Here is a 57,671-nt window from a genome sequence, read left to right on the forward strand (position 1 = left end):
GACGCGGGCAATGATGTCGTCGACTTCCTTTTGCGCCTCGACATAGCGCTGATTGGCTTCTTCCGCCTGGGCCCAGAGCTTGTTGATCTCGTCGGGCTTCGCCCCATCGGCCCACTTGTTTCTTGCCTGCTCGCGAAGCGTCTGTGCGGACTGCAGGGCGTTGGCCCGCTTCTGGTGGGCCGTGCCGAGAAGCTGCTCGTCCAGCTTGATGAGCTTGCGCAGGTTCTCGATCTGCTGTTCCTTGGTCGTGACCTGCTCGGCCGCCTCCTGGGCCTTGGCCTGCTTGGCTTCCAGCTCCTCCGTGGCCTTCTTCAGTTCAGGACTCACCGGCTTGGGCGGCGTCGTGGTTCCCGGTTGGGCAGGTGCTGTTCCGGGAAGCGCGCCCGCAACTGGCGGCGAAACGGGAGGGGTTGCCTGGGCCGGCTGTCCCGAGTTGGCGGACGGTTGGACCTCACCGGACGCCGCAGGATTCGCCGGCTGCGCCGGGGCCTGGACGGCGGCGTTGGCGTTGCCCGCCAGCGCCCCTTGGGCAGGTTGTTTCTCCGCGGGCATTTCGGCGGGCTTGGTTGTTGCCTGCTTGTCGCCGGGCGGACCCTCCAGCGCCGCGACGGCATCTTTGTTGGACTTCAGGAGCTTCTCCAGCGTAGGGATCTGCTCGCTAATTGTCTTACGTTCCTTGAAGACCAGATCGCGCTGCTCGGTCGCCAGGCGCTTCCGTTCGGCCAGATCGTTGACTTCCGATTCGAGCCGGGCGACATCCTCCGTCGCGTTGGCTTGTTTTGCTTTCTCCAGCGCGGCCGACTTCTCCTCCAGCTCAGTGGTCAGCTTCTGCACTTCGGCGTCGAGCCTGTCATAGTCGGCCTGGGCCCTTTCGAGTTTCTGGCGCGCGTCCTCGAGCTGCTTCTGCGTCTCCTCGGCGGCGCGGCGCAGGCGGGCGTAGCGTTCGGCCTCCGTCTCTTTGGGGGCGGAAGCGGACGTGCTTCCCGCGGGTTTGTCGGCGGTTGGTTTCTGGTCGGAAGACTTCTCTCCGCTTTTCGGAGTATCCGGAGGGGGATTGGAAGCGGGTGTTTCCGGGGATTTCGTTTCCGGCGAAGGCGTTGCTTCTGAGGGGTTGCCGTTTGCGTTTGAAGTCGCGTTCTGATTCGCCGCAGGACCCGATTGGGCCAGGCAAGGTACCGGCGCGAAGGCGGCGGACAGAATCAGCGCGATCATACCTGCCGCTGTGAAGAAGAGGCGCCTCATCGAGGCCGATGCCAACCGTGTTACTACTCGTCGCATGTTTCTTCCCTGATTCCCTTCGATCGCATCCGAATGCCAAACTCAAGTTCCAAAGGAGTCTCGCGGTAAGGGGGCAAACACGGCGCGTCCCCGGCCGTCGTCCGACGGATGCCCCGCATTGCTCTGGACGGTGCCGGTCCCTTCCGAAGTGCCGCCAGCCGCTCCGCCCGATGGGCCGTTCCGCGCCCGCCCATTGGCGATTGGCTTGCGGTCGCATTCTCCGGAAAGGTGTTCCTGCAAGATAGCCAGCATGCCTGAAAGTTGCGTAAGCTGCTCTCCGCTCAGGGAAGCGAGCGCCTGGCGCGCGTCTTCGAGGCGCGGCCCCATGACTGCGTCGGTCACTTCGCGCCCGCGTTCGGTGAGCGAGATAAGCACGCCACGACGGTCAGCCGGGTGCCGGGCGCGCCTTACCAGTCCGGATTCCTCCAGACGGTCGATTCGATTGGTCATGGCGGCGGAGGATAGCCAGACGGCCTGGGACAACTCGGTTGGCGAGAGGGCATGGGAAGGGCCCGAGCGGCGAAGAGCGCCCAGTACGTCAAGCTGCCACAGGCTGAGGTCGTATTCGGCCAGGAGGCGATTCGTGCGACGTTCCAACTGATAGGCTACGACGAGAATCCGCCCGATGACCCCCGCGGGCGAATCATCCAGAGCCACTGAAAATTGTGGCTGCCGGCCCTCAACTGAGTCATTTGGATCCTTTTCCACGCCCGATATGGTAAATGCTCGTGTTTCGACGTCAAGTCTCTTGACGTCGAAACACTTGTCGAATACAACCCAGCGGGACAAAGCCCAAATCGCTCGCCGTTTTGGCCCTGCTGCGAGCGGTTCCCTTCGCGAACGAGCGGAGCGGCAAGGAGCAACATGCCGCTTTCCGTCGCTTCTGTGTCGTATCTTTCAGGCGTGTAACCGCCCGTTCATGCGGGCAGGCCAATACCGCCGCCAATGGGCGATGTCGGCTGCAAGCATCAAGGAGCGATAACCATGACCGACACCATCATGAGCCGGCCAATGGAGATCCGCAACGACGGCGTTCGTCGGGTCCGGTACGTCCGTGACCTGGACAAATTGACGCACATCCCAGAGGCGGAACGGAACCATCTCAAGCAGGTAGCGAAGCGCTATGTCTTCCGGGCGAACGATTACTACCTTGGGCTCATCGACTGGAGCGACCCGCACGACCCCATCAAGCAGCTCATCATCCCCCGGGAGGAGGAGCTCAACGAGTGGGGGAATCTCGATGCGAGCAACGAGCAGGCCGTGACCGTTACGCGGGGCGTGCAGCACAAGTATCCGCACACCGTGCTGCTGTTGTGCAATGAAGTGTGCGGTGCCTATTGCCGCTACTGCTTTCGCAAGCGGCTCTTCATGGACGAGAATGACGAGGTCACCAACGACGTCTCCGAGGGCATCGCGTACATTCGTGATAACCCACAGATCACCAACGTGCTGCTGACCGGGGGCGATCCACTGCTGATGAGCACACGGCGCCTCGGCGAGATTCTCGATGCCCTGAGGGACATTGCGCACGTGCGGATTATCCGCATCGGATCGAAGATGCCGGCCTTCGATCCCTGGCGGGTGTTGACCGACCAGCCCCTGCAGGAGCTGCTCCGCAAGCACTCCCATGCGGACCGGCGCATCTACCTGATGGCCCATTTCGATCATCCGCGCGAGCTTACGGACGTGGCCGTCGAGGGTATTGATTGCTTCATTCGCAATGGCGTGATCTGCTGTAATCAGTGTCCGATGATTAAGGGCGTCAACGACGACGTTGAAGTGTTGGCTGAACTGTACCAGCGACTGTCGTGGATCGGTTGTCCGCCATACTACCTGTTCCAGGGCCGGCCGACCGCGGGCAACGAGCCCTACGAGGTGCCCATCGTCCGCGGGTGGGAGATTTTCCGTGAGGCACTGCGTCGGGGATCGGGACTGGCCCGGCGGGCGAAGTTCGTCATGTCGCACGAGACGGGGAAGATCGAAGTTCTGGCGGTGGACGATGAGCACATCTACATGCGTTATCACCGCGCCAAGGACCCGGCCAACCGCGGAAAGTTCATGGTATTCCAGCGCAATGATGACGCCTACTGGCTCGATCATCTCACGCCCGTGGAGGGGAGCGGGGTTCCGCGATTCGCGCCGTACCAATGGCTTGACGTGACCGACGGCCCGGAATAGCCGGAAGTCGCGCCGCACCCCGCGTTACCGGACCCACGGTGATTCCCGCACAAAAAGCGAAAGATTTTTTCAGATTTCTCTCCTGTTAAGATGGGTGGGCCGCGTGTATTGGGGGCAGGCCCGTGCACATCTTTGCGCCCGACAGGCGTAACACCTTAACTATATTTACGGGCGAAAACGGACCATGGCGTGAACACCGCATAGGGGTCGAAATCTGCCGTTCCATGCGGATCGTACGTTTGCATTGCCATCTGTTTCGATCGGCGCAGGTGCCTCGCCAAGGAGCGAATTCGGGCCCGGCGCCGTCGCGGCACGCTGAGCGTCGCCGCATATGCGTAAGGGGGGATAGAAGCCATGTCGTATCGAAGACATCGTGCAGACAAGAAACGGCGACGCGGTGTCGTCGCCGTGCAGGTGCTGGTTCTGCTGGTCGTGCTGTTGGGTTGTGCGGCGTTGTCCGTGGACGTGGGCTTGATGTACAACGCCAAGGCGGATTTGCAGCGGGCGGCGGATGCCGCGGCGCTGGCGGCTGCCGAAGCGTTGGCCGACTACGGTGATCTTGATCCGATTGAACTGGCGCGTTCTCGCGCCCAGGAAATCGTCGAGGAGAATCCCGTACTGTCCAAATCGATCACGCTCGAGTCCTCGGATGTGGTCGTGGGACGGGCGGTCTACGACGCGAACAGCAACACCTACACGTTCCAGCCCGGGAATTTCCTCCCTGACGCCGTGCGGATTACGGTGCGCATGGAAAGCGGATCGGTGAACGGCGCGCTCCCGCTGTATTTCGCGAGCGTATTCGGGAAGCACTCGACGGGGCTGACGGCCAGTGCCACGGCCATGATGGTCCCGCGGGATATTGCCGTGGTGGCGGACCTTTCCGGGTCGCACACGGACGACAGCGAGCTGCCCAATCCCGACAACAACCTGTTCGAGGTATGGGACGCATTGTCCGTGCTGGCGGGTCGACACGGGGTGGACGGCGTGAGTCCTCCGCCGGTCCGCGATCCTTTCTCGGCGCCGGTCATGCCGGGCACCGGACCCGTGGGTCCGGGCGGTGGCGGAGCCGACCCGGGCGTTGACGATGTCGGGGGGCAGGTCGGGCCGACGTGGGGTTGGCTGTATTACTGGGGCAACGAGATCAATGACAGCTACGACCCGGCGACCGATCCGGGCCTGGCGTACCTGCCGAAAGGATCGAGCTGGAACGGCAATGCGAACCTGAAGAACTGGCTCGCGGCACAGGGCTACAGTTCGAGCGAGATCAATGCCCTGGTGAGTTCGAGCTACGACAGCTCCAAGGACTCGTGGGGTCAATACGGCTGGACGGTGCGAACGGCCGTGGCGTTGGGCCTGGCGCGGTGGGATAGCGGGAAGTCCGGCGGGCTGTGGAACTCGATTCCCGCCGACCAGCGCAAGTACGGTGACGGCAACAACCAGCCGGAATCGTCGGAGCTGACCTGGCTCGTGGACTATCCCTTCGAGTCCGGAAGTTGGAACGACTGGATCTACAACTATGTGCGGAGCAACAGCACGGCGATGTACCAGGCCGACTCCGCCTATCGATATCGCTTCGGGCTGAAGACATTCATGAACTACCTGCTGGAGCGCCAGCCGGCGCACGACCAGACGTCCGATCTGGCGGATACGCCGACCCAGCCCATGCAGGCGGTGAAGGATTCGGTCCAGCACATGACCGAGCTGCTCACCACGCTGGGGACGAACGATCAGGTGTCGCTGGAGATCTACGGCACGACGGCCCGGCACGAGGTCGATCTGACCACGGACGTCGAGCAGGTGAGCAATCGCCTGAACGAGATGCAGGCCGGTCACTATGACAGCTATACGAACATGGGCGGCGGCATCGAACGGGCCATCGAGGAGCTCAACAGCGCTCGGGCCCGATCGAATGCCCGCAAGGTCATCCTGCTGCTGACTGATGGCAATGCCAACATCAACCAGTGGGGCAATTACTCGACGTCGGGCGGTGAGGCCTATGCCAAGTACGCGGCGCAGCAGGCGGTGGCTCAGGGGATCCGCATCTACGCCGTGAGCGTCGGTCTGGGAGCCGATGTGGACACGATGGCCGAGATCGCCGGCTACAGCGGCACGGAGCCGTTCCATGCCAGCGGTTCGATCAGCGAGTACAGCGCGCAGCTCGACCAGATCTTCCAGGAACTGGGCGGGGCGAGGCCGGTAGCACTGATCGAGTAGGTTCAACTGATTCCGAGGGCGATCCCAGGCCGAGTTTCGGCTTGCGCCAGCGCGAACGGTTCGCAAGGAGCCAACGTCGGGCGGGGTGTCAGATGGCGCCTCGCCCGACGTGCATTGGGTTTCCCGAGGGTGAACCGGCTGAGTGACGATCCTTCGGGTGGACCAGGTTCAGCAATTCCTCACTTTTCATGCAATGACCCTACCGCGACAAGACATTCACAAGAAAGCGGGAGGGTAAAATCATGCGCAGGCCAATGATCGCCGCCGTTGCGGTTTGTTTTTCGGGTCTGGGGTCGAGCGGCGCGATCGCAGCCGATCCCATCCAGATTGAACTTGAAACGGTCGCCACCGGACTGACGTCGCCGGTGTTGCTGACCCACGCGGGAGACGATTCCGGTCGGCTTTTTGTCGTCGATCAAGCGGGGCAGATTCGCGTGATCGAGAACGGCGTCCTGCTGCCGACCCCGTTTCTCGACCTGAGCGCCAAGCTCCCGACGCTTGGCAGCTTCTTTGACGAACGGGGCTTTCTGGGGCTGGCGTTTCACCCCGACTATCGCAACAACGGGCGCTTTTTTGTTCGCTACAGCACGCCGCGCGTGGGTGACCCCGGCGAACCCTGCAGCGATCCGGGCAATTTCATTGTCGGGTGCCACAGCGAGGTGCTGGCGGAATACCAGGCCACACCGCCCAGTGCCAACGTGGCCGACCCGCTTTCCGAAATCATCCTGTTCACAGTCGATGAGCCGGAATTCAATCATAACGCCGGGGCGGTCGCCTTCGGGCCGGACGGCTATCTCTATTTCTCACTGGGCGATGGTGGCGGAGCCAACGACGGCTTGGACCAGGTGTCGCTTCCGCACGGCCCGATCGGCAACGGACAGAATATCGATACACCCCTCGGGTCAATGTTGCGAATCGATGTGGACGCGCCTCCCCCGCCGGGTTTGAACTATGCGATCCCACCCACGAATCCCTTCGTCGGCGGGCCCGGATTGGATGAAATCTACGCATACGGGTTCCGCAATCCGTTCCGCTTCTCCTTTGATGATGGTCCCGGCGGAGACGGCAAGCTCATCGTCGGCGACGTGGGACAGGACCTTTTCGAGGAAGTCGACATCGTCGTGGCCGGTGGCAATTACGGCTGGGCGATTCGCGAAGGCTTGCACTGCTTCGACCCGTTCCAGCCCGCCAACCCGCCGGCGAGTTGCCCGGCTGTCGGCACGGTGCTCGGCGATCCGCTGCTTGATCCGGTGAGTGAGTACACACACGCGGACGGCGGCCTGTCCGTCATAGGAGGATTCGTATATCGCGGCGCCCAATTCCCTGAACTTGTCGGGAAGTACGTCTACGGGGACTTCAGCGGCGATTTCGGACCGACCGGGCGGCTTTACTACGCCGAGTTGTCCGGCCCTGATGCTTTCATCCGCAAGGAGTTCTTCATCGCCCCGAACGGCGATCCGTTCGGGCAGTTTCTCAAGGGCTTTGGCGAAGATCAAAGCGGTGAAATCTACGTGATGGCATCGGATGAGCTCGCGCCGAGCGGCAATTCGGGCGTCGTATTGCGGATCGCCGCGGCCCCGACCGGTGCCTGCTGTCGTGGATTGACCTGCGAGGTACTTACGGAAGCGGACTGCGGATCGGCAGGGGGGTCCTATCAGGGGAACGACGTGACCTGCCTCGGTGATCCCGACGGCGACGGCGCGGACGGGCGATGCGGTGACGCCTGCCCGAACGACCCGAACAAGACGGCACCCGGCGTTTGCGGATGCAACGTACCCGACGTCGATTCGGACGGCGACGGCGTTGAGGATTGCAACGATCTCTGTCCGGGATTCGACGATGCGATCCCGGGCTGCGAGTCGGCTATCCCCGCCGCATCGGAATGGAGCATGCTGATCCTCGCCTTGAGCCTGCTGGCGCTCGGCAAGCTCAGATTCGGGAGGCGCGCTTTCTCCTGATGGGACGGCAAGCCCGTAATCCGGGGGCAATGGTTCGCCGGTTCCCTCTCTACAGGCTCTCGACATAGAGCGACGAGCGCCGCATGGTCCGCATGTTGGAGCGGATGAGCTCCGCGACGCGGTCGGGATCGGGAATACCGACGATGATCAACTGCCGATCGGTGGCGTCGGTCGAGTTGACCACCACCGAGCCCAGGCCGAACACGCGGTCCATGAGCGACTTTCGGATGCGGACGTCGTCGACGCGGACGAGCTCGGTCTGATCGATGGTCTGGCTGAGGATGCCGCGCTCGATGAACAGGCGCTGGGAGGTGAGGCGGTACCGGCAGGACCAGATTTTCCAGGCCACCCCGCCGAGTACCCAGAGCCCGCTCAGGCCGGCCACGCCGAGATCGATCCAGAACGCCCCCCGCCAGTTCAGCGACTCCGACGAACTAGCGATCCAGCCGACGAGCACTGCCACGGCGATGATCGCCACCAGCCAGAGGAAGATGCGCCCGGCGAAGTGCTTCCAGTGGGTGCGCCCGGTCCAGAGCGGCTTTTCCGCCTCGGGTTCCGCTTTTGAAGTGGAATCCGGGGGTCGCAAGCCGGGACGCTCTTCCGGGGCGGTCTCCGGCACCGGCCGGGGGGAATCGGCGGGCGGCGACGGATGGTCGCGGTTGGGGGATGTGGAATCACTCACCGTGGTCGGCTCCTGTCAGGCAAGGACGGCCTTCCCAAGTCATCTTATCTATGTTTGCGGCATTGGCTAATCCGCGATCCGGCAAAAAAAGGGCGGACGGTCTCGCGCGACGAAACCGCTCCCCGGAGAAGGGGGCGGAAACCGCCGTTTGACGGGCCTGCAAAACACTGATTACTTTCGTGTCATCCCGCCGATTTTTGGCTTGACGAGACGAACGCGCGTACTAGACTTGCCGCGCTTTCGGGGAGCGAGGGGGCGCTCGCTCCGGTTGGACATGGCGTACTGCGTGCGGTGCTTCCCGAGTGCGCGCAACGCAGGTGGGGAACATCCGGGATTGCTTCACGGCGAGTGCACTCCATGGTGATGAATATCGAGAAATGGGACGACACGGACATGATGCTGACGTTGGATGCAGAGTTTTCCCAATCCGCCACGGACGGGCATGTCCCGGGCGAGGCGGCCTTTGATGGGCCGATGGCCGCGGACATCGCGAGCACGGAGATGGATGGCTGGCGAACCGGGGATGTTTGGGACGGGCGGTCCTGGCCGGTCTGCGCCGGCGATGACGATGATGACTGGGAGGAGGACGACGACGAGGACGACGATTACTTCGAAGACGATGAGGATGAGGACGACGAGTTCTTCCCCGACGATGACGACTTCGAGGATGACGATTACGAGGAGGAGGACGACGAAGCCTGATCCTCGGTCCGTAAGCGCGCCGCCTCTCGCGGCGCGGCGTCGCCGTCCAAACGCCTGATAATCCAGCGAATCCCGCCGCGCGAACTCGCTGATGGTGCATTCTGGCCGTACGCCGCCCCATCGTAAATCAAGCACTGTAGAGGCCTGTCCGATGCTTCGGATATGGCTGAAGAATACACGGGACCGGATCGCAGACAGAAGCAGCCCGAGCGGCGGTCGAACTGCGTGGATCGTCGATCGGGGATGGATCGCCGCCGGGGTCCCGGTCGTCGCCGGGGAGAGGTGCGCCGCGCCGCCGAAGAGGGCGAGATCAGCGGAGAGCTCCTCGAGTTCATCATGGCCATCGACGAGTACAAGCGCATCAACGAGCGGCCTTTCCCGTCGTGGTCGGAAGTTTTCGAGATCATCCACTATCTCGGGTATCGCAAGGTCGCCGAGCAGGCGGAGCACATCAACCGCGCCAGCGGGGCCGAGGTCCTCGACGAGAAGTCGTCCGAACAGCACGTCGGGGCCTGATCGGCCCTTTCTCGGGGAGAGATGACCGAGCGGCGTGCCCGCCCTTGCATCCCAACGACGAAATCCCTAGGCTGCTCGGCAACTCCTCAGATCATCGTGCGCTGGGGCTTCCGCTGCAGATAAGCAGGATCGTTTTTCACTGAAAGGCAGTTGTATGTCAGGGGTCGAACTCGTTCAGCCTCACGGGGGCAAGCTGATCCACAGAACAGGCGCCCAGCCCGATGCCAAGGCGCCGGCCGTCACCATCACGCTCACCGAGCGGCAGCAGTGCGACCTGGAGATGATCGCCATCGGCGCGATGAGCCCGCTCGACGGCTTCATGGGCGAGGCCGACTACCACAGCGTGTGCGACAACATGAAGCTCGGCAGCGGCACGCTCTGGCCCATGCCCATCACGTGCGCCGTGTCGGACGATGTCGAGAAAAAAGTGAGCGTGGGCGATCGCATTGCTTTGGCCGATGACGCCGGACGTTTGCTCGGCTATCTCACGGTGAAAGAGAAGTACCGGCAAGATAAACGCAAGCAGGCGCTCAAGGCGTTCGGCACCGAGGACATCGCTCACCCCGGCGTGAAGGTGGTGATGGATGAAGGCGACACGTGCCTGGCCGGGCCGATTGATGTCATCACGCCCCGGCATGAGCCCATGTTTCCGGAGCATCGCCTGACCCCCGAGCGGACGCGGGCGGAGTTCCAGCGCCGCGGTTGGCACACGGTGGTGGCGTTCCAGACGCGCAACCCCATTCACCGCGCCCACGAGTACATCACCAAGTGCGCCCAGGAAATCGTGGACGGCCTGCTCATCCACCCACTCATGGGCGCCACCAAGGAGGGTGACATCCCGGCCGAGGTGCGCATGAAGTGCTACATCGTCCTGATCGAAAACTACTATCACCCGGATCACACCATGCTTTCGATCATGCCCGCGGCGATGCGCTACGCAGGCCCGCGTGAGGCGATTCTGCATGCGATCCTGCGGCAGAACTACGGGTGCAGCCACTTCATCGTGGGTCGGGATCATGCCGGCGTGGGCAATTACTACGGCACCTACGATGCGCAGAAAATCTTCGACGAGATTCCCGAAGGGTCGCTGGGCATCGCGCCGCTGAAGTTCGAGCACTCGGCGTGGTCGAAGAAGGCGGGCGCGATGGTCTCGGGCAAGACATTCCCCAAGATCGAGGGCGACCAGGTTTTCCTGTCGGGAACCAAGGTTCGCGAGATGCTCCAGCGCGGCGAGCGCCCGCCGGTGGAGTTCACCCGGCCTGAGGTCGCGGATATTCTGATCGACTCGATGAAGAGCTGAATGAGCGAGTTGGCGTAATCGAGTGTTGTGCGGTCGCGCAGGCTTCGGGCCCGCGGCTCAGACGAGTATCCGCAGATCGGATGGTAACGCAACTTCGCATAGGTTTCGGACCTGTGGCTCAAGAAAGGGCACTGCTCAAGAGCAGTGGCACACCGACGCCAGGAAAGGCCTCGCAGGCTGAAGCCTGCGGCTCGCGGAAGGAATTCATGTGAATCGAGCGATCGAAGTTCCCGCCGAAGTTATCGCCGCCGTCGGCGCGCTTCGTGCGCCCGTGGTCATTTCGCACGTTGTTCCCGATGCCGACGCGCTGGGCTCGATGTTCGCCGTGGCGGCGGCCTATGTTGATGCTTCCCATGCGCCCTGCGCGTCGCTGCCGGAGGGCTCGCTCTCCCAGCGCCTGTCATTCTTGATGGACCTCACGCAGGCGAAGCCCGCCACCGACGAGGACTTCGCCGCCGCGGACGGGTTTATCGTCCTCGACACGGCAAAGAAGGAACGCTGCAACGTCGGCGCGGATCGCAAGCAGACGGACTGGATCGGCGGACGACCCATCGTCAATATCGATCACCACATTACCAACACGCAATACGGGGCCATCAACTGGGTGATCGAGGCGGGCAGCACCTGCGAGATGGTCTATCACCTGCTCTCCGCCGCAGGGCGACCCATCAGTGCCAATATCGCGTCACTTCTCTACGCGGGCATCCAGACCGACTCGATCGGCTTCTCCCTGCCGAATACGGCGCCCTCCTCGCTCCGCGCCGCGGCCGACCTCGTCGAGCTCGGCGCCGACGTGGGGTTGCTCGGGGAACGACTGTGGCGCAGCCAGCGGCAGGGCGAGTTCGATCTGCTCCGCGTGATTTATGCCAACACGCGTACGGCCGCGGGTGGGCGCATCGCCTACAGCTCGGCGAGCTACGAGGAAATCCACGACGCGGGATGCACGGCGGCGGACATCGACGACCAGATCAACGTTCCGCGCTCGCTCGATGGCGTGCAGTTGGCCATGCTCTTCACGGAGGGTCGTCGTGGGCGCACGCGCATCAACTTTCGCGGCAGCGGCGATGTGACCGTGGTGGAGCTGGCCGCGCAGTTCGGCGGCGGCGGTCATGCGCAGGCCGCAGGGGCGATCGTCGATGCGTCGCTTGATGAAACAATCGCCCGCGTACTCCCGGTCGCGGAGCAACATCTCACAGGCTTCGCGGTGGCGTGACAGGATCGATTCCTGTGAATTCTCGTGGGCCGCGCGCACAATCACATTGATTGCAAGCGTTTCCGACCGCATTACCATCCTTCCCTCGATTGAAGAACGAACGCGCGTCGACGTGCGCGCTATTTCCGTTTTATTGCGATCTTTACTTGACCTTCATCGCGATCTAACCGGCGCCGGAGATGATCCACTTCGGAGGGTACGGATCGGGGAATAGAAGCACTTGCAGCGTCGGCGGGGGGAGGTCGCGATTCGGAGGGGAATCGAGGCGAAGCCGACCGCAAGCCCGAGGGAAAGAAGCGGGGGGATCGGTGCCCGTGCCTGCCCCGTTTCGTCAACGGCGAGGCGGGGCAGGAAGAGGCACCAACTTTGCCGAACAGTCGCTGCGGCCTGGTGGGCCAAAGCGCTTCACGCCTGACGGGTGGGTTGGCTCCAGAACCCACCCGTTTTTTCTACAAGCAACGCGCCGTGCATCGGTCTCTCCGACGCCGTGCGCGTTTCGTGGTCGACGGTCGGTCAGGCTTCCTTGACCGGAATGCGCTTGGGCCGCTCGCTCTCGAGCTTGGGCAGCACGATGGTTACGACCCCGTTCCTGTGCTTGGCACTGACCTTGCCGGCGTCCACGGCCGCCGGGAGGGTAATGCTCCGACGGAAGGAGCCAAACCGCCGCTCGGTGTAGCTGTAGTTCTCGCCCTTCTTTTCCGACGACTCCTTTTTCTCGCCGGAAAACGTCAGCACGTTCCCGGTCACGGAGACGTCCAGGTCGTCCGGATCAAGTCCGGGGACCTCGGCACGGACCGTGATTTCCTTGTCGGTTTCGGAGACGTCTACGCTCGGCAGCCAGTCGCCCATGCCGCCCATTCGTCCCGGGGACCAGTTGCCGCCCAGGAAGCGGTCGAACATGCGGTCCATTTCCGAGCGGAACACGTCGAGCGCCCCGAATGGCTCGACCTCCGCATCCTGTCGTTTGCCTCGCCACGGAATCATGGACATGGTCACACCTCCTTTGCCTTGACGCGCCGGCCGGCGCCACCGTGCTCACCGGCGCGAATGACTATTGCGTCTTGATCTCGATCTTCCGCGCCCGGGCCGCCTCGACCTTGGGAAGATGAAGCGTCAGCACGCCCTGGGCATACTCCGCGCTGATCTTGCTCGCATCGATGGCCTCGCTCACCCGGAACGTGCGGTAGAAGTCGCCCACACCGTATTCCCGATGGAGCAGGTTCGCGCCCGGCGTCTGCCGCGGAAGTACCTTTCCCACGATGGTGAGCACGCCATTCTCGAAGTTGATGTCCACAGAGTCGCGGGTCACGCCGGGCATGTCCGCACGGACCAGTAACTCCTCCTTATTCTCCACGATGTCCACGTTGGGCAGGTAGGTCGGCCCGCTGCGCGTGCGCTCCGTCTGCGCGACCTCCACCTGCTGGGGCTTTTCAATCGTATCCGTTGCCATGGTGTCATCTCCTTGTCATGTCTGCGACGGCCCGGCCGTCGAATGGGCTTCATCGATCCTTGATCTCATGCGTTCTCGACTTAACCTTTCACCTCGATCTTGCGCGGCAGGACGGAGTCGGCCTTGGGCAGCGTAATCGCCAGCACGCCGTCACGAAGCGACGCCTCGACCTTTTCCGCATTCACGGCCACGGGCAGGCGCAATACGCGGCTGAATTCACCCACGCCGCGCTCCCGGCGATGCCAGGTCGTGCCCTCGGGCGATGCGTCGTCGCGCCGCCCCTTGATGGTCAACTCGTCGCCCTGCACGAACACTTCGAGGTCGTTCATGGTCAGTCCGGGCAGCTCGGCCTCCGCGTGGAGGTTGCGCTCATCCTCCCAGACATTGATCGCCGGGAAACCCGTTGCCGCCCAGCGCCCGGCGAAGCGGTTCGGAGCCGTGCCCCGGCTGAATTCATCGAACAGACGATCCATCTCGTTACGCAATCCCACCAGCGGCTCGAATCGAACTCTCGAAAACATGCTGATATCCTCCTTTGCGACCCATGGCCGCATTTGCCAATCTTCGCCTGCGTGTCTTGCTCTTGCCTTACATTCGCCTTGCAACCCGCGATTTGCACCGCGCTCGAACCCGCCCGAAGGAGGGCGTCGCGGTCGCCGGGAGGAAGAAGAGCAACGCCTGTGCCAGGGGATGACACTCAGGCGTCGCGGTCGTAAGTTCAGCAAAAATAACCACTTACAGATTGTATCCGCCGGTTGATTTTCGGTCCCTTGCCACCTTGGCAGCGCCGAGGTGGCAGCGTGGCAGGGCAGGGCATGGCGCCCGCATCATTGGAGGCGTTGGCGCGGCGGGCAGGTAGAATCCCCGCCCGACGTGCCCGGCGAGTGGTTTCTCAATGGTGCTTCATGCGGAGGATGTCAGATGGATCGGCTGTTGCCCGTGGTAATGCTCATCGGGTCGAACCTCTTCATGACCTATGCGTGGTACGGGCACTTGAAGGACATGCGAGCAAAGCCGCTGCTTGTGGCCATACTCGTGAGCTGGAGCGTGGCCCTGCTGGAGTACTGCCTGCAAGTTCCGGCCAACCGCATCGGCTTCCGCGTGTACTCGCTGGGGCAGCTCAAGGTGATGCAGGAGATCATCACCATGGCCGTGTTCGCGGGGTTCGCCGCGCTCTACATGCGCGAGAAGATCACGATCAATTATCTGTGGGCGGGCCTGTGCCTGACGGCCGCGGCGTTCTTCATGTTCCGAGACGTGAAGGTGGGAGGGTAATGGGAGCGTCGAGCCGTCGGCCATGCCCACGAGTTGGCAAAGGGCGGCCGGCCCGCTTGGCCGCCCTTTACCAAGCGGTAGTCTCTCGCACTTACGGCTGTCTCAGGTCATATCTGAACACCGGTGCCGGCAAGCAACATGTTGAAACCATTGAGGATGAGGCTGTTCACGATGTCTCCGGCGGTGTCCGCGAAGATATTGTCCGGCAGGCATCCGCCGGAGGCGAATAGCAGAGCGTGACCAGAAACCAGCAAGAACGCTTTCCGAAGTTTCCCGAAATTCACTGCCAATCTCCTTTTTCTGTTGTACCTCGAACGAATCCCGTAATCATGGTCTTGATCGTGGCCACCCGGTAATCCCGGGCCCTGAACACCGCTCGTCACCCCTTACGACCGCAGAATGCTCCATCCGAGTTTCATAATTGCGGCGACGAGCATTTCGCACGGCCATTTCATGGGTTGGAGGGCAGGCGCGACATATATTTGTGCGCGGCCATCAAGTAGCTGCGCAGTGCATCCTTCTCGGCTGCGTCGAGCTTTGACTCTGGTGCCATGCGTTCGACGATTTTCTCCCATTGCGCGACCGTATATCGATTAACCCGCTCAACGCTGTGGCAACGGGCGCAGTCGGTTATGTAGATGTTGCGTCCCTCCTCCAGCGCCGCGAGTGATTCGTTGCTCGTGTTTGCGGTCACGAGCACGGACTCGACGCGAGGCGCCATTTGTTCGACGGTAAGGCATCCCAGGAGGGCAACCAGGAATGGCGAGCCTACAGCAAGGCGGGCGCGTCGCCGCAGAAGACGAATTCTTGGATCATGGGAATACATCGGGCAGCTCCCGTCGCAGTGAAATGCTGCGCTAACATCCGATTCCATGATGGAGAACGGATCGACAACATCGGTTCTGTCGGCGATCACCCGCCCAGCGGAATGCCGAATAAGAGCCTGGCCTGGAAATCGGGCTCGTCCTCGATGTCGCTGACCTGGAAGAGGGGGGTCATCGTCACCCACCACTTCTTTGCGCGATAGGAGAAGTTGGGCCCCAGGTAAAGGACCGCTTTCCCCCTAACGCCGCGCCAGTCGGGGATACCCAGTTCATGAAGTAATTCAGCACCGGCCAGAAATTGCGGTGACACCTGGTAGCTGAGGCCGAAAGTCTGCGCCAGCTCGCCGTTGTCTTCGTCATAGTCGTGTCCCTCCCACTCAGCCTCGAGTATCGCGTTGTAGGCCAACGTGAGCTTTCCGATGTTCTTTTGGGCGATGAACTTGCTCTCAACCTCCAGCAGCTCATCGCCGACCTTGACTTCGCCGTAGAGCGCCAGTCCGAGGAAATTGGCATTGGGATCCGAAAGATTCCAGATGCCTTCAAGGGCAACGTTATTCCACTCCCCGCGATGTCTGTTCTCCCGACGATTCTCTTCGTAGCGCCAGTCAGAAACGTAGAAGCCCAACTGGAGCCGATCGGTGACGCCGTATTCAATCTCGGTGCGAAAATCGAAACGATCAAAGTCACGATTGCTCTCCTTCGCGGTCTTCCAGGTGACCCACTGCTCGAACTCCCATTCGCCCTTCTTCTCGGTGGTCGATTCATAAACGTAAGTAAAGCGACGTTCGCCGGCGCTAACACGCCCGGCAATGAGCATCAGGACCAAGCTGACCGCCGTAGAGGATCCAAACCAATTCCTCATCACGTGCTCCTTGCGTCTAATTGCGCCGCCTCGACCGACACACATCCGTACTTGGCCCCGCGGATCCGCGAGGCCGGGCTTCGGACCGTTTCCCGCTTCCAAGCTTGCCGACCCAATCGCACGCTCTCTATTAATTGAATCCATGTCGCAAAATCGTTGGACATTGCACTTCCAGGTCGCCGCCGGAATCCGCGCAAAAATGGCCCATTTTCCATTGCTGGACGCTATTTTTCTCAGCTATTCTTGAAATCGTCCAATGGTCACCACCGACTTAACTGAGATCCGGTATCAATGAACGCGCAGATTACGCCGCTACGTTTGATCTGTCAACGGGAGGGCGGCGTCTCTCGGAACGCGGGAATTGTGGCCGGCAATCGGGCATTGAGATCCGCCCAACGGGTAGCGACGAACAAGCCGGTGTCCGCATACCCCTCGGCATGGCTTCGGGCGGAGGAAAGCGGCACGGCAGGACGTGTGGGCATGGGACGCGGCAGATTTATAATTGACTCCCGGTGGTACCGGGCAGACCTCGGGGCCGAGCGTCCTAACATGACCACTCTCGTTACCGGCGGCGGAGGGTTTCTCGGATCGGCCATTGTGCGGCGGCTGGTGGAGCGGGGTTGCGCCGTTGCCGTGCTCGGGCGGGGGGAATATCCGCATCTTCGATCGCTGGGGGTCAAGTGCATCCGCGGGGACATTCGCGGCGCGGCGACGGTACACGAGGCCTGCCGGGGTGTGGACACCGTCTTTCACGTGGCAGCGCTGGCCGGGGTCTGGGGCCGGCGGCGGGAGTTCGAGCAGATCAACATCACGGGAACGCGAAACGTCCTCGCCGCATGTCGAGCGAGCGGGGTCGGCAAGCTCGTCCTCACCAGCTCGCCGAGCGTGGTGTTCGGAGCCGCGCCCCTTTGCGGGGTGGATGAATCGCAGCCGTACCCCGACCGCTACTTGGCCGACTACCCCCGCACCAAGGCGGTGGCGGAACGCGAAGTCCTCGCGGCCAACGGGGGCGATCTTGCTACGGTTGCCATCCGACCGCACCTGATCTGGGGTCCGGGCGATCCGCACATCATCCCGCGGATCATCGACCGCGCCCGGACCGGCCGACTGGTGCAGGTCGGCGACGGCACCAACTTTGTTGATATTACCTATATTGACAACGCCGCGGACGCGCACATTCTCGCTGCGGATGCCCTTAAACCGGGCGCGGCGTGCTCAGGAGGGGCGTACTTCATCAGCCAGGGCGAACCGGTTTCGCTGTGGCCCTGGATTCGCGGCCTTTTGGACAAGCTGGGGATCCCGGGGTCGCGAAGGTCGCTTTCGCTTGCCACGGCGTATCGAATAGGAGCGCTGATGGAATTCGCACACCGAGGGCTGCCGTTTCTCGGCGAGCCGCGACTGACGCGCTTCGTAGCGATGCAGCTTGGGCAATCGCATTACTTCGATATTTCGGCGGCGCGGCGCGACCTCGGCTATATTCCCAGGGTCGGGACTGACGAAGGGGTTGAGACGCTGGTGCGAAGCCTGCGCGGCGCGAGGGGCGCATAGGCACGCCGCCCAGGACTGTCCGACAGCATTCCGCCACTTTGTGCGGCTTGGGCGCGTTTCCTTTTGGGCGACAATTGCTACCATGCCTCATCTTCCCCGTGCGGGTCCGGCGAGCATCCCGGCGGGCAGTTCGGCCCGGGCGCAGGCAGGCCAGTGCTGATGAACGACGCGGAACGTATCGTCATTACCGGAATAGGGTTAGCGGCGCCCAACGGCGACTCGCCGGAGGCGTACCGGCGGAATCTCCTGGGCGGTGTCTCCGGTGTGACCACGATCGAGACGCGCTTCATGGGCAAGGTGCACGCGGGGGTCTGTGATTTTGACGAGCGAAAGCACCAGGATCGAAAGGAGCGGCGTCGGGGTACGCGGGCGGGGGCCATCTCCATCTTTTGTGCCCACGAGGCTTTGCGCCACGCAGAGATCAATCTCGATACGCTTGACCGGGCTCAAGTGGGGACGTTCATCGGCATCACCGAGCACGGCACGGTGGAGACGGAAAACGAGATTGACGTGATCCGCCAGTACGACTATGACGTACGGTACTGGTCGCACCATCACAACCCTCGCACCGTGGCCAACAACCCGGCGGGGGAGGTGACGCTGAACCTCAGGCTGCAAGGTCCGCATTACACCATCGGCGCCGCGTGCGCCGCGGGAAACGCGGGTCTGATTCAGGGCGTGCAGATGCTGCGGCTTGGGGAGGTCGATCTGGCGCTGGCCGGCGGCGTGTCGGAGGCCATTCACTCCTTCGGTATCTTCGCCAGCTTCGCGAGCGAGAACGCCCTGGCGCGGCACGAAGACGCCACGAAAGCCAGCCGCCCGTTTGATCGGGCGCGGAACGGGATTGTGGTGTCGGAGGGCGGATGCCTATACGTTCTGGAGCGGCTGAGCGATGCCCGGCGGCGGGGGGCCCGGATCGTCGCGGAAATCGTCGGGTATGCGATGAACTCCGACGCGGTCGATCCGGTAGTGCCCGATACCGAGCGCCTGGCGGAATGCATGAATTTGGCGCTGGCCCGGGCGGGAATCGCGCCGGCGGCGGTGAATATCGTCAGCACCCATGCCACGGCGACGGAACTGGGCGACATCCGCGAGGCGCAGGCCGTGCGGCAGGTTTTCGGCGACTGCGGCAATACGTGGATCAATAATACGAAGAGTTTCATCGGGCACGCGATGGGCGCGGCCGGAGCACTGGAACTGGCGGGGAATCTGGGTTCGTTCGAGGACGGGCTGGTTCACCCCACGATCAACGTGGATGATCTGGACCCGGCATGTGCGGTTCGAAATCTGGTGGTGGGTAAGCCACAGTCAGTCGGCAAGGTGGAGTACATTCTGAACAACTCGTTCGGTATGCTGGGGACGAACTCGGCCGTCGTGGTTCGACGATACAACGTTTAGGTGGAATCCGGCGAAGCGTGGGGCTTTCCGGTCGAACTGATTGAGGGAAGGACGATGGAGCAGCAGGTTCGAGGAATGATCCTCGATATTATCGCGACAATCGCGCCGGACGCGGATCTGAGCAACATCCAGGGGGACGTGCGGCTGCGTGATCAGCTCGACTTGGACTCGATGGATTTTCTGGACATCGTGATGGAGCTGCGCAAGCGCTACAAAGTGGAGGTCCCCAAGGAGGACTACCCCGCGCTGGCGACGCTGGACAGTTGCGTCGAATACCTGGCCCCCAAGCTCTCCGCGCAAGTGAACGCCTGACCGTACGGGCACGCGAATTGAACTTCCATCGGGCGGCGCTGGCCGGGCTCCGTGGTGGTCGTTGGCGCAACGCGGCGTTCGCCGAACATCCATGCATTTCGACGTCGTCATCATCGGGGCGGGGATGTCCGGCTTGGCCGCGGGCATACGCCTCGCCTATTTCGGCCACCGGGTTCGCATCTTCGAAAGACACTACGCATTCGGCGGCTTGAATTCGTACTACACGCTGGAAGGGCGTGCGTTCGACGTCGGCCTGCACGCCGTCACGAACATCGCGCCGCCCGAGAGGCGCGGCGCCCCGCTGAACAAGCTCTTGCGGCAACTTCGCCTGAGTCGTGACGAACTGGGTCTTCTTCCGCAGCGCCATTCGGAAGTGCTGTTTCCCGGGCGGCGGCTGCGGTTCACCAACGATGCGGCGGTGCTGATCGAGGAAGTGTCGCGGGAATTCCCGCAAGAGGCGGACAATTTTCGCCGGCTCGTAGCATTCATCGGCGAGTATGACGACGCGCGGCTCGATCTGCCCTGGCGGTCGACGCGGGCCGTGCTCGGTGATTACGTCCGCGACCCTGTGCTTGTCGACATGCTCCTTTGTCCGATTTTCTACTATGGCAGTCCGGAAGAGCACGATCTGGACTTCACGTCGTTCGTCACGCTGTTCAAGGCCATCTTCCTGGAAGGGTTCGCCCGTCCGCGAGAGGGCGTGCGGCGCATCATCCGGGCGCTGGTCCGCACGTTCCACAAGAACGGCGGCACGATCAAAATGCGCAGCGGCGTCAGGCGACTGATTGTCGAGGACGACCGGGTGCAGGGGATCGAACTGGAGAATGGGGAGACGATTTCGGCCGATGTCGTGCTGTCGTCAATCGGACTGCACGAAACGATGGCGCTGTGCGGAACGGAATCAGGGCAGGAGTGGGCGAGCGAATTCCCCCCGGGGCAGATTTCTTTCGTGGAGAGCATCGCCGTTCTCGATACGCTTCCGCAGAAGTTCGGCTGGGAGGCGGCGATCGCGTTCTACAACGATGCGGAACGGTTCACATATGCCGTGCCGGACGGGCCGATTGATCCGCGCAGCGGCGTCATCTGCGCGCCGAGCAATTACGAGGGTCACGAGGACATGGCCGAGGGCGTGCTGCGGATGACCTGGATGGCCCATCCGCGGCGCTGGATCGGGGTCGCGGAGGATGTTTACGCGGCACAGAAGGCCGAGGTCGAGGCGTCGTTCCGCCAGAGGGCGGAGCGGATTGCGCCGGGGATCGCACGGCACATTGTCTTCATGGACACGTTCACGCCGCGTACGATCCGCCACTACACGGGGCACGAGAACGGCGCCGTGTACGGGACAACCCGAAAGGCCCGGGATGGGCGGACCCCCTGGGCGAACCTCTTTCTGTGCGGGACGGATCAGGGCTATCTGGGTATCATCGGGGCCATGCTCAGCGGAATTACCGTCGCGAACATGCATGTGTTGGGGAAATAAGAAGGTAACAGGCAACGGGCAATAGGCAACAGGGGAAGAAAAAGACTGGGCGGAATCGCGGCGGCAAGAAAGCAGCGCACCTGTTTGCCTCCCGATACACGATTCGGGCTGAACATTCAGAAATGGCCAAAGATCGATTGCGCAACCTTCGTCCGAAGTATGACGTCATCGTCATCGGTTCGGGTCTGGCGGGAATGACCGCGGCCAACTACCTCGCCAAGAGCGGGCGGAGCGTGCTGCTGCTCGAGCAGCACTACAACTTCGGGGGCATGGCCACGTGGTTTCGGCGGCGCGGCGGGCACATCTTCGATATCTCGCTGCACGGCTTTCCCATCGGCATGATCAAGAGCTGCCGCAAATACTGGACGAAGGAGATCGCCGATTCCATCGTGCAGCTTCGCGGCATCCGCTTCGACAATCCACAGTTCTCACTGGAAACGACCTTCGACCGCGAGGATTTCACGCGGATTCTCATCGAGCGCTTCGGCGTCGAGGCGGAAACGGTGCAGCGGTTTTTCGACACCGCCCGGGCGATGGACTTCTACGACGACCAGAGCATGACCACGCGGGAGCTGTTCGAGCAGTTCTTCCCGGGGCGGACGGACGTCTGGCGGCTGCTTATGGAACCCATCGCCTACGCCAACGGCTCGACGCTGGACGATCCGGCGATCACATATGGCATCGTGTTCTCCAACTTCATGAGCAAGGGCGTTTACATCTTCCGCGGCGGGACCGACCTGCTCATTCAACTGATGAAGCGGGAGATGATCGCCAACGGCGTGGACCTGCGACAGAGTGTGATGGTGGAGCGCATTGTCGTGCGCGACGGGCATGTGGTGGGTGTCGAAGCGGACGGGCGGATGATCCCGGCCGAGGTCGTGCTGTCGAACGCCAACCTGAAAACGACGCTGGGCAAGCTTGTGGGTTACGATCAGCTACCCAAGAATTACGCCGAGCAGGCGAAGACGGTGCGGCTCAACAACAGCAGTTGCCAGGTGTATATGGGTCTGCGCAAGGGCGCGCGGATCGATTACATCGGCGATCTGCTGTTTACTTCGGTCGATCCTGAGTTTGACTCTGTGCGGCTTTGTGCGAAGAACATCACCAGTCGCACATTCTCGATGTACTATCCGGACATCCGGCCAGGGTCGGATCGCTATGCCATTGTCTCCTCGACCAACGCCAATTGGTCGGACTGGGTCAACCTGACCGAAGAGGAATACGCCCGCGATAAGCAGCACATGATCGAGTCGACGATCGACGCGCTGGAGAAGTACTTGCCGGGGATTCGCGGAAAGATCGAACACGTGGAAGCATCTACGCCGAAGACGTTTCACTTTTACACGCAGCACGCGGCCGGGGCGACGTTCGGCACCAAGTTCGAGGGCTTGCAGGTGAGCATGGATTTGCCCAAGCAGGTCGAGGGGCTTTATCACGCGGGCTCGGTGGGGATCATCATGTCGGGCTGGCTGGGGGCGATCAACTACGGTGTCATCGTGGCCAACGAGGTCGAAAGCCACTTACACGCGAAGAGGCCGATGTCGGTGGCGGGTTAGGGCTGGAGGGGCGGTTATGAGTCGGGAAGAGATTCTTCGTGCGATTCCTCACCGCCCGCCATTTCTGTTCCTGGATGAAATTGTAGAGATTGACTCCGACCGTATTCTGGCGCGTAAGCAGGTCAGCCCCGAGTCGGATTTCTTTCGCGGGCATTATCCGCACTTTCCGGTCATGCCGGGCGTGCTGCTGTGCGAGTGCTGCTTCCAGGCGGGGGCGGTGCTGATTGCGCGGCGCGTGGGTGACAAAGCGATGGCATCGGGCGTACCGGTGGTGACGCGGATCAATGATGCGAAGTTCCGGCGGATGGTCCGGCCGGGGGATGTGCTGAGCATCGAGGCGCGGATCGACGACGTGCTCGACGAGGCGTACTACCTGACCGGGCGAATCAACGTGGAGGAAGCGCCGGTTCTGCGCGTGGGCTTTGCCTGCATGCTGGCCAAGGAAGAGAGCGCCGGGGCGTGAGTTTTCTGAACGTCGAGGACAAGACGTTTGTCGTGTTCGGCGTGGCCAACCGCCGCAGCGTGGCCTATCACGTCGGGAAGGTTCTGGAAGAAGCCGGCGCGAAGGTCGTTTACAGTGTTCGTTCCGAGGCGCGGCGCGAAGGAGTGGCGAAGCTGCTGCCGGAGCGGGACATTTTCACCTGCGATGTGGAGCAGGACGGGCAGATCGCGGCGCTGGCGGAAGCGGTCGGCAAGCGGCACCCGGTCATTCACGGGATCGTCCACTCCATCGCCTTCGCCAATTACGAGAACTTCTCGGGGAAATTCCACGAGGTGAGTCGGGAAGACTTCCTCCAGTGCGTGTCGGTGAGTTGTTATTCACTAATCGCGATTGCCAATGCGTTTCAGAAACTGCTCGACCCGAACGCGAGCGTGGTGACCATTTCCATCTCGACGACGCGCATGGCGGTGGAGAGTTACGGTTACATGGCGCCGGCCAAGGCGGCGCTGGATTCTTCGATCGCCTTTCTGGCCAAGTCGTTCAGCCAGTTTTCGCGGGTGCGATTCAACGCCGTGTGCGCGGGATTGCTCAAAACCAGCGCCTCGGCCGGCATTCCCGGATACATCGACCATTATCTCTACGCCGAGCAGGCCGCGTTGCGAAAGGAAGCGCTGACGACGGAGGAGGTCGCCAACGTGGCCACGTTCCTGCTCAGCGAGCGCTCCAGCGGGATCAATGCCCAGGGCATCGTGGTTGATGCGGGCATGGAGACGAACTACTTCGACGAGTCGATCGTCAAGCATACCCTTCGCGGCGTCTGGCCGGCGGAGTAGGCGGAATCGCTGCTGCCCTGCTACGATTCGCACATGCTGATCTACGTTGCATTGGGTCTGGCCGCATTCATCGGGGCGTTCATCTCCGGCGTCATCGGGATGGCCGGGGGGATGCTCATGCTGGCGGTCGTGCTGACTTTCCTGTCGCACGGTGAGGCCATTCCCCTGCATGCTTTCGTGCAGCTCTTCAGCAACGGAACGCGGGTGCTTGTCTTTCTCCGCAATGTGGACTGGCCGACGCTCGGACGATTTTCGCTCGGCGCGGCGCCGGGCATGGTCGCGGGGATGTTTCTGCTCCGGGCGATGGGTGAGGCCGATGAGGCCGAGCCGTGGCTGAAAATGCTCATCGGGGCGTACATCCTGGCGGCGACGTACCTTCCGAAACCGAAGAAGCGAGGGGGCGGGGCGGGACACTGGTGGGATTTCGTCGGGCTGGGATTGGTGGCGGGCGTAGCGTCACTCACGATCGGTGCCGTCGGACCGCTGATCGGTCCGATGTTCATTCGCCGGGACTTCGTCAAAGAGCGGCTGATCGCCACCAAGGCCGTATGCCAGCTCGTGACGCACGTGGCCAAGATTCCAGTGTTTCTTGCCCTGCGCGATCTGGACGTGTCGCGGTTGGGTTCCATCGCGCTGGTGATGATCCTGCTGGCCGTGCCGGGGACGGTCCTCGGTAAGCGCGTCGTCGGCCTGGTGCGCGAGCATCATTTCGTGATTGCCTATCGCATCGGGCTGACCATCGCGGGGCTGAAGGTGTTGCTGGTGGACGGGGCGTGGGGGCTGTTGAATTCTCAATAATGGCGTTGGGGGGGGCGATCGACCCGTCCCACGGCTCTTAGGTAGCGCGTCTTGCTTGGACGAGGTTCTTGCCCGCCGTAACATTCCTTGCGTGGAATCGTCTTTCGAAATCTTCGACCACACGGCCGACATGGGCTTTCGCGTTCGCGCAGCGACCATGCCCGGGCTGGTCGAGCCGGCGGGAAAGGCGCTGTACGCGATCATCGGGGAGTTGGTCGCCGGGGAGCCGAGCGATCCGCTGCGCTTCGAGGCATCCGGCGAAGACCCGTCCGTGCTGCTAAGGGATTATCTGGATGAACTGCTGGTACTCTTTGAACGCGGCCAGGTAATTGTCGTCCGGCCGGTGGTGGAAGCATTCGACGCGTCGCGGCTTGTGATCGTGGGCGAAACCGCCCGTATCGATCCCGAGCGTTCGGCATTCCACCGCGAGGTGAAGGCCATCACCTATCACGAGCTGGATATTCGCAAGATCGCGGGCGGGTTCGAGGCGACGGTGATTGTGGATATTTGAGAGGCAACAGGCAACGGGCAGTAGGCAACAGGAAAGAGGAAGAAGCCACGGAGCGACTGAGCCACGAAGCCACGAAGGGGAAGAGAAAAGACGAGCGGGAGTCGAGTGAGTCACTGAGGGGTCCGCCGTTCGGACCATCTTCTGAGCCACAGGCATCAGTCTGCGCGAACTTACATATGTGATAGATTTGCCAATTGTGAGAATGTCATGCCCAATGAACATTACACCGGGCCGCTGGAACGCGTGGATCATTGCCGCTGGCGAATCCCAAAATCCTACAAGGAGGGCATGCGCGTCGACGGACTCATTTACGCCGACGCCAAGCTCGTCGAAGCCATCAAGCAGGACAAATCGCCGGAACAGGTGGCCAACGTCGCCTGCCTGCCGGGGATCGTGCGTTACTCCCTGGCCATGCCCGACATTCACTGGGGCTACGGGTTCTGCATCGGCGGGGTCGCGGCCACCGACCCGACGCAAGGCGGCGTGATCTCGCCCGGCGGCGTGGGCTACGACATCAACTGCGGCGTGCGGCTGATCCGCACCAACATCACCATCGACGACGCCCGCCCGCGCATGGAGAAGCTCGTCAACCAGCTCTTCCGCGACGTGCCCTGCGGCGTGGGGCAGGGCGGCGTGATCAAGTTCGACCGTCGCGAGCTGCGCGACCTGATGGAGATCGGCTCGAAGTACGTCGTCGATCGCGGACTGGGCTGGAGCAGCGATGTCGAATCGACCGAAGCCGGCGGGCGGATCCCCCATGCCGAGCCCGACCTCGTCTCCGATCGCGCGCTTCAACGCGGCGGCGACCAGTGCGGCACGCTGGGCAGCGGAAATCACTTTCTCGAAGTGCAGTATGTCGAGCACATTGACGACGCCCCGGCAGCGAAGGCTATGGGACTGGAAAAAGGGTATGTGACCGTGCTCATCCACTCCGGCTCGCGGGGGCTGGGATACCAGGTGTGCGACGACGCCCTCAAAGACCTGCGGGACACGCCGCGCAAGTACGGCATCGACCTGCCCGACAAGCAGCTTGTCTGCGCCCCGGTCGATTCGCCCGAGGGGAAGAAGTACCTCGGGGCGATGCGGGCGGCGGCCAACTTCGCCTGGTGTAACCGGCAGATCATGACCCACCTCGCCCGCGAAGCCTTCGCCCGCGTGTTCGAGACGTCGGCCGAGCGACTCGGCATGCACCTGGTCTACGACGTGGCCCACAACATCGCCAAGATGGAACCCTATGACGTGGACGACCGAACCGCGGAGCTATGCGTGCATCGCAAGGGAGCAACCCGAGCCTTTCCGCCGGGACACCCGGAACTGCCCGAGCGGTATCGCGGCATCGGCCAGCCGGTGCTCGTCCCCGGCGATATGGGGCGCAGCAGTTATGTGCTCGTGGGTCAGCCGGGCTCTATGGAACATACCTTTGGGAGTTGCTGCCACGGGGCGGGTAGGAGAATGTCGCGCGGGGCGGCCATCCGTGCGAGCAAGGGGCGGTCGATCAAGCAGGAGCTGGCCGATCGCGGGGTCATCGCCCGGGCGCGCGGCCGGACGGGATTGGAAGAGGAACAGCCCGACGCCTACAAGGATGTGATCCAGGTGGTGGATGTGCTGCATTCAGCGTCGATTAGCCGGAAGGTGGCAAAGCTGAGGCCGGTGGGGGTGATAAAGGGGTAGCAACGCCACCTTCGGCTTTTCGCAGACCACATGCGTCGTGTAGGAAGTACGTTCTTCAACCCAGCTCTGGCGCCTTGGCTAACGCGGCGAGCAGATTCGGAATCCATCTCACAGGGATGCCCGTTGGATCATTGAGTCGAAGCACTTCGCCCTCAATCGTGGGCGCGGTGAGATACGCGTCGTCGGTCAACCGGCCTTCATGAATGAATGAATTCCGAAACGCCTTGTAGAATAATTCCTCGATGTTCGTGAGTATCCTCGACTTGCCGAATGGAATGCGAATGTTCTCGCGGGGTGCAAACCGTCCAGGTTGCGGATTCGGCACAATTACATCGCTGATTAGATCGAGGATCATACACTTAAAAGCCTGTCCGTCTTTCATCTTGCGCGATTCGTCCACCTTCGCTCGCCTGTCTTTCGTATTTGCGTGCTGATCTGGGTGGTAATCCAAGAGCTTGTCGAAATACACTCGCTGTGGCGTCGTTCCCGGGTATCGAATTCGTGAGAGCCCTGCCACAGCGACCAACGCAAGGACAAAAGCGCCGTCGCAGCGACTTGCCTTCAACAGGACGCGAGCATCCTCAATCCGATCGCGAATCCCCTGTACCCTCGACATGCCCACCAACCTAACTCGCTTCCGCCTATCGTCAAGACTTGTGGGGCATGCGGTTCGCGGGGCGAAGGACTGGCGGTTCGCATGCCTTCACCATAACGCCCCCGAAGCGTGACTACTGAAACCCTTTGCGTCGGTCGCGGAGATGCAGCGGCCTTCTCTCTCAGGTTGGGCGCGACACAGCGGTGGCGATGGGGTGCCTTGCGCGTTTAGTAGTTGAGGCATGCGAACCGCCTGCCCTACCCCGATATCGACGACCGGGCCCATAGCCACGGTATTAGAGGCGCGGACATACGCACCGACCACCCCGGCGCACGCCGGAGTCTGGGGAGACATACGGCTCACCGGCTCTACGAACACTGGAGGACCATCCAAGACTTGCCGAAACGTCTTTCCAACAGGTCAGACTCGTGGATGCAATAATAAAGATAACCCAAGTCGCCCCACATCATCCCCGCCTCCTCGCAACTGGGGACTTGCAGGAGCAGGCGCCAGTTCTGGCTCTCTCGCCGATACTCTTGAATCTGCGGATCTCTGAATTCATCGCCATCGCAACATATCCCGGCTGAAACAAGCGCGCACTCCAGCATTATGTCGCCCTGAATCACATCAGGGTATCCGCCCAGCAACATCCCCGCGTAACTCGTATCTTCGGCTCCTACCGCCTGGAGAAAATCGAAGTATCGATCGTCCTGCTCAGAAGACAGCTGCAAATTGTCAATGGGGAATGATTCTTGTGGGGGAATGGTGGCGGTGGTCTTGGCCGCCAAGCCACACGCCGGGAAACGGGCGTCCTCAGGGATGTCCTCCGGCCAATCCTCGAAGGCAGCTACGGCATCGTGGCCATTGGGTGTGTAAAGCACTAAGAAACTACCCGCATCTTTCGGATCGAATCCCCAAGTACTCTGTTCGGCGTTATAGAAGAAGGACAGTAACCCGCGCGCCGGAAAGCCCTGGTCCATCATGGGTGGTAGCTCGTCCAAGGCCACTTGGGCTATGAAAGCAAGGCTGCGCCCCTTGTAGCTTGGCCAAGCCTGACCGGGCGGCAACAGGGGCAGTCCCCCAAGGCGAGATATCGAGAGCGGAACGTCCGATGGGTCGATCGCGGGGCGGAAACTGACCGCAGGACGAGCGAGCTCCTCGATCGCGTCAATACGCGAGAAGCCCTTCTGCTTTGCCAACTCGATGATCTTCTCTTTCGTCATCGCAGGCCTTCACCGAGCGAAGCAATCCGGCCAGCACCATCGCGCAAGGCCGCTCGGTTGTAACGCCAGTCCCCTACTCACCGCCAGCAATCCCACCGCCACCGGTCCCGACAAAACTCAGACTTTAAGGGCATCCGCTTACGTGCCGCCGGCAAGCGGTTTGCATGTCATCTCCGTAACGCCTCTGGAATGGCGCTTGCGGAATCAGCCTGCGAGGGTAAGGAAGGGGTGTTCTTGATTGGAGCAATCGCCGCAAATCAGTCGCGCCGCCGAAAACGCACTCCGACACGCGAATTCGGAGAACCGCGCACGGCTTCCACCGGTCGCCTTCCGCGCGGTGTTCGCAGTCTTCGGCACCCTGGCCGTTCGGCACTGTCGAAGCCGTCCTTGCCGCACTTCCGGCGATTGGTGACCGCTATGGCGATAGCCGCTGAATACGCTGTCGAGCGTTTCAACGCCACAGTGCACCTGCGTGCCCACTGTCGCGAGACTCCCGGCGAAGTGAAATCGGGCAACTTGAATCCGTTCGCAATGGTGCTGTTTGTCGCCTTGGCAATTGTCGCCGGATCGGCGCCGGCTCTCGGACAGGTTCCCGCCACAGCAGCACCCCAAGCGAGCGAATTGACGTCGTTGGGCGGCAAGCCCGATACGACCAAGTGCCTGGCCTGTCATCACGCCGAGTACGTGCCCGACTTGCCCAAGCAGGTCGTGCCGTTCAGTGCTTCGGTTCATGGGGACTTAGATTGCACGGACTGTCACGCGGGGATCGAGCAGCTGGCTGTGCCCGAGTCTCTGCCGCCGAAGAAACCTCCTCACCCGATCCACCTTCCACCGGTCGACTGCGGTGACTGCCACGACGATGAGGCCGCACTCTACACGATGCACGGACCGGGAGTCGTCGGCAAGAACCCGGACATTCCGACGTGCGCACGCTGTCACGGGGCGCACGATATCCTGTCGCCTTCAGACCCACGATCGCACGTCAACCCGGACCGACTCCCCGATACTTGCCGGCGTTGCCACGGAAAGGTCGACCTGGCAAAGAAGTACTACCAGCTCTCCGCGGCATTCGTGAGTACGTACCACATCAGCGTGCATGGCACATCCGCGATACCGGGCTCATCCGTTGCGGCCACGTGCGAAGACTGCCACGCGGCGGCCGGCTCCAACGGCAAACGAAGCGCCCACCTGATCCTGGGGCCTGCCAGCCCGAAGTCTTCGATTTACTATTTCAACATCCCCAATACCTGCGGGCGTTGTCACAAGGCCATCGTCAAAGATTACTGGGCGGGCATCCACGGACAACTCGTTGCGCGCGGCGAAGTCGGGGCACCCGTTTGTACGCGTTGTCACGGCGAGCACGGTATCTTCCGGATCACCGACCCGCGCTCGCCGGTGAGTCCCACACAAGTCGCCGTGCAGACCTGTTCGCCGTGTCATGACTCGGTCGTTCTCAGCCAGCGATACGGACTGCCCGGCGGACGCCTCAACACGTACGTGGGAAGCTATCACGGACTGAAGGCCCGGGCGGGTGACACGCTCGTCGCCAACTGCGCGTCCTGCCACGGGGCCCATCGCGTGCTTCCCTCGAGCGACCCGGATTCTTCGATCAACCAAGGCAATCTCCAGCATACTTGCGGCCATTGCCACCCAGGAATCTCGCAGCGTGTCGCGAGCACGCCAATACATCAGACCGAGACGACCATGAGATCCGGCTGGGCTCACTTCTTCACCGAATTCTATATCGCTCTCATCGCGGTAACGATCGGATTCATGGTCGTTCACAACGTTGGCGACTGGTGGAGCACGGTGCGCGACCAAGCCAGCAAGCCCCTCGTCGTTCGTCTGAGCACGAATGAGGTAGCCCAGCACTGGGTGTTAATGCTGTCGTTCGTCGTGCTGGTAGTAACGGGATTCGGTCTGAGATTCGATCAGTCGTGGTGGGCTCGTTTGATGTTCGGATGGGATAACGGCTTTACCGTTCGCGGGATTATCCACCGTGTGGCCGGAACTGTCCTGATACTCGCGTCCTTCTGGCACCTTGTGTATCTCTTCGGTGCGCGGGGGCGCCGATGGCTACGCGACATGATCGCCTCCCGGAAGGATCTTGCTGATTTGAAACAGAACGCTCTGCATTTCCTCGGTTTGAAGAAGCACCGTGCACGCTTCGGCCGCTTCAGCTATCTGGAAAAGGCGGAGTACTGGGCGTTGGTCTGGGGCACAATCATCATGTCGATCACCGGGCTTCTCCTTTGGTTCGACAATGACGTCGCTCCATATTTCCCCAAGGGATTCCTGCAAGTAGCCTTGGTGATCCACTATTACGAAGCCTGGCTGGCAACGCTTGCGATTCTGATCTGGCACATCTACGGCACCGTTTTCCGGCCCGCCATTACCCCGATGAACCCCGCCTGGTGGTCCGGCAAAATGCCCAAGGGAATGTATGACGAGGAGCATCCGGAGAGTCCGGAGTTCCCAGCCGGCATCCGCAGTGGCCTTTCCGGGCGATCGGCTGGCGATGAACATCTTGATTAGGAGGTCGCTTCGCTTGGCTTAAGCCGACCTCAGCGCCACCGCCCAACTCACCACCAGCAATCCAATCGCCGCGAAGCCGAGAATACATTGGAAAATCCGCGACCGGCGAATGCGGTCACTCAGTCGGCTTTCGATCGCGCCGAGGGCGGCGCCGCTGGTGAAGCCGGTAACGTGCGCCAAGACGTCGGTGCGTTCGCCGCCGGTGCCGAGGAAACTCAACAGCACGGCCGCGCCGATCAGCGGCGCCAGACGCAGCATCCACGAACGCCGACCGGGCATGCGCCGACTCCACGAAAGCGCCGCCACCATGCCCAGCGTGGCGAAAACGGCCGTCGAGGCACCAATGGAAGTGTGCTGCGGTTCGCGAATCCAGGCGTTGAGCAGGTTGCCCGCGCCGCCGGCGAGGAGAATGCTCAGCCAGGCGACACCTGATCCGAGGATCTGCCCGGCGAAGAGACCAAAGAGCCCGCCGAAGAGCAAGTTCGAGACGAGGTGCAATCCGTCGGCGTGAAGCGTGAGGGCCGTAATCGTCCGCCAGACTTCGCCGTGGCGGATGGCCTCGGCGTGCGTCATGCCGGCGCGCAGCCAATGGTGTGAGATCAACCCATAGTGCTCGAGCCCGGCGACGCCGATCAGCGCGGCCGCATAGCCCGCCACGCCGAGCCATCCCCGGCCGGGTGGTTCGGGCGGGACGTGCCTGATGGGCTCCTCGATGGTTGGCTCAGGGTTTTCCTCCTCGTAGGCCTCGATCTCCTCGAGCGCGGCCGGGGTATCTTCCGCCGACACGAGGATGACGAACTCGCGGCCGTCGAAGGCGACGATATGGTCGATGCCCGCAGCCTTGAGGGCCAGCGCGCGGGCATGACCGGCGCGTCCATCGGACGAGCGGTAGACGACCTCTGTCAAGGATGCGCGGCCGGGCATGGTGGGATATTGTACCCACGCTTGACGACGCGCGCAGTCTCCCCGGTCGATTCCTCGCGCCAGGAACCGCCGCGAGGGCTTCAGAACCGTGCGGTCTCGGCAAAGCGGTGCTAGGCCGCCGGCTTCCCTGTGCGGAAAATGCGCCTGCCAACGAAAAGTGCCGTGGCGGCGCTCAGGACGAGAAGCGCCATCGCAGCCAGCCCCCATTCCGAAGTCGTGGGGACAGATTCAGCAAACACGACGGCCGCCGACGGCAAGAGGTCGTAGTCAGGACCATTGGGCGCTAAGGCTGGGCGCAAGAGGATTTCCCTCCCCGATGGGAACAGATTATTCGTGCCAATGGCCGGGACCGGATCGTCAAACTGGATTATTCCCGTTGTGGAATCGAAATTCCCCTGGACGCTCGACGTCGACGGACCCGCAGTTACCGAATTCGGCCCCGTCGGGTTCCCCAAGAACGTTATGGAGGCCGCGGTCAGATTCAGCTGCACGATCTCGACCGGGATCTGATCGGGCGGACCGGATCCGAAGGATAGTTGAAATGTTCCTGCAAACTCCGTGGGACCCGTAAGTGTCTGCGATGCGGAGAACGTTCCGTCGGGAAGGATGTTGGCGTGGTCAACAATCTCGAGCACGTTGCCGCCGGCCGGCTGCAATTCGAATGACGCCGTGGAATTGGGCGCGACCACTCCCGCAGTGACGACGACCCGCCAGCTTCCGCTTCCCTCACATTTATCACCGCTGCTGGTAACGCCCGGTGCAAGGCAATAGCAGTCTCTCCAAATGTTTCCGGCGACATCCTTGCACGTGCAATTCCCTCCGCAATTTGCCCCTGCCGGAGCGCAATTGTAGTGAAGGTTGGTTACCCACATTCGGGCACATTTGCCTTTATTGGCGTGGACTTTGTCGCTCGACGATGCCATTACGATTGCCGCGATGAACATCAGCAAATGCGGCTGCTTGAAGCATGAGGTGATTGTCATGGTCGTCTCTCCTCTTGACGTGCGATTGCCAGGTTGGAATCCGGGTCGTGGCCAGTCACGTTGACCGCCAGCCCGCTGCCGAGTGCATCATGCCGCGCCGCCCAAGTTGATGCGGAATCCCAGTGAAATGACCTCCTCTCCCAGATGCGCGGCCAGCTCAATCCAGAAATGGATGTGATGAACGTGACCCAGCCCGAACGGGTCCTTCACTGGGGCCCAACAATAGTCACTGAGATCGTGATTAGGCAAGAGAAAAATATTGCCTGGTGCCGCTGCGTTTGCGTCGAAAAATGGAGAGAGGGAGTATGTTAACGTAGGTCGGGATGCAGCACCAATTTAACCCACCGCAGAGCGTCTCGTGTTTGCAGGGAGACCCATCTTCCTATCGCACTCTCCCTTATTTCCGATTGCGGCGAGAATTCGAGAGTAGTTCGACTGCTGAGCCATAGGCCCGACTGACAACACCAGTCGTGATCCAGTACGTCTTTATCCACCGGCCACTTGTTCCTTCTTTAAGGCCGATTGCTTGTCCTTGAGGTGGCCGAGGATTTCCTGCACGCTGTCTACGAGAACGCCGAGCACCTTGGGATTCTGTGTGCATACTCGGCGACGCGCGCAGCGTCTCCTTTGGTTGCCCTCCCCGGATACGGTGCAAACCGTCGGAATGACGCCGAGGGTATCGGCAAGGCGGTATTACGCCCGCGCTCTTCTGGCGCCGTAGGCGCGTCCACCCACCAACAGTGCCGTGGCTGCGCTCGCCACGAGAAGCGCCATGGCGACCAACCCCCACTCTGATGCTGCGGGCACCGGCCCGCCGAAGATTGCGGAAGCTGACGGGAACAAGTCGTACCCGGGACCGTTGGGGGCAAGGGCGGGCCGCAAGGAAATCGCCTTGCCGCCGGGAAACAGGCTGTTGGAGCCGATCGCTGGTACCGGATCATCGAATTGAATGATTCCCGTGGTGGAGTCGTAGTTGCCCTGCACGCCAGCGGCCAAGGGCCCGAGAATGATCGTATTCGGGCCCGTAGGCTGCCCGAGGAACATGAACGACGACGCAGTCAAGTTCAATTGCACGATCTCAACCGGAATCTGGTCCGGCGGCCCGGCGCCGAAAGACAGTTGAAACGTGCCGGTGAACTCGGTTGGGCCGTCGAGGAATTGCGCCACGGTAACATCAAAATCCAGACCGTTCGGCGTAAGGTCGAAGTGGTCAAATATCGTAATCTCACTGTTAGGATTCCATTGCAACGTAAACGAAGCCGTGGACCCGGGCGCTACCGCGCCGCCCGTCAAGACAACGCCCCAGCTTCCACTCGCCTCCATGATTTCACCCGCGCTGGCGGCCGCTGTCGCCTTGCACTTGCAGTCCTTCCATGACACAAACCCGCTAACGCCGCTGACATTTCTGCATTTGCAGCCCGAACCACAATCGGCGCCAGCCGGCTCGCATTCGTAGTGGAGATTGGAGAACCACTTGCGTTCGCACTTTTCCGTGCAAGCGGCCATCACATCAACGTCCATCATCGCCAACAGCAACGCCACCGTGAAAACACCCATTGGCATCCGAATTCCCAATGATCCGAACATGAGCATCTCTCCTCTACAATTCAACGCCGGACAGTTCTCCGACGTCGCGGCCCGGGGCCCGGCAGCATTGCCAGCCCCACATTCCTCGATGACGACACGTATTGGTTGCCCATTCGCGCCGTTACGCTTACCTTTGAATTCACGTACTCCCGGATTCAGGCCTAGCGCATCGTGAGTCCCTTTCACTGCAACCCGCAACAGCCTTGCTTCCGTTGCGGCCGTTGGGATGCACTGCAGAAAGATCGTGACTCCTTGGTGTATTGATCACCCGACCGGAAAAAGCCTTGCTCAAGTTTGCGTCGGTCCCGGCACCTAATGCGATAGAAACGAAGGCGGCGAGCCACGCCATTGAGTACGCAGGATTCGAGCTCGACATGGCCTTCGCGATCGCGCCTCCATGCGATGTGCCAATTCAAGACCCAGGCACACGTTCTCGCGCAAGACACCGATCAGTTGGGGCCTAATGTGACGTGAAACCCTGCTTCGATTCGGGACTTCCTGCGGACTCTCCGCGAAATGGCCATTTTCCCGAATCGCACAGCCAGCCAATCCAGCATCGGTGCTTGATGTCCGCAACCCGGCCCTAACGGATTCATTGCGAAGATGTAACAATAGTCTTCGCGGATGCGGCGACGCAAGAAAAAAATCCCGTATCCCACATTGTGCGTCTGCAGCAGTAACTGGATAGTACTGTTGGCCAAGGGCCCGTATTCAGCACGAATTCAACATGATGGAATAGTCGGTGTTTTCCAGACAATCCTCCTGTATGCACCAATGGCGTTGCCCTCGGTACAACAGGCGGAGGTCTCACCGATGTCTCTGTCGCCGATGTACGCGATCTCGACGCGACCGCATTTCGGATGCAGTACCTCTTTACCTTCCCGCCAGTTGCCCTGCTCCAAGTGCCGATTGCTTGTCCTTGAGGTGGCCGAGGATTTCCTGCACGCTGTCTACGAGAGAGCCGAGCACCTTGGGATCGTTCACCATGGCCCGTGTCGAACGGGACTGGATCTCGCTGATGCAGTTGCTCAGCCATGGCGTCAGCCGGGCGATCTCGTCATCGGTGAAGTTGCCCTCGCGAAGGGGAATCGCGGTTACGTCGCGGTGCAGACGCTCGAAGCCGTCGCGGACGCGGTCCACGGAACCGCTGGCCCGCTGGTCGGTCAACATGTTGAGGATTCCCGCGCCCGGTCCTCGTCCCAGCCGTCCGGTTCGAGCCCGGCCGATGGATCGGCTCATGCTCCACAGTCGTTCCTTAAGATGCGTGGCGGATTGGATCGCCCGCTCGACGGCACCGCGCACGTCACCCGCTACGGCGATGTCATCGGGCGCGTCATCGCCGGCCTGAGCCCGCGCCTCTCGCCACTCGCGAAGAGCCTCTTCGTATTGATGATCGACATCTCCGGATTCCGACAGTTCCTGTTCCGCCGAGCGAATCTGCTGCTCGACGTCGACGAGTTGGCGCTGGGCGTCGCTTTGTTGCTTTTCGAGCTGATCCAGTTTGTCCTGGGTGCCGGCCGGACTGGCTTCCCCTCCGCCACCGAAAAGGGAGGAAAACAGCCCGCCGAAGCTGAGTGACCGCGATTCGTTGGCCGAGGCCTGCAATCGTTCGCGATACACATCGAGTGCGTCGATCCGGTTCCGCAGCCCGTTGAGTTCGTCACCCAGGGCGGTAAGGTTGGCACGGAGCTGGTTGCGTCGGGTCACGGCCGCTTCGGCCTCTTCGACCTTCTGGCGGAAACTATCGAGCACCGCAATACTCCTTTCAGGCATTCTGTTGAGAATGGTGTCCAGCGGCCGCTCGGCCGGCTCACGGGGCGGCGTTACTGAATGGGACATCGGCGTCTTCGGCGGGTTCGGCCCAGAAACGTGCGACGCTTCCCATTCGCGGCGAGAGTCGCGATCATTCTGGGACGCTGGCGTCACCGGCGACGAAAAGGAAACGTCCTTGAGCGAATTCCATCTGTTCAGCATCCTCATCCTGGCCGTCCTCGGGGTGGTCGCCCAGTGGCTCGCGTGGCGCGTGGGCGTGCCGTCCATTCTGCTGCTGCTGGTGTTCGGCATTGCCGCGGGTCCGGGGTTGGGGTGGATCCGTCCCGACGAGCTTCTCGGACCACTCCTTCAGCCGCTGGTGAGTCTGTCCGTTGCGCTCATCCTATACGAAGGCGGGTTGACGCTGAGCCTGCGCGAACTGCCCAAGATCCGCGGCGTCTTGCGCAATCTGGTTTCGATCGGCGCTGCCGTGAGCTGGCTTGTCTCGGGACTCGCGGCCCACTGGATCTTCGGGCTGGAGCCGAGCCTGGCGATCCTCCTCGGTGCCATCCTTGTCGTGACCGGCCCGACGGTCATCGGTCCGCTGCTGCGGCAGATGCGCCCCACGGGTCCGGGAGGGACCATTCTCAAGTGGGAAGGCATCGTCATAGATCCCATCGGTGCCATTCTGGCGGTGCTGGTCTTCGAGGGCGTTTCCATCACCCACGTGGACGACGCCACGTTCCACCTTCTGGGGGCGATCACCAAGGCGGTTGTGTTCGGCGGCGGACTGGGCCTCGCCGCTGCGGCCGCGCTTACCGTCCTGCTGCACCAGCGACTCATTCCTGATTTCCTCGAGAACGCCGTATCGCTCATGTTCGTGGTTACGTCCTTCGTTGCGTCCAACGCCCTCCAGCACGAAGCCGGGCTGCTCGCCACGACCGTGATGGGCATCGCCCTGGCCAACCAGAAATACGCCAACGTGCGGCACATCGTGGAGTTCAAGGAGAATCTCCGCGTTCTGCTGATCTCGGCGCTGTTTCTGCTCCTCGCGGCCCGGCTGGAGACACGCGAACTCCGCGCCATCGCGCTGCCGGCGCTCGGATTCGTCGCCGTGCTCGTGTTCGTCGGCCGGCCGCTTTCGGTCTGGGTATCGACGCTGGGCTCGTCGCTCGCCGCCAAGGAGCGGTGGTTCCTGGCGGCCATGGCCCCGCGCGGCATCGTCGCCGCCGCAGTGTCTTCGGTCTTTGCCCTCCGTCTGGAGGATGCCGGATTCGCCGGCGGGGCGGCGCTCGTGCCGATTACTTTCGCCGCGATCATCGGTACCGTCACGGTGTACGGCCTGTTCACGCCGGCCCTTGCCCGCCGGCTTGGCGTGGCCGACGCCAATCCCCAGGGCGTCTTGTTTGTTGGTGCCCAGGCCTGGGTGCGCGCGCTCGCCAAGGTCTTGAAAGCCAAAGGCGTTCGAGTTCTGCTTGTCGATACGAACCGGGAGAATACGGCCGCGGCGCGCATGGAGGGTCTGCCCACCTACAGCGGCAGCATCTTGTCTGATTACCTGTTGGACGAGATCGATCTCGGCGGCATTGGGCGACTCGTCGCCGCAACGCCCAACGACAGCGTCAACCTGCTGTCTGCCCAGCGCTTCATGCGCATATTCGGTAAGTCCTCGTGCTACATGATTCCCGTGACGCGGTCGACCAAGAACAAGGGTGTCGCCGCCGGGCACGGCGAGGTGCGCCGGCTTTTTTCCGAGGAGATCGATCAGGACGTGCTGGCTGCCCGGGTCGCCAACGGGGCGGTCGTCAAGGCTACGCCGCTCTCGGAGTCCTTCAATTTCGAGAAGTTCAAGGAGATGTACGGCGCCTCGGCCGTGGTTCTGGGCACGATGCAGGATGGCCGGCTTCAATTCGCCACCGCAGAGAAGCCCGCATCCACCAAGCCGGGTCAGATTCTGTTGGCCCTGGTAAAGGAGGGTCAGACGAATCCGCCCAAGGAACCTTCGCAATCATCATGAATGGCCGTGAAGGAAGCATGGGAATCCGAGCGACGGAGCATCGACCTCAAGAGCGGAAGTGTCCATGAATCAGCGCGGCCGGACAGAAGCACGCCCCAAACTCGACCTTCCCACAACACGTATGGATTATGTTCTGCGCGCGGTTTCCGTCGGCGGCGTGATGGCCTCCTTTGCGCTCGTACTCGTGGCCCAACTCCAACTGCCCGAACGCATCCCCGTCCACTTCAACTGGCGCGGTGAGGCCGATGGCTGGGGGAGTCGACAATGGCTCTGGTTGCTGCCCTCGATTTCCCTGATTTGCGTCGTCGCGATGGCGAAACTCTCCCGGCATCCTCGCCTGTTCAATTATCCCGTGCGGATTACGGAGAAGAATGCCGCCGTACAGTATCGCCTGGGTCGGTCTGCGCTCTCGTGGATCCAGGCCGAAATCTCCATGCTGTTTCTTCTGCTGGCGGTGCTCGTCGTTCGCGCCGCCCAAGTCGAGCCGCCTCAATTCGTGGCCTGGCCGTTGATTGCAATGCTGGCTCTTGTGCTCGCGACTGCGTTCGTTCACTTTGCGATAATGATTCGTCATCGAGGGGCGTAAATGGGATACGTACTTGCATCGCGGCCGAAAGGGGTCGCACACCGTTCTCGGAGGGGGAACATGAAGATGCGACTCCACATCGGCATTCTCTGGGTTTTCGTGCTGATCTGCCCGGTCCTTGCCGAGCCGCCCTCTCCACCTGACGCCGGCGTTCTCCGCTTCGCCGACATGGCCCTCGAGTGCGTTCATCGCGAGTATCCCAGCAAGATCGCCCACGTGATGAACAGCGACGCCGACGCCCGCCCGCCGCGCGAACTGACGCCCATCTTCTACGGCTGTTTCGACTGGCACTCGGCCGTGCACGGCCACTGGCTTCTGGTTCGTGTTGCGCGCAGGTGGCCGGAGAGCGACGCCGCCATCAAGGCTCGGAGAGCCCTCGACGAAAGCTCCGCGCCGGAGCATGTCGCCGCCGAGGTTGCATACTTGAATGGCGAAGGCCGCAAATCCTTTGAGCGCCCCTACGGCTTGGCCTGGCTCCTTCAACTCGCCGCTGAGCTGCACGAATGGGACGAGCCTCAAGCCCGTCGCTGGAGCGAGACGCTCGCCCCACTGGAGAGGCAGGCCGCGCAGCGTTTCCGCGATTGGCTGCCCAAGCTCTCCCACCCCGTCCGCACCGGCGAGCACAGCCAGACGGCCTTCGCCCTCGGACTGGTGTTCGATTGGGCGCGGATCACCGGCGATGTCGAGATGCAGCAGCTCATCGCCGCGCGGGCACGCGATTACTATCTCTCCGACCCGGCCGCCAACTTCGCCTTCGAGCCCGGCGGGGAGGATTTCCTCTCCCCCGCCCTGGCCGAGGCCGACCTCATGCGCCGCGTGCTCGACCCGCCGGCATTCGCCGCGTGGCTGGGCGTGTTCCTGCCGCAGATCAGCCTCGACGGCTCCTCGTCATTCTTGAAACCGGCCGTGGTTACCGATCGCTCCGACGGCAAGCTGGTTCATCTGGACGGGCTGAATCTCTCGCGGGCGTGGATGCTGCAGGGCATCGCGTCAGGGCTGCCTTCGGGCGATCCGCGTATTTCGGGCTTGCTCAAAGCGGCGAAGGAGCACGCCGACGCCGGTCTGTTGGCTATAGAGAATCAGCAATACGAAGGCGGCCACTGGCTGGGCAGCTTCGCGGTGTATCTGGTGACGGAGCGAGGGTTGGCGGTCAAACAGGAGTAATCATCCCCTCTTGCTCTTCCTATTGCCTGTTGCCTTACAAGTGACTCGGCGCCCTTCCCCAGTGCAGCTTGCTGATGAGCTTGTGCCAGCCGGCGTAGAGCGGGTTGCGCACCAGGATGAAGTCCTTCTCGAAGCGGCGGACGCTGACCCGCTCAGAGAGGCCGAGCGGGGCCGAGACCTGCCCGTCGATGATCAGCGTCGTCCCTTCGTTGACCTTGGCGGGACGGATGTCGATCACCGCGTCACGCTCGATGACCAGCGGTTTGTGCGTGAGCGAGTGGGGGCAGAGCGGTGTCAGGACCATGGCATCGACGCCGGGCTGCATGATCGGCCCGCCCGCGGAAAGGTTGTGGGCCGTGGAGCCCGTGGGCGTGCAGACGATCAGCCCGTCGCCTTCGACGTGCGAGAGGTGGTCCCCGTTGATCTCCACCCCCAGGCTGATGAGTCGAAACGGCGGACCGGCCTGGATTACGCAATCGTTGATCGCCAGGTGCGACTCGCGGACGTTGCCGTCGTGGTGGATGGTCACGTGCAGGATCGCGCCGCGGCGGAGGATACCGTCGTCGGAGACGGCCCGGTCGAAGGTGGAGACAATTTCGTCCGGCGAGAACTCCGCAAGGAATCCGAGCTTCCCTACGTTGACGCCGATGAGGGGAATCTGATCCTGCCCCAGTGAGCGGGCCACGCCGATGAGCGTGCCGTCGCCGCCGAGGACGATGAGCCGCTCCGCCCCGGCCGCCACGGCGGGCCGCCCGTCCAGCCCCATGCTCGCCCCGACCAGCTTGCACCGCGACGCGGCGAAGGACTCCAGCTTCTTCAGAAGGGGCTCTGCCTCGGCCTTTTGCGGATTGCCAAGCAGATATACGCGACGATCTTTCGCCTTGGTGGACACGGCGGGGCTCCTCAGACGAGCGAAAGCTGCGGCTTACAGGCAAATCGATTCAGGTTCAGGCTCGCAATCGGTCGATTGTATCGCGCGATTTTGCATAATCCGAGCGCAACTCAACCCCTTGTCGACTGCACCCGCCGCGATCGACTTTTCGAGCGTGGTTCGATGTCCGCCACGGCCGATTCCAGAACGGCATCCTGCGAAGACGATTCCACCAGGCGCTGAACCGTCGCGGCGATGCCAGTCGCATCATAACCGCACTCGGCCAATTGACCGGAACGCGAACCGAAGGAGATGAACCGATCCGCGGGCATGCCCAGGCGGACGAGGCGGGAGGCGTCGAGACCCAGTTCCTGCGCCGTCTCCAGCACGGCCGATCCAAACCCGCCGGCGACGGAGTGATCCTCGACCGTGACGACGGGCCTGCCGTCGGCCAGGGCCCCCGAGACCATGTCGCGGTCGACCGGCTTGGCGAACCGCGCCGCCACGACACCGGCGTCGATGCCCATCTCTGAGAGCATTTCCGCCGCGGACAGCGCGCACGTTGCGGTTGCGCCGTAGGAAAGGATCGTGACGGCCGATCCGTCGCGCAGCCGGCGTGATCTGCCCAGCTCGAACTTCGGGCAATCGGGCATCGGCGCGGGAACGTCGTCCCGCGGATAGCGGATCGCGCATGGTCGATCGAGCGTCAGCGCGAAATGGAGCGATTCGAGCAGCTCGACCTCATCGAGTGGGGCCATGAGCACCATGCCCGGAAGACCTCGCAGGTAGGTGATGTCGAGGAATCCGTGGTGCACGGCGCCGTCGCCGCCGACGAGTCCCGCGCGGTCCAGACAGAAAATGACCGGAAGACCCTGGAGGGCGACCTCCTGAAACACCTGGTCGAAAGCCCGCTGAAGGAAGGTGGAATAGACTGCGACGACCGGGCGCATACCGCCCTTGCACATTCCTGCGGCCACGTCCACCGTGCAGCTTTCCGCGATGCCCATATCCCGCCACCGACCCGGAAACTCCTCGCCGAAGGCCAGGAGCCCTGTGCCGTCGGGCATGCCCGCGGTCATGGCGAAAACGCGGTCGTCCCTGCGGGCGACCTCCGAGAGGCACTCAACGAAGGCCCGAGTCCAGCTTTTTCCCTTGCCGCTCTTGTGGCGGACCTTTCCCGCCTCGACCGCGAAAGGCTTGGGGCTGTGGTAGCGCCCCGGTTCCGCGGTAGCCCAATCGCATCCCTTGCCCTTCACCGTATGGGCATGGAGCAAGACGGGGTGCCGCACGTCCTTGAGGAGCTCGAGCAGCTCGACGAGGTGGCCGATGTCGTGCCCGTCTACCGGCCCAACGTATTGAAATCCCAGGGCCTCGAAAATCTGCCCAGGCGATACCGTGGCCTTGATGCCCTCCTTGAGGTGGGCGATCAGATCGAACATGGGCTGGCCGAGGATCGGCAGCCGGGGGAGGATCTGTTTGGTGCGATCCTTGACGTCCTCATAAAACGTGCTGGCTCGGAACTTCGCCAGATACTCGGCGAATCCACCCTGCGTCGGCGAGATACCCCACTCGTTGTCGTTAAGCACGACCAGGAACTGCCGCTTGAGCAGCCCGGCCTGGTTCAGTCCCTCGAACGCCAACCCATTAACAATACTGGCGTCGCCGACCAGAGCGACAACGCGGGTATCCCGCCCCATGACCTCATCCGCCCGCGCCAGGCCCACGGCCGTCGCTACTGCCGTCCCGGCATGGCCCACATTGAAGAGGTCGTAGGGGCTCTCGGTAATCTCGGGAAATCCACTTACGCCGCCGGACTGCCGGAGTTGGTCGAATTGCCCGTTCCGACCTGTGATGAGCTTGTGCGGATAGCACTGGTGGCCGACGTCGAGCAGGAATCGGTCCGCGGTGAAATCAAAAACACGGTGCAGGGCGAGGGTGAGCTCGGTCACGCCGAGATTGCTGGTAAGGTGCCCGCCGCGCTTGCCAACCACTTCCAGGACGCGCAGCCGGATATCCTCCGCCAGCCGGACCAACTGCTCGATAGAGAGCGCCCGCAGGTCATCGGGCGAGGCAATCCGGTCCAGCAGGCTCATTCGCAGAAGCACTCCAGATCAGCGGGCGAGGCCACGAGAGACGGGCGCAACCCGGCGAACGACTCGCCATCGCGCAAGAAGGAGAAGGATTATACGCCTCGGGCCGGTCGCGTCATTTCAATGTTTTCAATAATTTCGGTCAACGACATAACTCGCCAGCGCCGCAAGATCGGCCGCCGCGGCGCCAAAGCGTCCCAAAACCTGGACGCATTCCCTGGCGGCATCGCGGGCAGCCTGGCAGCTCGCCTCGACTCCGCAGCAACGCGTGTACGTCTGCTTGCCGACGCGTGCGTCCTTGCCGGTGGCTTTGCCCATGGCCTGCGACGTGGATGTGGCGTCGAGCAGGTCGTCAGCAATCTGAAAAGCCAGTCCGAGATGCAGGCCGAACCGGCCAAGCGCCTCGACCGAATCCTCGTCCACACAGGCGGCGATGGCGCCCATGCGGCAGGCGGAGGCCATCAGGCATCCCGTCTTACGCTCGTGAATGAAGCGGGTTCGGTCCAAAGAGGTGGATTCGTGCTCCCCAAGAACATCGGCCAGTTCGCCGCCGATCATACCCATCCAGCCGGTCCCCGCGGCAAGCTCGGCAATCAGGCGGACTTTTCGATCGGAATCCAGTCCACAGGTGGCGATAACCTCGAAGGCCCGAGCGAGGAGGGCATCGCCGGCGAGAATGGCGGTGGCCTCGTCGAAGCGGCAATGACAGGTCGCCCGGCCCCGCCGAAGGTCGTCGTTGTCGATGGCGGGAAGATCATCGTGGATCAGGCTGAAAGCATGTACGCATTCGATGGCGACGGCGGCAGGCCAGGCATCGTCCCTCGTGCCGCCGCCCAGCTCACAGCAACGCACAACCAGAAAGGGGCGGATGCGCTTGCCGGGAGCAAGGGCCGAGTAACGCATGGCCTCGGCGAGCCTCGGGGGAACACCGGCGGGGGGACGGAGGAAGACTTCGAGCCGCGCGTCAAACTCGACAGCGAACGCGCCTAGTTGCGCTGCGATATCGATGGCGTGGGGATTTTCCGGTTGAGGCCGTTCGGTCACGAGAGGTTCATCCGATTGGGAGCGGAACGGGCACGCTACGGCGGCTCGTCGGCATGTCCTCACGGGGACTATATCTGACTGCGTAGTTCGGGTTCAATCCGAGCTCGCGGCGGAACGGGTATGGGGCCCCTCGTCAAGGAATCCGCGGATCAACGGAAGGAGGCGTTCACCGGCGTCCTCGACGACGTAATGGCCCGCGTCGGCGAAGCAATGCACCTCGGCCTCGGGAAAGCGGCGGCGCCATTCGTCCAGAAAGCCGTCGTGAAAGCAGAAGTCCCTGCCCCCCCAGCAGATGAGCATGGGCTTGTCGGCAAGTTGTGGGAGTCCTGCTTCAATTTCTGCGACGCGCCGGCCCGTGGGCGTGTCGCGACGCAAGGGAATGTCACGCACGAATTCCAGGACAGCCACGCGATTCGCGTACGAATCGTAGGGCAGGAGGTACCCACGGCGCACAGCCGAGGTCATGCGTACGCGGTTCTTGCAGGCCATCCATGTCGCGGGGAGGGCAAAGCCGTTGAGTCCCCGAACGACGATCGCGCCCATCAGCGGCATCCTGCAGATGCGAATTCGCCACGGGCATGGGCCGAAGAACGCCGCGGTATTGAAGACGATCATCCGCTTGACGCGAGACACATTGCGAACGGCCCAGCCGAAGCCGATGGCTCCGCCCCAGTCGTGCACGCCGAGGTTGATTTCCCTCAAGCCAAGATGGTCGATCAGCTTCGACACGTTCTCGATGTGCGTGGACAACGTGTAGGGGTACCGTTGAGGCTTGTCGGAGAGCCCACAGCCCAGGTGGTCTGGGGCGATCACCCGCCAGCGATCGCGCAGCCCGCCGATCAGCTCCCGCCAATAGAACGACCACGTCGGATTGCCGTGCAGCAGAACGAGCGGCTCGCCGTCGCCTTCATCGACGTAGTGCAGGCGATGTTCGCCGATCGAAAGGAATCGCGAAGGAAACGGATACAATGCGCGAACGTCGTCGGGAAGTTCGTGCATGTTCTCATTCACCAACGCACGCCGAGCATGACACAGCAGAGTCCGCTGCCGATTCCGAGAAGTGCCACGTTCGTTCCGGTGGCGGGCGGGTCGCGCTCGACGCCCATCGCCAGGGTCAGAGGAAGCGAAACCGATCCCACGTTGCCGAGGAACTCGAAGGTGGAGAAATCGCGTGCGCCGTCCAGTCCCAGTGCGGCGTAGAGCCGGTCACGGTGCACGCTGCCGACCTGGTGGCAGTACGTTCGGCCGATGTCGAACTCATCCCATTCCAAATGCGCCTTGAATTCCTTCCACGTTTCTGCGGCCAGTTCGCAGCCGCCTTCCAGGAGCAATTCCGCATCCGTTCTCATGGTCATGGCGGCGTCGGCGGAGAAACCGCTGTCGCCGCTGCCGCGGCAGAGTTCGTTGTGCTCGCTGGCGGCGCGGCTGACGCCGCCGAGCAATCGGTGCCTCGACTTTGACACGGACTCGTGGCAGACGACGGCGCCGGCGGCGCCCGAGCCGATGGTCAGCGAGGCGAAGGCCTGCTTGAGTTCCGCGCGAGTGAGATTCGGCGATTCGAGCAGGTGGCGGATGGTGGTGCGAACCAGGGGACGGCTGCTTTCGCCCGCCACGACCAGCCCGCGGCGAATCTGCCCCAGTTCGATCATGTTGGCGACTGTCACGATCCCGTTGAGAAAACCGAGGCAAGCATTGGAAATGTCGAAGAACGCCGCCCGGCGGGGTAGGCCCAACTGGTGGTGGACGACCGATGCCGTCGCCGGCTCGAGGCAATCCCGCGAGACGGCGGTGAAGACGAGTGCATCAATGTCGCCGGGCGACAGGTTGGCGTTCTCCAAAGCGGCGCGTCCCGCTCTCGTCGCGGCATCGCTGGGCATGGTTCCGGGCGCCCAGAAGCGCCGCTTGCGGATGCCGGTCATGAGCTCCAGCCGTCCAACGTGAAGTCCGAAGCGCTCGTATACCGGGGCCAGCTCGCCTTCGAGCTGCTCCGAGGTCACGACTTCTTCGGGCAGGGCGTAGCCCAGGGCCTCGATGCATACCTGTCGATAGCCGAACATTCGTCGTCCTCTCGCCGCGCCGCGCGGCCGCGGGGCGGATTATAGCGTGTTGCGACGAATGCGGAATTGCGCGAGCGAAGCGCCAGGAATCCGGGCGGCCACTGCTGGTTTTTACGCTGTCTCCGATAAGATCGCAGAACAGGACCTGCCGTTGATGCATGTCTATCGGTCGTTGGTGTGGGCGGTGCGGCCATGTTGACTTCGGCTTTTCCCGCGCCAAGAACCTAACGAGCACCCGCGGAGGGGTGGTGCTTCCGGCCTTTCTTTCGGCTCGCTGACCGCGGGTCCGAACTCGACGCAACCACCCCGCATCCCGCCATCAGCTCACGGCATCCCCCAGAGTTTGCATTCAACGTCGCAGGGCGACGGGAGGGAACGAAGCTGTCCACGCAGCCACGGACATTCTGCGCGCCGATCAGATGTGCCAAGATGACGGCACTCTGTTTGGGACTGCTCTCCGCCGGATGCGGATCGTTGCCGGGTCTGGCCGGCGTCCACCGGCCGCTCTTCGTCGCCGAGTGCGGCGATTCGCTCTCCGCTGCGACGGCCGTCAATGCCGCCGTCGTGCTCGACTGGACGGGCGGCTCGAGCATCATGTATCCGGGAACGAAATTCGACGGCATGGATCTGTCCGACTTTCCGCTCGTGGACGGCGGGACGCTGGCCGATGACGCCGATCGCTTTCGCGAGAGCGTCCGAGCCCGGATCGTGGAAATCTACTGCGAGTGGGACGAGGCCTCAGTGGCCGTGATGAACGGCGAGGACGACATCGAAGGACTAGACGCGGACACGGTCGTGTACATGACCCAGAACGTCCGCCCGGACGGCAAGGGCGACATCGGCGAAGCCGAATACGACCCCTGCGATCGTCAGGACGACAACTCGGCCATTATCTACGGTGAACGCATCCGCCAACTCGGCGCGGCGTATACGTTTGAAGAGTGGGTCAACGTGTTCGCCAACGTCTGCGCCCACGAGATCGGTCACACGCTGGGCTACGGGCACATCGCCCGCGAGGATCGCCCCGAGCCCGAAAACAGCCTTTTTGTCGAGCTCATGCTCGATCGTCACACCATGGAGGAGATGCGCCGCCCGCACCGGTTCATCGGCGATCAATCCTTCTGCCCGGGTGTGGCGACGGCCACGGCCGCGGGGGTCGCGAACGCCAACGTCGTCTGCTCACACGGACGTTAGCTCTTCTTGAACCGTCCTACTTTCCCGTCGTTTTCATCTGCCAGCCGACGTTGACGGGCTGGCCGCGAGAATCCTCGCAGGCGCACTCGATCTGGTCCGTGGTGAAGTTGGCGTCGCCGCGGATGATCACGGTCTTGCCGCTTTCGGATTCCATCCTGGCGATGGCCGCGCGCTTGGTGTTGAGGATACGCATGGCCACGTCGGGATCTACGGAGATGGTTACGCGGTGCACATCGGGCTGGAACACCGAGAGCTGGATCATGCGCATGACATCGAGCACGACCGACTCGGGCATCTTGACCACGCCGGCGCCGCGGCAGTGCGGGCAATCGTAGTACATGTTGCGGCGGATCGACGCCCGCTGCCGCTGGCGGGTCATCTCCACGATGCCGAAGGCACTCATCCGCAGCATGCGCACGCGTTCCTTGTGCTTCTTCAAATCGTCGCGGAGCTTTTTCTCCACGGCGCGAATGTGCCGGTCGTAGCGCATGTCGATAAAATCGCAGAGGATGAGCCCGCCGAGGTCGCGCAGGCGGAGTTGGCGGGCGATCTCACCGGCCGCTTCCATGTTGATGCGATAGGCCGTCTCTTCCGCGTCGTCCAGGCTGCGGAAGCGCCCACTATTCACATCGATGGTGACCATCGCCTCGGTCGACTCAATGACCAGCGACCCACCGGATGACAGGGGAACGTGGCGCATGTTGATGCGCTCGATTTCCTGCTCGATTCCGTAGCGGTGGAATACAGGCTCTCGGTCGGTGTACACGTCGACCTGCGTCTTGGAGCGGGGCATGGCCAGTTGCAGGAACTCGCGCGCCTTTTCGGCCGTCTCCTCGTCGTCGACGACCATGCGATTGAATTCCGTCGAGTAAATATCACGGATGGTGCGCGTGACGAGGTCGGATTCGCGATAGAGCTCGGCCGGTGCGGGCTGGTTGCGGATACGATCGGCCACCGTCTTCCACAGGCGCTGGAGGTAGTTCAGGTCACGCTGGAGCTCGCGCTTATTGCGGTCCAGCCCGGCCGTGCGAAGAATGAAGCCCATGCCCGAAGGAAGCTCCAGCTCGTTGAGGATGTCGCGCATGCGGCGGCGGGCCTGGTCATCCTCGATCTTGCGCGAAACGCCGTGGCGACTCATGCCGGGCATCATGACCAGGAACCGGCCGGGAATGGACAGGTAGGTCGTCAAGGTCGGCCCCTTTGTGCCGACGCCCTCCCGCGTGACCTGCACGATGACTTCCTGCCCGCGCCGGAAACACTTCTGAATCGGCGGACGATTCAACCGCGGGATCTTGCGCCCGACTTCTTCCGACGCTCCGCCGCTGTGCGAGGGGAAGTACTGCGGTTGAACATCGGACACGTGAAGGAAACCCTGCTTGGGAAGTCCGAAGTCGATGAATGCGGCCTGTATGCCGGGCTCGATGTTGGTGACGCGCCCCTTGTAGATGTTGCCGACGTGGGACTGCGACGAGGCGCGCTCCAGGAACAGCTCCTCAAGTTGGCCCTCGTGAATGACGGCGATGCGGCATTCTTCCGTGCCCGAGACGTTGATGATCATCTGCCGGCCGGACAGATCCGTAGCGGATCGCTTGGATGTCGCCGGCGCTGAAGCGGGGAGCGGCGCCGGCTTGGCTGCCGGGGTTCGCTTCTCCGTGGACGTCGCCGGTCGCCCCGCTTGGGCTTCCGCCCGCTTTTCATCGGGGGCGTGCCGCTGATCGGAGGCCGGTGCGCGATCCTCGCAGCGTCCCTCGTCTCGACCGCGACCTCGGCCGCGCCGACCGCGACGCCGCCCACGGCGCCCCTCGACCCGCTCGCCGGAGCGCTGCGCGGCGTCTTCAACCCCGGCCGCGCCTTCTTGACCTACACTCGATTGATCGTGCGATTCGTCTGTGCCATCGTCGGGCGCCTCGGCAAGTCGAAGGGCGGGGGCGCCGCGCGGTTCCTCATAAGCTGACTCCCCGTCAACTTCGCCAAGCGCGTCATCCCAATCCACGACTTTGGATTCCAGTTGCGCCACGGCCTCGAGCGGCGCCGCAGAATCGTCTTGCCGATCTGCTTGCGAATCGCGAGTGCGCGGGCCAACGGATGACGTGTCGGATTCAACTTCGGGAGAATCTGCCGGTACTCCAGTGGATTTCTGCGGCTCCTTGGTTCGCGACCGCCCGCGCCCGCCACGACGACGCTTGTCGGAGCGCTGATTACTCGCAGGCGTCTCGCTCCGCTTGGATTCTCCGGCAGGGGACCCTTCGTGCGATTCGTCCGCGCCGGCCTCGGCGGTGGCATCCGTCGCGTCGCCGTCTTTCGACTTTGCGGGCGTTCGTTTCTTCGCGACGCGCTTGCGACGCGGCGTTTTCTTTTCCTTCTCCGCGGGCGCCGACGAGTCCGGTCTGGCGACGTCGGCGATATCCATTTGTGCAACGGCGACGGGCGCCTCGGCAGCTTCCATGCCTTCGTTCTCCTCTGGGGCACCGCTGTCGGCAGCCTTGGCTGGAGGACGACGCTTCGGTCGCTTGGTCGTCTTCGCCTTGGCGCTCTTGGTGCCGGTTGATTTCTTGGCCATGCTTGTTCTCGTCCCTTACGAGGCCCACGTCACGTGAAGCCTCCGAATTCGATGGTTGATTGTTGTGGCGTCGAAGCCGAGGAGCCCGGCGATCTCTGCCGGTTTTGCCGTGCGTCCTCCTTCGATGAGCAGTTCGAAACGTACGGCGTCGGATTCCAGCTCGACGCTTTGAAGATACGGGCGAATGTCCACGGTTCGCGCGGACGGTTCGCCGGGTGTTTGCCTCGTTACAGGCAGGGTCGGCGATGCCATGATCTCTGTGACGCGGGAGGCAAATGCCTCCGGCGCGGCGCCGTCCAGCGACAGGCGATAAGCGGCACTCCGCGGCTGGAGACGCTCTCCCTCCTGCAGCCGCCGCCCTTGATGAACGGGCATCTCCCTCGGGAGCTGCTGCCCCAGCCGTGCGGGCACGTCGTCGGAATTCTCCATGAGCTCGAAGACTACGGCCTCCACGTCGGAGGCAATTCCCACCGGACGGGGCAGGGGGATCATGATCTTGGGATGCGGATTGAAACCCTGGGAATAGCGAATGGGCAGCGCCGCTCGAGCGCACGCCCGGCGGAACAGCCGCAGCGTATCGTGATGGGAAATGAACCGCAGGTCGCCATTCACGGCGTGAAAGATGACCCAGCGGATGCGCTGTTCAACGACGGCGGAGATAGCCGCCGTCCCGCCCGTTGCCGGCATGATGCACTCTAATCCCGCCCCGCAGGCCGCCGAGCCTTATCCCGGCGTCGGTTTTGCACGCTGTCCAATTTCAGATCGGGTCCTGCGGAAGTAATTTCCGTGTCTCGTCACGCAAGTAGTTTGTTACCTGCCTCTCGGATTCCAGACTCAGCGCCTTTCTCGCGACACGTTGCGCCTTGGAAAAGGAGATCAGGCGAATCAGCTTCTTGATTTCGGGAATATTGGCCGGCGCCATCGAAAAATTGCTCAAGCCCACCCCCACCAGAAAGATGGCATACAACGGCTGCCCCGCCATTTCCCCACATAGACTACATTCGACCTCCGCCTGATTACAAGCCCTGGCGACGTCGCGAACCGTTCTCAGCACGGCCGGGTGCGAGGGATTATAGAAGCGGGCGACCCGTTCGTTACCCCGATCGACGGCCAGCAGATATTGCACGAGATCGTTCGTGCCAATGCTGATAAACCCCACTTCCCGGCAGAATTCCTTGATCTGGATGGCTGCGGCAGGTGTCTCGAGCATCATCCCTACCGGAATGTCCCGGCGAAACGGAATGTCGTCCTCCTCCAGATCCTCCATGGCGTCACGAACCGTCATTTTGGCCTGGCGGAACTCCATGAGGCTGTTGATCAGCGGGAACATCAGCCGGACATCGCCTTCGACCGACGCCCGCAGGACCGCCCGGAGCTGCTCCTTGAACATGTCCAGGTTTTCGAGGCTGTAGCGGATCGAACGCAGTCCGAGCATGGGATTTCGCTCCTGCTCGTAGCGTCGCTGTTGCGTGTACTTGTCGGCCCCGAGGTCAAACGTCCGAATTGTAACCGGCTTGCCGCATGCCCCGCGGATGGCCGCCACGTACGCCTCGTACTGGTCCTGCTCGGATGGAGCACCCTCCGGGCGAAGGAAAAGGAACTCCGTGCGGTACAGGCCAACGCCGTCGGCGCCCTTCTCCAGTCCGGCGGCGGATTCGTGCGGAAACTCGATGTTGCTCAGCAGCGTGATGCGCCGCCCGTCCTGGGTCACCGCGGGAACGGTCTTGAGTTCGCCCAACTCGTCGGTAAGGCGAATGTAAGCCTGACGCTGTACCTGGTATTCCTCCAGCGTGGCCTCATTGGGATTGACAATGACGAGCTGGTTCGAGCCGTCCACGATGACCGTGTCGCCGCCGCTGATCCGCGTGGAGACATCGTTCAGGCCGATCACACCCGGCCGACCCCACGATCTCAGGAGAATAGCCGTGTGCGACGTGGCTGCCCCGGCGTCGAGCGCCACGCCCATGATCTTCGTGTTGGCAAGCTGAGCGGTCTGGGTGGGCGTCAGGTCATGCGCCACGAGAATGACCGGTTTACGCAAATGGCCGAGGTCCTCACGTCCTTCTCCCAGGATGTGGCGCAGGAGGCGGCGCTCGATGTCCTGCACATCCCGCATGCGCTCGACGAGCAGCGGGTCGTTCATCTGCATGAACCGCCGCTGGTAGTTCCGCATCACCGTGCTGGTGGCATAGGCGGCGGTGGCGTACTTGGATTGGATCAGCTGTTCGATGTTCTGGCGCAGGTGTTCGTCGCGGAGCACGCCGACATGCCAGGTAAAGACGTTGGCGGCATCCCGCCCCAAGTTGATGTTGAGCCAATCGGCCTGCTTTTGCAGCTCTTCGATCGACTTTTCCACGGCCGTGGCAAGACGCTGCATCTCCATGGGGACGTGGTCCGAGGAGATCGTGCGGAAGGGGATGCGGAAATCCTCGGCCTCCAGGATGACGGCCTGCCCGATGGCGACGCCGGGAGCGACGGAGATGCCTCGCAGGATTTCCATGGGCCATTCGGTCTCCGCGCGGGGAACGGGCTGTCGAGAAAGCGATGCGCCGGTCTGCCGCGGTGGCGGTACAAGCTGATCCAACGACGCTTGCGCCCGATCTTGCTTCACGAAGTTTCTTGGTCAAACCCGCGTTGAACCAGTTCGGCGAGCGCGCCCACGGCTTGCTCGGCATCTTCCCCCTCGGCCGAAATCCGCAATACGCAGCCTCGGGTGGCTTCCAGCAGCATCATGTGCATGGCACTCTTGCCATCCACTTCCTCGCCCCTTCGCGTCACGTTTCGAACCCGAACGGCGCTCTTGAATGTGGAGGCGAGATCAACGAACCGCATCACGGGACGGGCATGAACGCCCTCCTGAAGATCGACCGTTACCTCGCGTGAAGCTTCGTGATTGGAACCGGACAAACGCGATCCGCCTCTCCCGGACGCCGGGGCGTCCCCGCGCTGCGCATCCGACCCGGGCGGGTCATTCCTCCTGCATGCCGTCAGCTTCCTTGATCAGGTCGATGATGGCCTCGCGACTCTCCGCCTGCCGGAGGAAACGGCGGAAATTCTCGCGCTGCAAGTACCGAAAAATCTTTTCCATCGCGGCGAGGTGCTCTTCCGGAGCACTGGCCGGGCTGAGCAGCAACACCACGGTAAACACCGGCGCGCGGTCCAGAGCGGCAAAGTCCACACCCCTGCTGGAACGACCGATCGCGGCGGTCATCTTCTTGACCCGCTCGTGCTTGACGTGGGGAACCGCCACGCCCTTTCCGAAACCCGTGCTTCCCTGCTTCTCGCGGGCGATGGCCGCCTTGGCGACTTCATCGACATCATCGGCCTCGAGCGCGCCGTGGTCGGCCAGGGATTGCACCAGCTCCCGAATCACCGCATTTCGATCTGTCCCCTCCAGGTCGGCGATAATGGACGGTCCGTGGATGATGTCCAACAGCTTCATGCGCAGATCCATGACCAGTCATTAAGGTCTTCGGCCTCGGGTCCGCCCGCATCCGGGCGGGCCTGCCCCGACCGCGGGGCAAACCGATGACGTGCGTCCTACGACGGACTGGGACCGTCGTGCTTGTGATTTCGCAGCATTTCCTTGTGCTTCCGCAGCTGGCGTTCCAGCTTGTCCACGACCGCGTCCACGAGCGCATACGTATCTGGGCCCGTTTCACTGGCCACGAACGTGTGCTTGTGGTCGGCGCGGACGATGATCTCCGCGGTGAACAACTCCGACTCGTGTCCGAGAATTACCTCGACTTCGTGAATCCGATCGTAGAAGCGAGGCAGCTTCTGGATCTTCTCCTCAATGTAGGATCGCAGTTCCGCCGGCACCTCCACATGGCGACCGGATATTTGAATCTGCACAAGTATCCTCCCAGGTCCAAGCCGGTATCCAACATCCGGCTATCTGCATGTCCAACCCATGACCAGGCAAGCCCTGTCATGGTGGGGCGCCCGCTACGGCGACACGCCCTCCGGCTTCGCCACCGGTTCCGATGGAATCATGGCACCGGGCTTGATCACCCCGCCACTGATAATGAACCGCAAGGCTTCGTCCACGGAAATGTTCAGATCAATTACATCCCGCCGTGCAACATGAACGACGTACCCCGTCATCGGCGTCGGTGAACTCGGGATGAAGACCGTCACTAATTCCTCCGGGACGCTGCCCTGAATGGCCTTGATGGCCTGACCGGTGCTCAAGCCCAGCGACCAGACCCCGAGCCGGGGATACTGTACCGCCACCATCCCGGAGAACGCCAGCGGCTTTTCCGTCAGCAGGAAGTCCGTGACCTGCTTGACGTTGGTGTACACGGCCCGGATGACGGGAATGCGTTTCAAGACGCCTTCCCCCATCCGCCACATGGTTCGTCCCATGAAGCTCGCCAGAAACATTCCGGTGAAGTATACGAGGATGATGGCGATCACAAAACCGAGAACGTGCAAATGGAATTTCCGGAACGCGATCTCCCAGAGCGCCCGGCTGCGGGCATCGAACGCCGCGCCGCGAATCCGATCGTTCGGGCTGACTAAAGCGTTGCTGTGAATCGTCATGTACTCGATGGTCAGCCGCTGCCCGGTGCGTTCGTCCCATCGGTCGATGGGCGTTCCGTAGCGAAGAGCATCAAACTCGCGATCCACAAGCACGCGGGCAGGTTCATCTCGGATGGCCCGGCAGACCTCGAGCAGGCCATTCGTGATATACCGGCCGACATAGCCATCAACGAATTGGTAAACCCACACCAGGATGGCGAAGGTCAGCAGGGTAGGGACCAGGGCGGCGAGCCCGCGAAGGAAGAATCGACGGAAGTCGTCCATCCGCCCGAGTTTCGGTTCCTTTTCAGCGATCGCCACCCGCCACCGCTTGGCCGGCGGCGACTCCGTCTGAAGTAAGTTGAAGTTTCAGTAGCTCTAATTCGGCTCGCCGCAATCTAGGGCGGACGCCGGTGGGCGTCAACGGTTGTGACGATGCGCCCGGCTCCTTAGCATGCAGCCACGGATGAGCGTCGAACTCTATTCAACCACCAAGGCTGCGATTCCGTGGCGGACGTTTGCCGGGGCGATACTGCTACTCGCTGCGACGACCCTTCTGGCACTGCAACTATCGCTCTCTCGCAGGGCTGATCCCCTCAGCTTCGCCATATCGCCTCCCGGATGGAATGCGTCTTTTCGGGTGCCCCGAGGTTTTGAACACACCGCCCCGTTTCGCACGACATCGGCGGAGATCATTCGCTTCACGCGGCCGTTCGAAGGCAGCGGGGAGGCCAATCTTCTCGTATGGAAGATTCTCGAAGATCCGCCCCTGTCACCCCGGGATACCGCACGGCAAATTATCCTGTTTAACTCCGTCATGCAGGGCGGATTAACGGGCTCGAAGGAGATGATCGAAGCCGAACGCCCGATTGGTTCCGCGGGGGGCATCGAACTGCTCGGCGGCGCCGGAAGAACAGTCGTGCGGGTGGCGAATCTTCGGAATGGCGGTGGTTTCGCCGTTTCCCTTGCGGTGGACCAGGGCCCGATTCCCGACGAACTCTACGACCTCTTCGACGAACTCTGTCGGTCCTTCGAGTTTTCACAGGGAACCAATCGGCAGGGGAGAATCCTCAATTCGCAAAACCGGTAGTTTCCTGTTTCCCACCCGGATTCGTCCTGCTATTCTTGCTCCACAAGGGAGGTTGGCCGATGCGCGGCGCCGGCCTCCTGATCGAGTCCCATCTGTTCCCTCGGCCGAGGAGCACACGACATGTCCTGCCGTTCCTGCTCGCGCCCGCGTGGCAGAGCTTTCACGCTCATCGAACTGCTCGTTGTGATCGGGATAGTCTTCCTCCTGCTCGCGGTATTGCTGCCCTCTTTGAACTTCGCCCGGGCCCGGCTGCGCGAGTTAATGTGCGCCAACAACCTTCGGCAGTGGGGAACTGCGACGACGTATTACCGGGAGGAGTTCGATGACTATCTGCCGGGCGAGGGAACTTACCTCCGACTGGACGACAAGACTTCCTGGTTCAACGTATTGCCACCGTATCTGGGTGCTCCTCGCTATGCGGATGTCGAGCGCAATGGGGAACTCATTGAAGAGTATCCCGATCTGCATGTATGGATCTGCCCCGCCAAGAATGCCAATAGCCCTTATTACAAATCATGGTCAGGGAAGAACCAATTTCACTATGGCATGAATATGGTGCTTGACGGCATGGAGAGCACGCTGACGCCGGACTTTCCCGATCGCGGCCCGGAGCATCCGATCTGGGCCCGAGATTACGCACGAGAACCCAATACCGTGTTCATGTTTGACATCTACGACAATCAGATGGCCGGCAAACAGGAAAACGTCGGGCACGACTACCACGGAACACTTGCCAATGTTCTCTTTCTGGACACCGGCGTGTCCAGCTTCCATGGCCCGGATTTCGTGGAGAAGGGCGACTTCGACAATCCCAGACCCATCTGGAACCACCCCCAGCTCTATTGGGGATACAGGCCCGGGGCGCGGTAGATCCGCTTGGTGCGGATTACATCGGCTCGCCGAAACTCGCCCCCGTCGCGCGGCAAGCACGGAGTACGGGGTCGTCGAGCGGGACGAGCCGCTGGCGATTGGCCACGTCGGCGATGGGGACGCTGGTGAGCTTGCCGCCCTGCATAGCCACCATGTGCTGGAAACTCCCCTCCATAGCCAACTCCATCGCCCGGAATCCATATTGCGTCGCCAGCACCCGATCGAAGGCCGTGGGCGTTCCGCCGCGCTGCACGTGACCCAGGATCGTCGCGCGACATTCCAGCCCGGTTCGCTCGGCGATCTGTGCGGCCAACACCATGCTCACGCCGCCGAGGCGGATGGGATCGGGCGATTCGCGAACGATGCGATCGACGACGACCTTCCCGCCGACGGGTTTGGCGCCTTCCGACACGACCACGAGCGTATAGGCCTTTCCGTGGCGGCTTCGCTCGATACATCGCTGGGTGACGGCCTCGAGTGAGAACTCGATTTCGGGGATGAGGATGACGTCGGCGCCGCCGGCCGCGGCGCTGTGCAGTGCCAGCCATCCGGCATTGCGGCCCATCGTCTCCACGAGCATGACCCGGCTGTGGCTCGCAGCCGTGGTGCGGATGCGATCGATGGCTTCGGTCGCGGTGGCGACGGCCGTGTCGAATCCGAAAGTAACGTCCGTATGCATCAGGTCGTTATCAATGGTCTTGGGCACGCCGACGACGCGAACGCCGCGATCCGCGAGCTTGGCCACCGATGACATGGTGCCGTCGCCGCCGATGCAGACGATGCAATCCAGCCCGGCGTTCTGGATGTTACGCACGGTCTGCTCTCGACGGTCCTCGCGAATGGGGTTGCCTTCGGCGTCTTTGCCCACGACGTGGCGTGAGGGATCGGCCGTGTTGCTCGCGCCGAGGATCGTGCCGCCGCGGTCGAGGATGTTGGACACGGATTCGAAGGTCAAAGGATGCATGCGGTTTTCGATGAGCCCGAGCAGTCCGTCCTCAACACCG

Annotated in this window: 53 protein-coding genes (2 of these 53 cut by a window edge); 25 read left to right on the forward strand and 28 right to left on the reverse strand. The window is 62.4% G+C overall.

Annotated elements, in window-relative coordinates; translation table 11 throughout:
* Positions 1–1,278: the 5' portion of a mechanosensitive ion channel gene (locus J5J06_12500; GenBank protein MCO6437904.1), read on the reverse strand. It extends 1,026 nt beyond the left edge of the window; only the first 1,278 of its 2,304 coding nucleotides appear in the window; it begins with the start codon at positions 1,276–1,278; its stop codon lies beyond the left edge, outside the window.
* 42 nt (positions 1,279–1,320) lie between these two features.
* Positions 1,321–1,935: a MarR family transcriptional regulator gene (locus J5J06_12505; protein ID MCO6437905.1), complete on the reverse strand. Its 615-nt coding sequence runs from the start codon at positions 1,933–1,935 to the stop codon at positions 1,321–1,323.
* A 354-nt stretch (positions 1,936–2,289) separates the two neighbouring features.
* Between J5J06_12505 and J5J06_12510 the strand changes: the two genes are divergently transcribed.
* From J5J06_12510 to J5J06_12520, 3 genes are all read left to right on the forward strand, one after another.
* A complete protein-coding gene (locus tag J5J06_12510) occupies positions 2,290–3,456 on the forward strand; it encodes a 4Fe-4S cluster-binding domain-containing protein (GenBank protein ID MCO6437906.1) in 1,167 nt (388 codons plus the stop codon).
* A gap of 354 nt (positions 3,457–3,810) precedes the next feature.
* The gene (locus J5J06_12515; GenBank protein ID MCO6437907.1) at positions 3,811–5,670 is read left to right on the forward strand and encodes a VWA domain-containing protein; all 1,860 of its coding nucleotides are present in this window, start codon (positions 3,811–3,813) and stop codon (positions 5,668–5,670) included.
* 242 nt (positions 5,671–5,912) lie between these two features.
* A complete protein-coding gene (locus J5J06_12520; protein ID MCO6437908.1) occupies positions 5,913–7,628 on the forward strand; it encodes a PQQ-dependent sugar dehydrogenase in 1,716 nt (571 codons plus the stop codon).
* Positions 7,629–7,677: 49 nt separating this feature from the next.
* Here the strand turns inward: J5J06_12520 and J5J06_12525 are convergent, their stop codons facing one another.
* A complete protein-coding gene (locus J5J06_12525; GenBank protein ID MCO6437909.1) occupies positions 7,678–8,310 on the reverse strand; it encodes a PH domain-containing protein in 633 nt (210 codons plus the stop codon).
* Between the two features lie 357 nt (positions 8,311–8,667).
* On the opposite strand from J5J06_12525, the gene J5J06_12530 reads away from it, so the two are divergent.
* The 4 genes from J5J06_12530 to J5J06_12545 all read left to right on the forward strand — a co-directional run bounded on the left by J5J06_12530 (position 8,668) and on the right by J5J06_12545 (position 12,041).
* On the forward strand, positions 8,668–9,012 hold the full coding sequence (locus tag J5J06_12530) for a hypothetical protein (protein ID MCO6437910.1): 345 nt from the start codon (positions 8,668–8,670) through the stop codon (positions 9,010–9,012).
* Positions 9,013–9,174: 162 nt separating this feature from the next.
* Complete coding sequence (locus tag J5J06_12535) at positions 9,175–9,528, forward strand: hypothetical protein (GenBank protein ID MCO6437911.1); 354 nt, start codon at positions 9,175–9,177, stop codon at positions 9,526–9,528.
* A gap of 154 nt (positions 9,529–9,682) precedes the next feature.
* Positions 9,683–10,828 (forward strand): sulfate adenylyltransferase, encoded by a 1,146-nt coding sequence (gene sat, locus J5J06_12540; GenBank protein MCO6437912.1) that lies wholly within the window; start codon positions 9,683–9,685, stop codon positions 10,826–10,828.
* Between the two features lie 208 nt (positions 10,829–11,036).
* Complete coding sequence (locus tag J5J06_12545) at positions 11,037–12,041, forward strand: DHH family phosphoesterase (protein MCO6437913.1); 1,005 nt, start codon at positions 11,037–11,039, stop codon at positions 12,039–12,041.
* Between the two features lie 513 nt (positions 12,042–12,554).
* Here J5J06_12545 and J5J06_12550 read toward each other — a convergent pair.
* From J5J06_12550 to J5J06_12560, 3 genes are all read right to left on the reverse strand, one after another.
* Positions 12,555–13,025 carry an Hsp20/alpha crystallin family protein gene (locus J5J06_12550; protein ID MCO6437914.1) on the reverse strand — a complete coding sequence of 157 codons (471 nt, stop codon included), beginning with the start codon at positions 13,023–13,025 and terminating at the stop codon, positions 12,555–12,557.
* Positions 13,026–13,092: 67 nt separating this feature from the next.
* Positions 13,093–13,491, reverse strand: a complete 399-nt coding sequence (locus tag J5J06_12555) for an Hsp20/alpha crystallin family protein (protein MCO6437915.1) — start codon at positions 13,489–13,491, stop codon at positions 13,093–13,095.
* Positions 13,492–13,571: 80 nt separating this feature from the next.
* Positions 13,572–14,012 (reverse strand): Hsp20/alpha crystallin family protein, encoded by a 441-nt coding sequence (locus J5J06_12560; GenBank protein ID MCO6437916.1) that lies wholly within the window; start codon positions 14,010–14,012, stop codon positions 13,572–13,574.
* Positions 14,013–14,412: 400 nt separating this feature from the next.
* Here J5J06_12560 and J5J06_12565 point away from each other — a divergent pair, with 400 nt between their 5' ends.
* Complete coding sequence (locus J5J06_12565) at positions 14,413–14,766, forward strand: DMT family protein (protein ID MCO6437917.1); 354 nt, start codon at positions 14,413–14,415, stop codon at positions 14,764–14,766.
* A gap of 107 nt (positions 14,767–14,873) precedes the next feature.
* Here the strand turns inward: J5J06_12565 and J5J06_12570 are convergent, their stop codons facing one another.
* The 3 genes from J5J06_12570 to J5J06_12580 form a co-directional block, all read right to left on the reverse strand.
* Positions 14,874–15,050 (reverse strand): hypothetical protein, encoded by a 177-nt coding sequence (locus tag J5J06_12570; GenBank protein ID MCO6437918.1) that lies wholly within the window; start codon positions 15,048–15,050, stop codon positions 14,874–14,876.
* Between the two features lie 167 nt (positions 15,051–15,217).
* Positions 15,218–15,460, reverse strand: a complete 243-nt coding sequence (locus J5J06_12575) for a cytochrome c (protein MCO6437919.1) — start codon at positions 15,458–15,460, stop codon at positions 15,218–15,220.
* Positions 15,461–15,678: 218 nt separating this feature from the next.
* Positions 15,679–16,452, reverse strand: a complete 774-nt coding sequence (locus J5J06_12580) for a hypothetical protein (GenBank protein MCO6437920.1) — start codon at positions 16,450–16,452, stop codon at positions 15,679–15,681.
* Between the two features lie 549 nt (positions 16,453–17,001).
* On the opposite strand from J5J06_12580, the gene J5J06_12585 reads away from it, so the two are divergent.
* The 10 genes from J5J06_12585 (at position 17,002) to J5J06_12630 (ending at position 27,001) form a co-directional block, all read left to right on the forward strand.
* Positions 17,002–18,000, forward strand: a complete 999-nt coding sequence (locus J5J06_12585) for an NAD-dependent epimerase/dehydratase family protein (protein MCO6437921.1) — start codon at positions 17,002–17,004, stop codon at positions 17,998–18,000.
* A gap of 159 nt (positions 18,001–18,159) precedes the next feature.
* A complete protein-coding gene (locus J5J06_12590; protein MCO6437922.1) occupies positions 18,160–19,398 on the forward strand; it encodes a beta-ketoacyl-[acyl-carrier-protein] synthase family protein in 1,239 nt (412 codons plus the stop codon).
* A 54-nt stretch (positions 19,399–19,452) separates the two neighbouring features.
* Entirely contained in the window at positions 19,453–19,710 is a 258-nt protein-coding gene (locus J5J06_12595) for an acyl carrier protein (GenBank protein MCO6437923.1), read from the forward strand.
* Between the two features lie 91 nt (positions 19,711–19,801).
* On the forward strand, positions 19,802–21,190 hold the full coding sequence (locus tag J5J06_12600; protein ID MCO6437924.1) for an NAD(P)/FAD-dependent oxidoreductase: 1,389 nt from the start codon (positions 19,802–19,804) through the stop codon (positions 21,188–21,190).
* Positions 21,191–21,312: 122 nt separating this feature from the next.
* Positions 21,313–22,746 carry an NAD(P)/FAD-dependent oxidoreductase gene (locus tag J5J06_12605; GenBank protein ID MCO6437925.1) on the forward strand — a complete coding sequence of 478 codons (1,434 nt, stop codon included), beginning with the start codon at positions 21,313–21,315 and terminating at the stop codon, positions 22,744–22,746.
* Positions 22,747–22,762: 16 nt separating this feature from the next.
* Entirely contained in the window at positions 22,763–23,209 is a 447-nt protein-coding gene (locus tag J5J06_12610) for a beta-hydroxyacyl-ACP dehydratase (protein ID MCO6437926.1), read from the forward strand.
* Positions 23,206–24,021: an SDR family oxidoreductase gene (locus tag J5J06_12615; GenBank protein MCO6437927.1), complete on the forward strand. Its 816-nt coding sequence runs from the start codon at positions 23,206–23,208 to the stop codon at positions 24,019–24,021. The genes J5J06_12610 and J5J06_12615 overlap by 4 nt, the downstream gene beginning before the upstream one ends.
* A gap of 33 nt (positions 24,022–24,054) precedes the next feature.
* Complete coding sequence (locus J5J06_12620; GenBank protein MCO6437928.1) at positions 24,055–24,819, forward strand: sulfite exporter TauE/SafE family protein; 765 nt, start codon at positions 24,055–24,057, stop codon at positions 24,817–24,819.
* Between the two features lie 55 nt (positions 24,820–24,874).
* Complete coding sequence (locus tag J5J06_12625) at positions 24,875–25,330, forward strand: archease (GenBank protein ID MCO6437929.1); 456 nt, start codon at positions 24,875–24,877, stop codon at positions 25,328–25,330.
* A gap of 207 nt (positions 25,331–25,537) precedes the next feature.
* Entirely contained in the window at positions 25,538–27,001 is a 1,464-nt protein-coding gene (locus J5J06_12630) for an RtcB family protein (protein ID MCO6437930.1), read from the forward strand.
* Between the two features lie 55 nt (positions 27,002–27,056).
* Here J5J06_12630 and J5J06_12635 read toward each other — a convergent pair whose 3' ends face one another.
* Together J5J06_12635 and J5J06_12640 are read right to left on the reverse strand one after the other, a co-directional pair.
* Entirely contained in the window at positions 27,057–27,617 is a 561-nt protein-coding gene (locus J5J06_12635) for a hypothetical protein (GenBank protein ID MCO6437931.1), read from the reverse strand.
* Positions 27,618–27,964: 347 nt separating this feature from the next.
* Positions 27,965–28,819 (reverse strand): DUF1963 domain-containing protein, encoded by an 855-nt coding sequence (locus J5J06_12640; GenBank protein ID MCO6437932.1) that lies wholly within the window; start codon positions 28,817–28,819, stop codon positions 27,965–27,967.
* Positions 28,820–29,236: 417 nt separating this feature from the next.
* Between J5J06_12640 and J5J06_12645 the strand changes: the two genes are divergently transcribed.
* A complete protein-coding gene (locus J5J06_12645; protein MCO6437933.1) occupies positions 29,237–31,354 on the forward strand; it encodes a cytochrome b/b6 domain-containing protein in 2,118 nt (705 codons plus the stop codon).
* 18 nt (positions 31,355–31,372) lie between these two features.
* Here J5J06_12645 and J5J06_12650 read toward each other — a convergent pair whose 3' ends face one another.
* The 4 genes from J5J06_12650 to J5J06_12665 form a co-directional block, all read right to left on the reverse strand.
* Positions 31,373–31,927: a rhomboid family intramembrane serine protease gene (locus J5J06_12650; protein MCO6437934.1), complete on the reverse strand. Its 555-nt coding sequence runs from the start codon at positions 31,925–31,927 to the stop codon at positions 31,373–31,375.
* A 461-nt stretch (positions 31,928–32,388) separates the two neighbouring features.
* Positions 32,389–33,261, reverse strand: coding sequence for an IPTL-CTERM sorting domain-containing protein (locus J5J06_12655; GenBank protein MCO6437935.1), 873 nt, complete (start codon positions 33,259–33,261; stop codon positions 32,389–32,391).
* A 693-nt stretch (positions 33,262–33,954) separates the two neighbouring features.
* Positions 33,955–34,848 carry a hypothetical protein gene (locus tag J5J06_12660; GenBank protein MCO6437936.1) on the reverse strand — a complete coding sequence of 298 codons (894 nt, stop codon included), beginning with the start codon at positions 34,846–34,848 and terminating at the stop codon, positions 33,955–33,957.
* Positions 34,849–35,721: 873 nt separating this feature from the next.
* Positions 35,722–36,687 carry a hypothetical protein gene (locus J5J06_12665; GenBank protein MCO6437937.1) on the reverse strand — a complete coding sequence of 322 codons (966 nt, stop codon included), beginning with the start codon at positions 36,685–36,687 and terminating at the stop codon, positions 35,722–35,724.
* A gap of 109 nt (positions 36,688–36,796) precedes the next feature.
* Between J5J06_12665 and J5J06_12670 the strand changes: the two genes are divergently transcribed.
* The 3 genes from J5J06_12670 (at position 36,797) to J5J06_12680 (ending at position 40,367) form a co-directional block, all read left to right on the forward strand.
* Entirely contained in the window at positions 36,797–38,617 is a 1,821-nt protein-coding gene (locus J5J06_12670; GenBank protein MCO6437938.1) for a sodium:proton antiporter, read from the forward strand.
* Between the two features lie 64 nt (positions 38,618–38,681).
* Positions 38,682–39,203, forward strand: a complete 522-nt coding sequence (locus J5J06_12675) for a DUF1648 domain-containing protein (protein ID MCO6437939.1) — start codon at positions 38,682–38,684, stop codon at positions 39,201–39,203.
* Positions 39,204–39,269: 66 nt separating this feature from the next.
* On the forward strand, positions 39,270–40,367 hold the full coding sequence (locus J5J06_12680) for a DUF2891 domain-containing protein (protein ID MCO6437940.1): 1,098 nt from the start codon (positions 39,270–39,272) through the stop codon (positions 40,365–40,367).
* Positions 40,368–40,401: 34 nt separating this feature from the next.
* On the opposite strand, the gene J5J06_12685 is transcribed toward J5J06_12680, so the two are convergent.
* From J5J06_12685 to J5J06_12705, 5 genes are all read right to left on the reverse strand, one after another.
* Positions 40,402–41,259, reverse strand: a complete 858-nt coding sequence (locus J5J06_12685; GenBank protein ID MCO6437941.1) for an NAD(+)/NADH kinase — start codon at positions 41,257–41,259, stop codon at positions 40,402–40,404.
* 110 nt (positions 41,260–41,369) lie between these two features.
* The gene (locus J5J06_12690) at positions 41,370–43,331 is read right to left on the reverse strand and encodes a 1-deoxy-D-xylulose-5-phosphate synthase (GenBank protein ID MCO6437942.1); all 1,962 of its coding nucleotides are present in this window, start codon (positions 43,329–43,331) and stop codon (positions 41,370–41,372) included.
* 126 nt (positions 43,332–43,457) lie between these two features.
* Positions 43,458–44,372, reverse strand: coding sequence for a polyprenyl synthetase family protein (locus J5J06_12695; GenBank protein MCO6437943.1), 915 nt, complete (start codon positions 44,370–44,372; stop codon positions 43,458–43,460).
* A gap of 93 nt (positions 44,373–44,465) precedes the next feature.
* The gene (locus J5J06_12700; protein ID MCO6437944.1) at positions 44,466–45,371 is read right to left on the reverse strand and encodes an alpha/beta fold hydrolase; all 906 of its coding nucleotides are present in this window, start codon (positions 45,369–45,371) and stop codon (positions 44,466–44,468) included.
* A gap of 8 nt (positions 45,372–45,379) precedes the next feature.
* Positions 45,380–46,429, reverse strand: a complete 1,050-nt coding sequence (locus tag J5J06_12705) for a 3-oxoacyl-ACP synthase III (GenBank protein ID MCO6437945.1) — start codon at positions 46,427–46,429, stop codon at positions 45,380–45,382.
* Positions 46,430–46,858: 429 nt separating this feature from the next.
* Between J5J06_12705 and J5J06_12710 the strand changes: the two genes are divergently transcribed.
* Entirely contained in the window at positions 46,859–47,623 is a 765-nt protein-coding gene (locus J5J06_12710; GenBank protein MCO6437946.1) for a hypothetical protein, read from the forward strand.
* 16 nt (positions 47,624–47,639) lie between these two features.
* Here the strand turns inward: J5J06_12710 and J5J06_12715 are convergent, their stop codons facing one another.
* The 7 genes from J5J06_12715 to J5J06_12745 all read right to left on the reverse strand — a co-directional run bounded on the left by J5J06_12715 (position 47,640) and on the right by J5J06_12745 (position 54,992).
* Positions 47,640–49,181, reverse strand: a complete 1,542-nt coding sequence (locus J5J06_12715; GenBank protein ID MCO6437947.1) for an Rne/Rng family ribonuclease — start codon at positions 49,179–49,181, stop codon at positions 47,640–47,642.
* A 1,017-nt stretch (positions 49,182–50,198) separates the two neighbouring features.
* On the reverse strand, positions 50,199–50,870 hold the full coding sequence (locus J5J06_12720; protein ID MCO6437948.1) for a DUF2344 domain-containing protein: 672 nt from the start codon (positions 50,868–50,870) through the stop codon (positions 50,199–50,201).
* 70 nt (positions 50,871–50,940) lie between these two features.
* Positions 50,941–52,683 (reverse strand): phosphoenolpyruvate--protein phosphotransferase, encoded by a 1,743-nt coding sequence (gene ptsP / locus J5J06_12725; GenBank protein MCO6437949.1) that lies wholly within the window; start codon positions 52,681–52,683, stop codon positions 50,941–50,943.
* Between the two features lie 107 nt (positions 52,684–52,790).
* A complete protein-coding gene (locus J5J06_12730) occupies positions 52,791–53,090 on the reverse strand; it encodes an HPr family phosphocarrier protein (protein MCO6437950.1) in 300 nt (99 codons plus the stop codon).
* A 61-nt stretch (positions 53,091–53,151) separates the two neighbouring features.
* The gene (locus J5J06_12735) at positions 53,152–53,625 is read right to left on the reverse strand and encodes a PTS sugar transporter subunit IIA (protein MCO6437951.1); all 474 of its coding nucleotides are present in this window, start codon (positions 53,623–53,625) and stop codon (positions 53,152–53,154) included.
* Between the two features lie 98 nt (positions 53,626–53,723).
* Positions 53,724–54,038, reverse strand: coding sequence for a ribosome-associated translation inhibitor RaiA (gene raiA / locus J5J06_12740; GenBank protein ID MCO6437952.1), 315 nt, complete (start codon positions 54,036–54,038; stop codon positions 53,724–53,726).
* A 93-nt stretch (positions 54,039–54,131) separates the two neighbouring features.
* A complete protein-coding gene (locus tag J5J06_12745) occupies positions 54,132–54,992 on the reverse strand; it encodes a DUF502 domain-containing protein (GenBank protein ID MCO6437953.1) in 861 nt (286 codons plus the stop codon).
* A gap of 181 nt (positions 54,993–55,173) precedes the next feature.
* Here J5J06_12745 and J5J06_12750 point away from each other — a divergent pair, with 181 nt between their 5' ends.
* Both J5J06_12750 and J5J06_12755 read left to right on the forward strand, forming a co-directional pair.
* On the forward strand, positions 55,174–55,797 hold the full coding sequence (locus J5J06_12750) for a hypothetical protein (GenBank protein ID MCO6437954.1): 624 nt from the start codon (positions 55,174–55,176) through the stop codon (positions 55,795–55,797).
* Positions 55,798–55,917: 120 nt separating this feature from the next.
* On the forward strand, positions 55,918–56,667 hold the full coding sequence (locus tag J5J06_12755) for a type II secretion system protein (GenBank protein MCO6437955.1): 750 nt from the start codon (positions 55,918–55,920) through the stop codon (positions 56,665–56,667).
* A 16-nt stretch (positions 56,668–56,683) separates the two neighbouring features.
* On the opposite strand, the gene J5J06_12760 is transcribed toward J5J06_12755, so the two are convergent.
* Positions 56,684–57,671: the 3' portion of a 6-phosphofructokinase gene (locus tag J5J06_12760; GenBank protein MCO6437956.1), read on the reverse strand. The gene runs 125 nt beyond the window's last position; 988 of the gene's 1,113 nt are visible here — the last part of the coding sequence; its start codon lies beyond the right edge, outside the window; it ends in the stop codon at positions 56,684–56,686.

It is taken from the genome of Phycisphaerae bacterium (assembly GCA_024102815.1).
In the GTDB taxonomy this organism is placed as follows: Bacteria; Planctomycetota; Phycisphaerae; order UBA1845; family UBA1845; genus JAGFJJ01.

Bases quoted from the DNA above. Each gene is read 5' to 3' on its own strand.
- J5J06_12560 (MCO6437916.1), bottom strand. From the start codon at position 14,012: ATGTTTTCGAGAGTTCGATTCGAGCCGCTGGTGGGATTGCGTAACGAG.
- J5J06_12610 (MCO6437926.1), top strand. From the start codon at position 22,763: ATGAGTCGGGAAGAGATTCTTCGTGCGATTCCTCACCGCCCGCCATTT.
- J5J06_12605 (MCO6437925.1), top strand. From the start codon at position 21,313: ATGGCCAAAGATCGATTGCGCAACCTTCGTCCGAAGTATGACGTCATC.
- ptsP (MCO6437949.1), bottom strand. From the start codon at position 52,683: ATGGAAATCCTGCGAGGCATCTCCGTCGCTCCCGGCGTCGCCATCGGG.
- J5J06_12715 (MCO6437947.1), bottom strand. From the start codon at position 49,181: ATGATCATCAACGTCTCGGGCACGGAAGAATGCCGCATCGCCGTCATT.
- J5J06_12655 (MCO6437935.1), bottom strand. From the start codon at position 33,261: ATGACAATCACCTCATGCTTCAAGCAGCCGCATTTGCTGATGTTCATC.
- J5J06_12630 (MCO6437930.1), top strand. From the start codon at position 25,538: ATGCCCAATGAACATTACACCGGGCCGCTGGAACGCGTGGATCATTGC.
- J5J06_12675 (MCO6437939.1), top strand. From the start codon at position 38,682: ATGAATCAGCGCGGCCGGACAGAAGCACGCCCCAAACTCGACCTTCCC.
- J5J06_12690 (MCO6437942.1), bottom strand. From the start codon at position 43,331: ATGAGCCTGCTGGACCGGATTGCCTCGCCCGATGACCTGCGGGCGCTC.
- J5J06_12590 (MCO6437922.1), top strand. From the start codon at position 18,160: ATGAACGACGCGGAACGTATCGTCATTACCGGAATAGGGTTAGCGGCG.
- J5J06_12755 (MCO6437955.1), top strand. From the start codon at position 55,918: ATGTCCTGCCGTTCCTGCTCGCGCCCGCGTGGCAGAGCTTTCACGCTC.
- J5J06_12585 (MCO6437921.1), top strand. From the start codon at position 17,002: ATGACCACTCTCGTTACCGGCGGCGGAGGGTTTCTCGGATCGGCCATT.
- J5J06_12550 (MCO6437914.1), bottom strand. From the start codon at position 13,025: ATGATTCCGTGGCGAGGCAAACGACAGGATGCGGAGGTCGAGCCATTC.
- J5J06_12750 (MCO6437954.1), top strand. From the start codon at position 55,174: ATGAGCGTCGAACTCTATTCAACCACCAAGGCTGCGATTCCGTGGCGG.
- J5J06_12595 (MCO6437923.1), top strand. From the start codon at position 19,453: ATGGAGCAGCAGGTTCGAGGAATGATCCTCGATATTATCGCGACAATC.
- J5J06_12660 (MCO6437936.1), bottom strand. From the start codon at position 34,848: ATGTTCGGATCATTGGGAATTCGGATGCCAATGGGTGTTTTCACGGTG.
- J5J06_12710 (MCO6437946.1), top strand. From the start codon at position 46,859: ATGACGGCACTCTGTTTGGGACTGCTCTCCGCCGGATGCGGATCGTTG.
- J5J06_12510 (MCO6437906.1), top strand. From the start codon at position 2,290: ATGGAGATCCGCAACGACGGCGTTCGTCGGGTCCGGTACGTCCGTGAC.
- J5J06_12645 (MCO6437933.1), top strand. From the start codon at position 29,237: ATGGCGATAGCCGCTGAATACGCTGTCGAGCGTTTCAACGCCACAGTG.
- J5J06_12635 (MCO6437931.1), bottom strand. From the start codon at position 27,617: ATGTCGAGGGTACAGGGGATTCGCGATCGGATTGAGGATGCTCGCGTC.
- J5J06_12650 (MCO6437934.1), bottom strand. From the start codon at position 31,927: ATGACGCACGCCGAGGCCATCCGCCACGGCGAAGTCTGGCGGACGATT.
- J5J06_12705 (MCO6437945.1), bottom strand. From the start codon at position 46,429: ATGTTCGGCTATCGACAGGTATGCATCGAGGCCCTGGGCTACGCCCTG.
- J5J06_12600 (MCO6437924.1), top strand. From the start codon at position 19,802: ATGCATTTCGACGTCGTCATCATCGGGGCGGGGATGTCCGGCTTGGCC.
- J5J06_12535 (MCO6437911.1), top strand. From the start codon at position 9,175: ATGGCTGAAGAATACACGGGACCGGATCGCAGACAGAAGCAGCCCGAG.
- J5J06_12665 (MCO6437937.1), bottom strand. From the start codon at position 36,687: ATGTCCCATTCAGTAACGCCGCCCCGTGAGCCGGCCGAGCGGCCGCTG.
- J5J06_12520 (MCO6437908.1), top strand. From the start codon at position 5,913: ATGCGCAGGCCAATGATCGCCGCCGTTGCGGTTTGTTTTTCGGGTCTG.
- J5J06_12680 (MCO6437940.1), top strand. From the start codon at position 39,270: ATGCGACTCCACATCGGCATTCTCTGGGTTTTCGTGCTGATCTGCCCG.
- J5J06_12565 (MCO6437917.1), top strand. From the start codon at position 14,413: ATGGATCGGCTGTTGCCCGTGGTAATGCTCATCGGGTCGAACCTCTTC.
- J5J06_12700 (MCO6437944.1), bottom strand. From the start codon at position 45,371: ATGCACGAACTTCCCGACGACGTTCGCGCATTGTATCCGTTTCCTTCG.
- J5J06_12580 (MCO6437920.1), bottom strand. From the start codon at position 16,452: ATGAGGAATTGGTTTGGATCCTCTACGGCGGTCAGCTTGGTCCTGATG.
- J5J06_12555 (MCO6437915.1), bottom strand. From the start codon at position 13,491: ATGGCAACGGATACGATTGAAAAGCCCCAGCAGGTGGAGGTCGCGCAG.
- J5J06_12745 (MCO6437953.1), bottom strand. From the start codon at position 54,992: ATGGACGACTTCCGTCGATTCTTCCTTCGCGGGCTCGCCGCCCTGGTC.
- J5J06_12530 (MCO6437910.1), top strand. From the start codon at position 8,668: ATGGTGATGAATATCGAGAAATGGGACGACACGGACATGATGCTGACG.
- J5J06_12720 (MCO6437948.1), bottom strand. From the start codon at position 50,870: ATGCCGGCAACGGGCGGGACGGCGGCTATCTCCGCCGTCGTTGAACAG.
- J5J06_12640 (MCO6437932.1), bottom strand. From the start codon at position 28,819: ATGACGAAAGAGAAGATCATCGAGTTGGCAAAGCAGAAGGGCTTCTCG.
- sat (MCO6437912.1), top strand. From the start codon at position 9,683: ATGTCAGGGGTCGAACTCGTTCAGCCTCACGGGGGCAAGCTGATCCAC.
- J5J06_12620 (MCO6437928.1), top strand. From the start codon at position 24,055: ATGCTGATCTACGTTGCATTGGGTCTGGCCGCATTCATCGGGGCGTTC.
- J5J06_12735 (MCO6437951.1), bottom strand. From the start codon at position 53,625: ATGAAGCTGTTGGACATCATCCACGGACCGTCCATTATCGCCGACCTG.
- J5J06_12515 (MCO6437907.1), top strand. From the start codon at position 3,811: ATGTCGTATCGAAGACATCGTGCAGACAAGAAACGGCGACGCGGTGTC.